Source organism: Pseudomonas sp. R25(2017), from assembly GCF_002112565.1.
GTDB classification, from domain to species: domain Bacteria; phylum Pseudomonadota; class Gammaproteobacteria; order Pseudomonadales; family Pseudomonadaceae; genus Aquipseudomonas; species Aquipseudomonas ekonensis.
Genome location: NZ_NEHZ01000012.1, coordinates 1 through 57,671 on the forward strand (window position 1 = coordinate 1; position 57,671 = coordinate 57,671).

The 57,671-nt window shown below is 62.7% G+C and carries 50 protein-coding genes; 42 read left to right on the forward strand and 8 right to left on the reverse strand.

Annotation, left to right across the window (positions count from 1 at the left end):
* Positions 1-309: 309 nt before the first annotated feature.
* On the reverse strand, positions 310-1,263 hold the full coding sequence (locus CAG31_RS16475; RefSeq protein WP_085582975.1) for a LysR substrate-binding domain-containing protein: 954 nt from the start codon (positions 1,261-1,263) through the stop codon (positions 310-312).
* A gap of 130 nt (positions 1,264-1,393) precedes the next feature.
* Here CAG31_RS16475 and CAG31_RS16480 point away from each other — a divergent pair, with 130 nt between their 5' ends.
* The 10 genes from CAG31_RS16480 (at position 1,394) to CAG31_RS28215 (ending at position 12,660) form a co-directional block, all read left to right on the forward strand.
* Positions 1,394-2,563, forward strand: coding sequence for a M20 aminoacylase family protein (locus CAG31_RS16480; RefSeq protein WP_085582977.1), 1,170 nt, complete (start codon positions 1,394-1,396; stop codon positions 2,561-2,563).
* 45 nt (positions 2,564-2,608) lie between these two features.
* Positions 2,609-3,397: an ABC transporter substrate-binding protein gene (locus CAG31_RS16485; protein ID WP_085582979.1), complete on the forward strand. Its 789-nt coding sequence runs from the start codon at positions 2,609-2,611 to the stop codon at positions 3,395-3,397.
* Positions 3,398-3,693: 296 nt separating this feature from the next.
* Positions 3,694-5,751, forward strand: coding sequence for a PQQ-binding-like beta-propeller repeat protein (locus CAG31_RS16490; protein WP_085582981.1), 2,058 nt, complete (start codon positions 3,694-3,696; stop codon positions 5,749-5,751).
* Between the two features lie 76 nt (positions 5,752-5,827).
* Entirely contained in the window at positions 5,828-5,899 is a 72-nt protein-coding gene (pqqA, locus tag CAG31_RS16495) for a pyrroloquinoline quinone precursor peptide PqqA (protein ID WP_063607997.1), read from the forward strand.
* Positions 5,900-6,363: 464 nt separating this feature from the next.
* Positions 6,364-7,554: a hypothetical protein gene (locus CAG31_RS16500; RefSeq protein WP_085582983.1), complete on the forward strand. Its 1,191-nt coding sequence runs from the start codon at positions 6,364-6,366 to the stop codon at positions 7,552-7,554.
* Positions 7,555-7,619: 65 nt separating this feature from the next.
* Positions 7,620-7,961: a hypothetical protein gene (locus CAG31_RS16505; protein ID WP_085582985.1), complete on the forward strand. Its 342-nt coding sequence runs from the start codon at positions 7,620-7,622 to the stop codon at positions 7,959-7,961.
* A gap of 93 nt (positions 7,962-8,054) precedes the next feature.
* Positions 8,055-8,318 carry a PAAR domain-containing protein gene (locus tag CAG31_RS16510; RefSeq protein ID WP_085582987.1) on the forward strand — a complete coding sequence of 88 codons (264 nt, stop codon included), beginning with the start codon at positions 8,055-8,057 and terminating at the stop codon, positions 8,316-8,318.
* A gap of 126 nt (positions 8,319-8,444) precedes the next feature.
* Positions 8,445-9,152: a hypothetical protein gene (locus CAG31_RS29030; RefSeq protein WP_371856113.1), complete on the forward strand. Its 708-nt coding sequence runs from the start codon at positions 8,445-8,447 to the stop codon at positions 9,150-9,152.
* Entirely contained in the window at positions 9,103-12,042 is a 2,940-nt protein-coding gene (locus CAG31_RS16515) for a DUF6531 domain-containing protein (protein ID WP_371856114.1), read from the forward strand. The genes CAG31_RS29030 and CAG31_RS16515 overlap by 50 nt, the downstream gene beginning before the upstream one ends.
* A 12-nt stretch (positions 12,043-12,054) precedes the next feature.
* On the forward strand, positions 12,055-12,660 hold the full coding sequence (locus CAG31_RS28215; protein ID WP_139831419.1) for a hypothetical protein: 606 nt from the start codon (positions 12,055-12,057) through the stop codon (positions 12,658-12,660).
* A 413-nt stretch (positions 12,661-13,073) separates the two neighbouring features.
* Here CAG31_RS28215 and CAG31_RS16520 read toward each other — a convergent pair whose 3' ends face one another.
* Positions 13,074-13,388 carry a transposase gene (locus tag CAG31_RS16520; protein WP_368665198.1) on the reverse strand — a complete coding sequence of 105 codons (315 nt, stop codon included), beginning with the start codon at positions 13,386-13,388 and terminating at the stop codon, positions 13,074-13,076.
* 877 nt (positions 13,389-14,265) lie between these two features.
* On the opposite strand from CAG31_RS16520, the gene CAG31_RS16525 reads away from it, so the two are divergent.
* On the forward strand, positions 14,266-14,535 hold the full coding sequence (locus CAG31_RS16525; protein ID WP_085582989.1) for a hypothetical protein: 270 nt from the start codon (positions 14,266-14,268) through the stop codon (positions 14,533-14,535).
* 73 nt (positions 14,536-14,608) lie between these two features.
* On the opposite strand, the gene CAG31_RS16530 is transcribed toward CAG31_RS16525, so the two are convergent.
* Positions 14,609-15,109, reverse strand: a complete 501-nt coding sequence (locus CAG31_RS16530) for a cupin domain-containing protein (protein WP_085582991.1) — start codon at positions 15,107-15,109, stop codon at positions 14,609-14,611.
* Positions 15,110-15,176: 67 nt separating this feature from the next.
* Positions 15,177-16,163, reverse strand: a complete 987-nt coding sequence (locus CAG31_RS16535; protein ID WP_085582993.1) for an AraC family transcriptional regulator ligand-binding domain-containing protein — start codon at positions 16,161-16,163, stop codon at positions 15,177-15,179.
* Between the two features lie 68 nt (positions 16,164-16,231).
* Between CAG31_RS16535 and CAG31_RS16540 the strand changes: the two genes are divergently transcribed.
* Positions 16,232-17,086: a sterol desaturase family protein gene (locus CAG31_RS16540; protein WP_085582995.1), complete on the forward strand. Its 855-nt coding sequence runs from the start codon at positions 16,232-16,234 to the stop codon at positions 17,084-17,086.
* Positions 17,083-17,679 carry an NADPH-dependent FMN reductase gene (locus CAG31_RS16545; RefSeq protein WP_085582997.1) on the forward strand — a complete coding sequence of 199 codons (597 nt, stop codon included), beginning with the start codon at positions 17,083-17,085 and terminating at the stop codon, positions 17,677-17,679. Before CAG31_RS16540 ends, CAG31_RS16545 begins: the two co-directional genes overlap by 4 nt.
* A gap of 55 nt (positions 17,680-17,734) precedes the next feature.
* Here the strand turns inward: CAG31_RS16545 and CAG31_RS16550 are convergent, their stop codons facing one another.
* A complete protein-coding gene (locus CAG31_RS16550; RefSeq protein WP_085582999.1) occupies positions 17,735-18,637 on the reverse strand; it encodes a helix-turn-helix domain-containing protein in 903 nt (300 codons plus the stop codon).
* A gap of 162 nt (positions 18,638-18,799) precedes the next feature.
* On the opposite strand from CAG31_RS16550, the gene CAG31_RS16555 reads away from it, so the two are divergent.
* The 5 genes from CAG31_RS16555 to CAG31_RS16575 all read left to right on the forward strand — a co-directional run bounded on the left by CAG31_RS16555 (position 18,800) and on the right by CAG31_RS16575 (position 25,248).
* Positions 18,800-20,158, forward strand: coding sequence for a glutamine synthetase family protein (locus CAG31_RS16555; protein ID WP_085583001.1), 1,359 nt, complete (start codon positions 18,800-18,802; stop codon positions 20,156-20,158).
* A gap of 377 nt (positions 20,159-20,535) precedes the next feature.
* Positions 20,536-21,624 (forward strand): polyamine ABC transporter substrate-binding protein, encoded by a 1,089-nt coding sequence (locus CAG31_RS16560; RefSeq protein WP_085583003.1) that lies wholly within the window; start codon positions 20,536-20,538, stop codon positions 21,622-21,624.
* A complete protein-coding gene (locus CAG31_RS16565; protein ID WP_085583005.1) occupies positions 21,621-22,922 on the forward strand; it encodes an FAD-binding oxidoreductase in 1,302 nt (433 codons plus the stop codon). The genes CAG31_RS16560 and CAG31_RS16565 overlap by 4 nt, the downstream gene beginning before the upstream one ends.
* Before the next feature lie 105 nt (positions 22,923-23,027).
* Positions 23,028-24,683, forward strand: a complete 1,656-nt coding sequence (locus CAG31_RS16570; protein WP_085583007.1) for an intermembrane transport protein PqiB — start codon at positions 23,028-23,030, stop codon at positions 24,681-24,683.
* A 16-nt stretch (positions 24,684-24,699) separates the two neighbouring features.
* Entirely contained in the window at positions 24,700-25,248 is a 549-nt protein-coding gene (locus tag CAG31_RS16575; protein WP_085583009.1) for a membrane integrity-associated transporter subunit PqiC, read from the forward strand.
* On the opposite strand, the gene CAG31_RS16580 is transcribed toward CAG31_RS16575, so the two are convergent.
* Complete coding sequence (locus tag CAG31_RS16580) at positions 25,206-26,519, reverse strand: HAMP domain-containing sensor histidine kinase (RefSeq protein WP_085583011.1); 1,314 nt, start codon at positions 26,517-26,519, stop codon at positions 25,206-25,208. The genes CAG31_RS16575 and CAG31_RS16580 overlap by 43 nt on opposite strands.
* Positions 26,520-26,916: 397 nt before the next feature.
* On the opposite strand from CAG31_RS16580, the gene CAG31_RS16585 reads away from it, so the two are divergent.
* From CAG31_RS16585 to CAG31_RS16610, 6 genes are all read left to right on the forward strand, one after another.
* Positions 26,917-27,528: a histidine phosphatase family protein gene (locus CAG31_RS16585; RefSeq protein WP_085583013.1), complete on the forward strand. Its 612-nt coding sequence runs from the start codon at positions 26,917-26,919 to the stop codon at positions 27,526-27,528.
* A gap of 281 nt (positions 27,529-27,809) precedes the next feature.
* Complete coding sequence (gene arnT / locus CAG31_RS16590) at positions 27,810-29,531, forward strand: lipid IV(A) 4-amino-4-deoxy-L-arabinosyltransferase (protein ID WP_085583015.1); 1,722 nt, start codon at positions 27,810-27,812, stop codon at positions 29,529-29,531.
* Positions 29,528-31,063, forward strand: coding sequence for a glycosyltransferase family 39 protein (locus CAG31_RS16595; RefSeq protein WP_085583017.1), 1,536 nt, complete (start codon positions 29,528-29,530; stop codon positions 31,061-31,063). The genes arnT (CAG31_RS16590) and CAG31_RS16595 overlap by 4 nt, the downstream gene beginning before the upstream one ends.
* A 209-nt stretch (positions 31,064-31,272) precedes the next feature.
* Complete coding sequence (locus tag CAG31_RS16600) at positions 31,273-32,286, forward strand: iron ABC transporter substrate-binding protein (RefSeq protein WP_085583019.1); 1,014 nt, start codon at positions 31,273-31,275, stop codon at positions 32,284-32,286.
* A gap of 3 nt (positions 32,287-32,289) precedes the next feature.
* The gene (locus CAG31_RS16605; protein ID WP_085583287.1) at positions 32,290-33,885 is read left to right on the forward strand and encodes an iron ABC transporter permease; all 1,596 of its coding nucleotides are present in this window, start codon (positions 32,290-32,292) and stop codon (positions 33,883-33,885) included.
* The gene (locus CAG31_RS16610) at positions 33,882-34,937 is read left to right on the forward strand and encodes an ABC transporter ATP-binding protein (protein WP_085583021.1); all 1,056 of its coding nucleotides are present in this window, start codon (positions 33,882-33,884) and stop codon (positions 34,935-34,937) included. The genes CAG31_RS16605 and CAG31_RS16610 overlap by 4 nt, the downstream gene beginning before the upstream one ends.
* A gap of 17 nt (positions 34,938-34,954) precedes the next feature.
* On the opposite strand, the gene xerC is transcribed toward CAG31_RS16610, so the two are convergent.
* Positions 34,955-35,845: a tyrosine recombinase XerC gene (gene xerC / locus CAG31_RS16615; RefSeq protein ID WP_085583023.1), complete on the reverse strand. Its 891-nt coding sequence runs from the start codon at positions 35,843-35,845 to the stop codon at positions 34,955-34,957.
* Positions 35,846-36,274: 429 nt separating this feature from the next.
* Between xerC and arnB the strand changes: the two genes are divergently transcribed.
* From arnB to CAG31_RS16665, 10 genes are read left to right on the forward strand one after another with little or no spacing between them, the layout of a single operon-like run.
* Positions 36,275-37,423: a UDP-4-amino-4-deoxy-L-arabinose aminotransferase gene (gene arnB / locus CAG31_RS16620; protein WP_085583025.1), complete on the forward strand. Its 1,149-nt coding sequence runs from the start codon at positions 36,275-36,277 to the stop codon at positions 37,421-37,423.
* Positions 37,420-38,454, forward strand: a complete 1,035-nt coding sequence (gene arnC, locus CAG31_RS16625; RefSeq protein WP_085583027.1) for an undecaprenyl-phosphate 4-deoxy-4-formamido-L-arabinose transferase — start codon at positions 37,420-37,422, stop codon at positions 38,452-38,454. The genes arnB and arnC overlap by 4 nt, the downstream gene beginning before the upstream one ends.
* Positions 38,451-40,457, forward strand: coding sequence for a bifunctional UDP-4-amino-4-deoxy-L-arabinose formyltransferase/UDP-glucuronic acid oxidase ArnA (gene arnA, locus CAG31_RS16630; protein WP_085583029.1), 2,007 nt, complete (start codon positions 38,451-38,453; stop codon positions 40,455-40,457). The genes arnC and arnA overlap by 4 nt, the downstream gene beginning before the upstream one ends.
* Positions 40,457-41,341, forward strand: coding sequence for a 4-deoxy-4-formamido-L-arabinose-phosphoundecaprenol deformylase (arnD, locus tag CAG31_RS16635; protein ID WP_085583031.1), 885 nt, complete (start codon positions 40,457-40,459; stop codon positions 41,339-41,341). Before arnA ends, arnD begins: the two co-directional genes overlap by 1 nt.
* The gene (arnT, locus tag CAG31_RS16640; protein WP_085583033.1) at positions 41,338-42,987 is read left to right on the forward strand and encodes a lipid IV(A) 4-amino-4-deoxy-L-arabinosyltransferase; all 1,650 of its coding nucleotides are present in this window, start codon (positions 41,338-41,340) and stop codon (positions 42,985-42,987) included. The genes arnD and arnT (CAG31_RS16640) overlap by 4 nt, the downstream gene beginning before the upstream one ends.
* Positions 42,984-43,328, forward strand: a complete 345-nt coding sequence (arnE, locus tag CAG31_RS16645) for a 4-amino-4-deoxy-L-arabinose-phosphoundecaprenol flippase subunit ArnE (RefSeq protein ID WP_085583035.1) — start codon at positions 42,984-42,986, stop codon at positions 43,326-43,328. Before arnT (CAG31_RS16640) ends, arnE begins: the two co-directional genes overlap by 4 nt.
* On the forward strand, positions 43,325-43,738 hold the full coding sequence (arnF, locus tag CAG31_RS16650; RefSeq protein WP_085583037.1) for a 4-amino-4-deoxy-L-arabinose-phosphoundecaprenol flippase subunit ArnF: 414 nt from the start codon (positions 43,325-43,327) through the stop codon (positions 43,736-43,738). The genes arnE and arnF overlap by 4 nt, the downstream gene beginning before the upstream one ends.
* The gene (locus CAG31_RS16655; protein WP_085583039.1) at positions 43,735-45,114 is read left to right on the forward strand and encodes a UDP-glucose/GDP-mannose dehydrogenase family protein; all 1,380 of its coding nucleotides are present in this window, start codon (positions 43,735-43,737) and stop codon (positions 45,112-45,114) included. The genes arnF and CAG31_RS16655 overlap by 4 nt, the downstream gene beginning before the upstream one ends.
* Entirely contained in the window at positions 45,111-46,706 is a 1,596-nt protein-coding gene (locus CAG31_RS16660) for a glycosyltransferase family 39 protein (RefSeq protein ID WP_139831370.1), read from the forward strand. Before CAG31_RS16655 ends, CAG31_RS16660 begins: the two co-directional genes overlap by 4 nt.
* 37 nt (positions 46,707-46,743) lie before the next feature.
* A complete protein-coding gene (locus CAG31_RS16665) occupies positions 46,744-47,262 on the forward strand; it encodes a GNAT family N-acetyltransferase (protein ID WP_085583043.1) in 519 nt (172 codons plus the stop codon).
* 2 nt (positions 47,263-47,264) lie between these two features.
* Here the strand turns inward: CAG31_RS16665 and CAG31_RS16670 are convergent, their stop codons facing one another.
* The gene (locus tag CAG31_RS16670) at positions 47,265-48,230 is read right to left on the reverse strand and encodes a LysR family transcriptional regulator (protein WP_085583045.1); all 966 of its coding nucleotides are present in this window, start codon (positions 48,228-48,230) and stop codon (positions 47,265-47,267) included.
* 297 nt (positions 48,231-48,527) lie between these two features.
* On the opposite strand from CAG31_RS16670, the gene argH reads away from it, so the two are divergent.
* From argH to CAG31_RS16710, 8 genes are all read left to right on the forward strand, one after another.
* A complete protein-coding gene (gene argH, locus CAG31_RS16675; RefSeq protein ID WP_085583047.1) occupies positions 48,528-49,955 on the forward strand; it encodes an argininosuccinate lyase in 1,428 nt (475 codons plus the stop codon).
* A gap of 149 nt (positions 49,956-50,104) precedes the next feature.
* Positions 50,105-50,983 (forward strand): amino acid ABC transporter permease, encoded by an 879-nt coding sequence (locus CAG31_RS16680; RefSeq protein ID WP_085583049.1) that lies wholly within the window; start codon positions 50,105-50,107, stop codon positions 50,981-50,983.
* A gap of 20 nt (positions 50,984-51,003) precedes the next feature.
* A complete protein-coding gene (locus CAG31_RS16685; RefSeq protein ID WP_085583052.1) occupies positions 51,004-51,768 on the forward strand; it encodes an amino acid ABC transporter ATP-binding protein in 765 nt (254 codons plus the stop codon).
* 39 nt (positions 51,769-51,807) lie between these two features.
* Positions 51,808-52,632 (forward strand): ABC transporter substrate-binding protein, encoded by an 825-nt coding sequence (locus CAG31_RS16690; RefSeq protein WP_085583054.1) that lies wholly within the window; start codon positions 51,808-51,810, stop codon positions 52,630-52,632.
* A 467-nt stretch (positions 52,633-53,099) separates the two neighbouring features.
* Complete coding sequence (locus tag CAG31_RS16695; protein WP_085583056.1) at positions 53,100-53,948, forward strand: polysaccharide deacetylase; 849 nt, start codon at positions 53,100-53,102, stop codon at positions 53,946-53,948.
* Complete coding sequence (locus CAG31_RS16700) at positions 53,941-54,828, forward strand: polysaccharide deacetylase (RefSeq protein ID WP_085583058.1); 888 nt, start codon at positions 53,941-53,943, stop codon at positions 54,826-54,828. The genes CAG31_RS16695 and CAG31_RS16700 overlap by 8 nt, the downstream gene beginning before the upstream one ends.
* Positions 54,825-56,174, forward strand: a complete 1,350-nt coding sequence (locus tag CAG31_RS16705) for an MmgE/PrpD family protein (protein ID WP_085583060.1) — start codon at positions 54,825-54,827, stop codon at positions 56,172-56,174. Before CAG31_RS16700 ends, CAG31_RS16705 begins: the two co-directional genes overlap by 4 nt.
* Before the next feature lie 310 nt (positions 56,175-56,484).
* Positions 56,485-57,663 (forward strand): MFS transporter, encoded by a 1,179-nt coding sequence (locus tag CAG31_RS16710; protein ID WP_085583062.1) that lies wholly within the window; start codon positions 56,485-56,487, stop codon positions 57,661-57,663.
* Positions 57,664-57,671: the final 8 nt, after the last annotated feature.

A 57,671-nucleotide genomic window follows, 5' to 3' on the forward strand; every position in this document is an offset into this window, starting at 1 on the left:
GGAGGTGCTCCTTGCGGATTGAGTTAGGGTGCCCGGGAGGCGGAATCGCCCGGTGGGTGCCTGACTGTTATCAAGGAGCGTGCCAGAAATGAAAAACCCCTATAAATCCGTGATTTATAGGGTTCTGTTTTGATGGAGGCCGATCATGTCGGTGGAAACCCATGAAAAGTGCGCAAGAAGTTGCGCAGTACTGCGCAACTTCTTGCGCACTTGGCTGGAAGCCACGTCGTTCAAGGCCTCCAGCGTGCTGTGTCAGGCATTTCACGGAATAAGTGCGCAACTTCTTGCGCAACACCGTTTGGGCTGACCTCAAAGCCGCAGCCGCAAAGTTTCAAACAGCGCACGATCTTCCTTTTTGGCCGAACGGGCATGGCTTCGTATGACGAGCAACAGACACTCGATGAAACACGTGGCCGGGTTGCTTAGCGCGCTGTCGCGCCGCGTCACGACACTCAGTTGCCGGGTGTCGAACTGTTCCTCCAGCCTCAAGGACACCAAGCGCCCCAGAAATGGCGGTGCTGTGCTGACGATGGACGGTCCCCAGGCGCACATGTCGGCCCGTTCGACCAGCACCTGCAAAAGCGCGAGCGAGTGAGCACGCACGATACGGCTTTCTTCGATCTGTGCGCCGTGATTCCAGAACAGCTCCTGCATTAGCCCATCGTGCCCGTCCGGTGCGTAGTTCAGAACCCAGGGTTCACCCAACAGCTCGTGTATGGATCGCGCGTGCCGCAGGGGATGCCCCTCGCGAACCATCACGGAGGTCTCGTAGTCGAGCAACGTTTCGCTGGCGAACTCCTGGCTCGACAGAGCAGGGTGGAGCTGGCCAACCGCGAAATCCATGCTGCCATCGCGCAACAACGGTTGCGCGACAGCCATCAGGCCTTCAAACAGCTCCAGTCTGATATGCGGCATGCGAGTGCGGAAAGCCACCACCACCTCGGGCAGGAATGTCAGGGCCACCCAGGGCGTGATCCCCACGCAAAGCCGGCCTTGGGCATTGCCACGCATATGATCGAGCTCGGCCTGTGCGAGCTCCAGTTGCTTGAGCACCAGCCTGGCGTGAGTCAGCAGCACTTTGCCGTATTCCGTGAAGCTCAGGCCGCTGACGGTTCGATTGAAGAGCGGAAGCTGCTGGTGGGTTTCCAGCTCGCGCAGCGCTTTGGTGACGGCTGCTTGGGAAACGTTCAAGGCGCGCGCGGCCGCACGGATACTGCCGGTCTCGGCGCTGGCAATCAGCGCCTGCAATTGATGTAGTTTCATCCGCCCACCCCAATGACAACTGATGGTTGTCATCATAACCAAATTGCGCCTCCCCAGCCCTGCAGCCGTTCCCTAAGATCGGGCCCAGCAGCGTTTGCTGCTGCACAGCTTCCGTCCAAGGAGAACAGCGATGAATGCCAGCCCGGTCATACCTGGTATTGCCGAGATGCAAGATAAAATGGTCGCAATACGTCACCGCATTCATGCGCACCCTGAACTGGGGTTTGAAGAGTTCGCCACTGGCGAGTTGGTGGCAGCGTATTTGACTCAGTGGGGTTACGAGGTCACGCCTGGGGTGGGCAGGACGGGGTTGGTCGGCACCCTGAAGAACGGCGAGGGCCGATCCATCGGTTTGCGCGCCGATATGGATGCGTTGCCGATACAGGAAAACTCGGGCGTGCCCTATACCAGCCAAATCAGCGGTGTGATGCACGCCTGCGGCCATGATGGCCATACAGCCGTCTTGTTGGCGGCTGCGCACTACTTGGCCCGGACTCGGCCGTTCAAAGGCACCGTGCACCTGATTTTCCAACCGGCGGAAGAAGGGCTGGGCGGCGCCAGAGAAATGCTGGAGGACGGCCTGCTGGAGCGGTTTCCGTGTGACGCGATTTTCGCCATGCATAACGTGCCAGGCTACCCCGTCGGCCATTTGGGCTTTTACAGCGGCCCCTTCATGGCGTCCGCCGACACGGTGAACATCAGAATCATCGGCAACGGTGGCCATGGTGCGGCGCCGCACAAGGCCATCGACCCCGTGGTGGTCGGTGCCTCAATCGTCATGGCGCTGCAAAGCATTGTTTCGCGCAACGTGAATCCGCAGGAAACGGCCGTCATCACGGTAGGTTCGTTGCTCGCCGGGAGCGCCTCGAATGTCATCCCGCCCCATGCGGACTTGAGCTTGAGCGTACGTGCGCTGACTCCAGAGGTGCGCGACTTGCTGGAGTCCCGAATCACTGAGTTGGTCAAGGGGCAAGCCATGAGTTACGGCGCCCAGGCCCGCATCGATTACCAGCGCTGCCACCCAGTGCTGATCAACGATCCTCAGCAGACGGCATTTGCCCGCGAGGTCGCCCGCGACTGGCTTGGAGCGCAATGCCTGATCAATGGTTTGCGGCCTTTCACGGCCAGCGAGGACTTTGCTTTTGTCCTGGAAAAGTGCCCCGGCAGCTATCTGGTGATCGGTAACGGTGAAGGAGAGGGGGAGTGCCCGCTGCACAACCCTGGCTATGACTTCAATGATGAATGTCTGCCGATCGGTGCGAGCTACTGGGTCAAGTTGGTCGAACGTTTCCTGAGTTGATCTCCAGTTGTGCCTATAAAAACTGCGACCTGAAGAGAACTAAAAATGAAAAAAGTGATTGCGGCCGTTTCCCTGGTGATCTTGAGTGCCTCTGGCTTGGCGAGTGCGGCGGATTGGTCCGGTAAAGTCTTGAGGCTGGGGGTGGATCCAACGTATCCGCCGCTGGAGTACAAGAACCAGGACGGCACTCTGACTGGCTTCGGCGTCGACATCGCCGAGGCGCTGTGCGCCGAACTGAAGGCCCGATGTGTCTGGGTGGAAAGCAGCTGGGACGGAATGATACCGGGGCTTCTGGCGCGCAAGTTTGATGCTGTTGCGTCCTCGATGACCATCACCCCCAAACGCCTTGAGCAGATCGCCTTCACCGACAAAGTGTCCAACGCGCCATCGCGACTGGTGGCCAAGCGTGGCTCAGGACTTGAGCCCACGGTCGACTCGCTCAAGGGCAAGCGGATCGGTGTGGAGCAGGGATCGACCCAGGAAAGCTATGCCAAAGCGGTTTGGGGGCGGAACGGGGTAGAGGTTCTTTCCTATCAAAATCAGGATCAGGTCTACGCCGATCTTGTGGTGGGGCGCCTGGATGCTTCGTTGCAAGGCGCCATTCAAGCCAGTTATGGCTTCCTGAAAACAACGCTGGGTCAGGACTTTGAGCTTACGGGTGCCACGCTGGATGATCCGACTTACTTTGGCGTGGGCGATGGCCTTGGACTGCGCAAGGCTGATGTCGCGTTGCGTGAGGACTTGAACAAGGCTTTGGCCGCCATACTCGCCAACGGCACTTATGCGCGGATCAACAACAAGTACTTTGATTTTGACGTCTACGGTGCCAAGTAGCATCGAGCTGACCAATGCCGGCAACCTCGACCTGCCATTGTCAGAGCTGCGACGGCGCCAGCGGCCCCAACGGCTACCGCCTAGCGCAATCCTCCGAGTCCGTCATATCCAATTGATTCATAAGCCATAAAAAATTCTTGTAGCGTGCTCGCGGCATTGCTGGTCAAATGCGCTGCCAGGAGTTGGTCAATTGATCAGGTCGAATGATCATAATACTGATGGCTACCAGACCGATGGGATAGTTGATGACCAAACCATCTCCTTGGCCTGGGTGCCTATATGGTTAGAGGGTTGGTATGAGAACAATAATCGTCGCATCACTGGTGGTATCGCTTGCGGGATGCGGGCTGAACGAACAGCCGGCTGAGAAACCCAATACAGACTGGGAGTTTCTTGGAAACTCCAGCGAGATGCAGCATTCCTCGTCGCTGAAGGCCATCAACAAGGAAACCGTTGGTTCACTGGGCTTGGCCTGGTGGGTGGATCTCCCAGTCAGTGACGGTCTGGTAGGCAACCCCCTGGTCAAGGACGGCATTGTTTTTCAAGGAGCGCCCAACGGCCAGGTCATTGCCAACGATGTAAAGACCGGCCGGCTGATCTGGAATTTCAAAGATGAGAATGCGCAGCAGGGCTCATCGTTTGCAGGCTATTGGGGGCGTCGATTCAATCGCGGTGTAGCACTGAGTGGCAGCAATGTCGTCATCGCCTCGGGTGACTGCCGCCTGATCGCGGTCGACCAGCGCACGGGCAAGAAGGTGTGGGAAGCGACATCGTGCGACTCTGCCGACATGTACGCGATTACCGCGGCGCCACGGGTGGGCAATGGCTTGGTGTTCACCGGCAATGCCTGCCTCGACACCGGAACGACCCGCGGCTATGTCGATGCCTTCGACGCCAAGAGCGGTGCTCATCGTTGGCGTTTCTACACGGTGCCTGACGATCCCTCGAAGCCGCAATCGGCGCTGTATGAGAATGCGGCCAAGACCTGGGGCAAAGACTGGTACTCGAAGACCCACGGGTGTGGCAGTGCCTGGGATGCGATGACCTATGACCCGAAGTTGAACCTGCTCTACATAGGGGTAGGGGGGCCGGCACCGTTCGATCCGTCCAAGCGTGGCGAGCAGGCGGGCGATGAGCTGTTCACCAACTCCATCGTGGCCCTGGACGCCAGCACGGGCGAGTACAAATGGCATTTCAAGCAAACGCCCCAGGATGCTTGGAACTATGACTCCAGCGTCGGCATCATGATTGCCGACATCACCGTGAACGGGCAGTCGAAACGGGCGGTGCTGAGCGTGCCGAAGAGTGGCTTCGCCTACGCCCTGGATGCTCAGACCGGCAAGTTCATTTCCGGCGGTGCCTACATGCCGATGGAATGGGCTTCAGGATTGGACGCCAATGGTCGTCCGATCATGAAGCGGGAAGGGCAGTATTGGCTCAATGACGCCAAGCAGTACATGCAGTTGCCCAATGGCCTGGGTGCCCATGGTTGGGAAGCGCTGGCCTTCAATCCGGACGACGAGACGGTGTTCATTCCTGCCATGTCTCAGCCGACGATGGTCAAGGATGATCCCGACTCCGCGCTCGGCGGCCAGTCGTTCGAGCCCATTCAGCGCTCTGCCGATGGCCAGTACGAAACCTACGGCGAAACCGTTGCCTGGGATGTACGCCACAACAGCGTGAAGTGGCGGTCGCGCTTGCCGATGCCTACCAACGGCGGCCTGCTGCATACGGCCGGTGGCCTGGTGTTCCAAGGCACCGGTGACGGGCGCATGCAGGTGCTGGACGCAGCGACGGGCAAGACACTGTGGAGCCACGAGATCGGTGGCGCGGTAAGGGCCGCACCGTCGACCGTCATGGTTGACGGCGAGCAATACGTTCTGCTGGCGACCGGTACCGGCACTGCGGCAGCAACCGGGTCGCTGAACGCAGACGCGGCTTCCGCGCCGAAGGCCAGGACCACGCCACGGTTACTGGCGTTCAAGTTGGGCGGCGTCAAGGAATACCCACCGTTCGCACAAGTGCAAAAGGTGCCGGCGCCGCTCACGCCCCGGCAGCCAGAAGCACTGACAGCCCTTGGCCGCAAGCTGTTCGAGGGCAGCGGCTGCATCGAGTGCCATGGTTTTCGCGGCAACGCTGCCGGCGGCCGTGTGCCCAATCTCATCTACGCGCCACCACCGAGCTACGACTTCTTCGAAGCCGTCGTGCGCCAAGGCGTACTGTCCAAGGCTGGCGGCGGCATGCCGGCGTTTGCGGATTTTACCGATGATCAGCTCAAGGCCGTTTTTGCCTACCTGATCAACCAGGCTTGGGACGCTCATGAGGGTAAGGCGCCGGTGGCCGGCAATCCCTGAACGAACACAAGGTTTACGCGGCGGACAAGGACGGACGCTGCCTTTTATCAATTCACCAACCGAGAGAGCACGCACTATGTGGACCAAACCCAGCTATACCGACTTGCGCATTGGCTTTGAAGTGACGATGTACTTTGCCAATCGTTGAGTGCTGAGGCATTCGAAGGAGGCGTCAGCCTAGGCTTGACGCCTTCTTAACTGCCCTGCCTGGCATCAGAGACAGGAACAGGTTCGATCCTACGAACAACGCAGGAACAGCCGGAATCGTCGATCGGGATTTTTTTGCCCAGGCTTAATCCGAGGCCAAACCGATTTCAGCCCGGGTGGAGGCCCAGCGGGGATGCCTTGGAAGCATTGCGCCACCTGACTGTATGGGCAAACTCACTTACGCCTGACTCAACGGTAGACCTTGATGTCTGTTCATTGTCGAAGCCAACGTTAGGCTAAGTGCTCTCCGCCTCGCTGAGTGGGGGCGGCAGTTGGCTATTCGAGTAGTTGGTGCTTCGAATATGTCTATCTGGGTCTTGCCCCGCCAATACCTGAATCTTGCGCAGACCCTTTGCTGCCGATCTATAACCTAACTGTGCAATGGCAAAGTAGGCGTGGATCGACATGTACATCACAAAAAGCTTCACCCCCCAAGAGCTGTTCGAGAAGGTGTGGACTACTCCTGTACTGAGGCTTGCTCGGGAAATTGGGGTATCTGATGTTGGTCTGTCAAAGGCCTGCAGGAAGGCCGGCATTATCCTGCCGGCGCGAGGGCACTGGGCAAAGCCTGAGGCAAAAAGGCCACAGCGCCCTAAGCCGCCAGCGCAAACCGACCTGATTGAGTTCTCTGTCTTGGACATCCAGAAGGCCCAATTGGGCGTCGAGATGAGGGTAAAACCTGAGCCGTTGCTGGTTGCGGTACCCACAGAGTTGGTTGAGCCTCATCCCCATGTGAAGAAATGGCTCTCTGCAGCTCGCAAGGCCAAAATGGTGGAGGGAGCGCTGGATCTCTCAGGTTCATGCGTTCTGTCAGCCCGAGTCTCCAGTGATTCGATAGCCCGCTGTGCGCTGATTTTCGACACGCTGATCAAAGAGAGCGAAAAGCGTGGTTATCTTTTCTCCATCACTGCGAGTGCGACCCACGTAATAGTGGATCATGAGCAGCTAAAAATCTCGATCAGTGAAAAGCTGAAACGGTTCGAAATACCACGGCCTCCACCCAAACCGTTAAGGCCAGGCCAAGCCTGGAGACCAGATTTTGCCGGTTTGTCCAGATCCAGATTTGGATGGGAATCGACAGGTATTCTCACCTTGTCAGTAGATGTCAGGACACTGACTCAGGAGAGAAAAAACTGGACAGACAGAGACAAAGAGCAGATCGAAAAAAGACTCGGGCAGGTGCTTATTGCTCTCCCAAGGTTGGCCCAATCAGTAAAAGTAAAGCGGGCGGCTGATGAAGATTGGCAACGCAGATGGGATCGTGATCAGCAACTCAAGCGAGAGGCTCACGACGCAGAGGAGCACCGCGTGAGGCTGCAGACTTCTCTGGTGTGCAATACCGAGTCGTGGGAGCGGGCCATGCGCATTGAAGCGTTCATCCAAGCCACCATCGACGCGACGCCACAGGATGAGCAATCCCAACAACAACTTGCACTCTGGGTTTGTTGGGCCCGCCATGAAGTGCAAAGGCTCAATCCGTTGGTCAACGGCGCCTCGGCGGTAACCCGCATGAGCACATCCGCCACTGTTGTTTACGGGGAGCAACGTTCCTTCTATGGCTTCAGATCGGTGAAGCTCCATGATTGGTGGGCCTAACTCAGTAAAGCCCAGGTTCAATTCGTAGGTCAAAATGTATGAAAACGAAGTTGAGGATCTGATTAATGCAAAAGGCTGAAGCTGTTTATCCTGACGAGTCGCAAAAGGAAATTTGTGACAAGTATGGAATGCCTGTGCAAGTGCCTGAAGAAATGGTCGCCGTTGCCATTGACTCGCTTGGCCAGTCACCGATTTACGGTACGAGAGTTCAATTGCCGGAAGGCGGAAATATCAGCTGGTTCATTCATTGTGGTGAGTACTCGGCAGCAGATGACTTCTACAAGCCGGTTCATGTTCACCACCTCAGTGAGATGCTGCCAGAGGTTGTGAATTATCTCTGCCTGCCCACTGGAGCAAAATTCATTATCGACACAGCCGGTTATGAAGATGTCTGGATGGAGACGTAGGAAAGGGTGAGATCGGATCACCTCCGGTTTCATACCTGATGTATCCAGTAGACCAATTTGGACAGCCAGAAGTCTGGTCAAAGGAATGACAACATGAAAGACGCAATCCGCTTGGGTGACTCCACCACACACGGTGGCAAGGTGCTCGAAGCGTTCTCCCAGACCGACCTCAACGGCAAGCCGATTGCCGGGGTCGGTCACAAAGTCAGTTGCCCATTGTGCAAAGGAGTTTTCCCGATCGCAGAGGGCAGCAGCACCTACACCGTCGACGGCACGCCCATCGCACTGGACGGCATGAAAACCGCCTGCGGGGCTGCACTGATTGCCAGTGGCCCGAAAGGCGCCGTGATCAGCTAAATAAAAATTTGAATTTCGTCTGAGCCCATGTTCCCGGGCGCGGCTTGTTGTCGCGCTTACTGGGGGCAATGCGCCTGATACACCATTTCCGCTCCCCCCAGGCCTGCTGGCTGGTAAGACACTTCCATGACTGACACCGCTGCTGTTGTAAAACGTGAACCCCAGGTTGCCATCGTTCCGTTGAATGCCATCGACATCCAGGACGTTGCCAGTAGCGCCGCGACTTTCGACGCCTGGCTGCAATCGGCCAGTGGCGGGGTGGTCACTCTTGACCGGATCAAGAACGTTGCAGGCGCGTTGCCCGTAGTGGGGAACATCATGGCGCTGGTCGATGCGCTGGGTGACATCGTCACGTTATCGAATGCGCAAAAGCGCGACCTGCTGGCGTGGGCCAGTCTCGGTATCAATCTGATCGGTGTTTTGCCATTGCCGCCGGCGATGGCGGCTGCGCGTATGACCCTGCGTCCAACGCTGTTTCTGGTGCGTCAGGAGATGAAGGCCACCAGCAAGGTACTGCTCAGCTCGTCGGTCATTGAAATCCTGATCGGGCACTTGAACGAATCCATCATCGGCACGCTCGACGATTTTGTTGAGCAGGCCAAAGGTAAGCTGCCGGGGATTCTGGCGGACGCGGGCAAGCTGGGTGAGGACGTCATCAACGAGATCGCCAAAGGTCTCGATACGGTGGCCAATGGCAAGCTCGATGCCAAGGGCGATGCGCAGTCGGCCAGTCAGCAGATCAGCGCCGCTGGCGATCAACTGCTCAACGATCCACTGGCGGCGATTGACAATCATTTTCGGTGCCGCATTCAGCGCTTACAAGGCAGCAGGTAAAGGCTTGGCCAACAGCGCGGCGGAAAATCTGCTGCCTGATGAGGTGAAGAAAAAGGTTGCCAACGAGACTGCGAAGCTACGGGCGATGGGCCCGGAGTTACGCACTCAACTGAGCAAGCTGGACGATGAATCCGTTCAGAACTCGATTGGCTGGTTACTGCTGATTCTGTCCAGCGCCGTTACTCTTTGGCGCAAACGTAATGTTCATGGTCAGGGTGCGGGCGTTAAACCAGATCAAACCAGTCAGGCCAAGCGCACCGCTTCTAATGGCGGACTGGGTGCTACAGGGCAGCAGGCTCCGGCGACGCATGCGGCCGATCCACAGAAGAACGGCACCTGTACCAGCACCTGCCACAGCATCAATTTCGCAATGGGTACGGAAAGCCTCAGTCATCGCGATTTCAAAATGCCGGGACCGTTTCCGGTCGAGTGGACACGTACCTACAACTCGAATCTGAGCGCGTATGACAACAGCGAACTTGGCGCCCGCTGGATCACCGAATTCACCACACGTTTTGACTGCGTGGATGATGGCCTGACGTTCTACGGCGCCGATGGTCGCAACCACAGCTATCCACTGCCCAAAGTCGGGCTGTTCCATTACGACGCCATCGAGAACATCACGCTGGTTCGTAGCAGTGAAGATCACTTGATGTTGTGCCGTGGTTTCGAACGCAAGGAAACCTACGTGCGCCGTGGCCAGCGTTTTGTTCTGACCAACATTACGCTGCGCAACGGTGCAGGGGTGATGCTGCATCACGAGCACCATCATGAGTCGTTGCCAGTCCTGTCCGATTTGATCACGTACGTGGAAAATGATGTCACCAAGGTTCGTCGCCATCTAGGAACCATGATTGATGAGCAGGGCCGTTTCACAGGACTCTGGGAAATCCGCGACGGTGAACCACTACGGCAGCTCTGTGCCTATCAGTACGACACCCATGGCGATTTGATCCAGGCACAGGACGAGAACGGTGCAGTCTGGTCGTACCAGTACCAGCATCACTTGATCACCCGTTACACCGACCGCACAGGCCGCGGTATGAACTTGGAGTGGCAGGGCGTTAATGCCGATGCCAAAGCCGTGCGCGAATGGGCCGATGACGGCAGTTTTGACACACGCCTGGAATGGGACGAATACATTCGCCTGACCTACGTGACCGATGCACATGGCAACGAGACTTGGCATTACTACGACATTCTTGGATACACCTATCGGATTCAGCATGCCGATGGGCTTTCAGAATGGTTGTTCCGCGACGAAGCCAAAAACGTTGTGCGCCACGTGCATGCCGACGGCACGACGGATCGTTACAGCTACGATGAGCGCGGCAATCGGCTTGAGCACATTCGGGCGGACAATACCGTCGTGCATTTCGCCTATGACGATCAGGATCAAGTGATCAAAGTCATGGATGCGGAGGGCGGTCTCTGGTTAAGCGCTTATGACGAAGCCGGCAATCTGGTCGAAGCCGTCGATCCGCTAGGCAACAAAACCGAATACGCCTACAACAAGGTGGGTCAACCCACCATGATCAAGGACGCCAACGGCAACGAAAAAGCCCTGGACTACAACGACGCCGGACAACTGGTGGAGTATGTCGATTGCTCAGGCAAGACCAGCGCCTGGGAGTACGACGAACTCGGACAGATGACCTGTTTCACCGATGCCGCCGGCAACGCCACCGCATACGAATACAAGGCCGGGCAGTTGGTGCTGACCAGGCACCCGGACAAGACCGAAGAACGTTTCGAGCGCGATGCCGAAGGCCGGTTGCTGGCTTATGTAGATGGTATGGATCGCTGCACCACCTGGACCTATTCTGCTGCTGGCTTTATCGCTGAACGGGTGGATGCCGCCGAGCAGACACTACGTTATCGCTGGGATCGTCTGGGGCGGTTGCAGGCATTGGAAAACGAGAACGAGCGTTCGGCGCAGTTCCAGTACGACTCCATGGGGCGCTTGTTAGCCGAAATCGGCTTTGATGCTCGCGTCACCCGCTATCAGTACGAACCTGAAACCGGGCGCCTGGCTTCGATCATTAATGGTAAGCGGGTTGTCAGCATCAGACTCGACGAAATGGGGCGTGTCACCGAGCGTCGTGCGAGTCTGGGTGACGCATCTCAGAGCGAGTCGTTTGCCTACGATGCCAACGGAAATCTGATCCTCGCCAGTAATGCCGACAGCCGCGTGCAATGGTTCCACGACCCGGCAGGCAATCTGGTGCGTGAACATCAGCATTACCTAGGATTGGAAAAACCGTTGGTGGCGGTCTGGCAGCACGAGTACGACGTACTCAACCAGCGTATCGCAACGAAGCGCCCAGATGGTCATAGGATCAGTTGGTTGACCTATGGTAGCGGCCATCTGTTGGCATTGCGCTTGAACGAGCATGAACTGCTGGGCTACGAGCGTGACGACATGCATCGTGAAGTTGCGCGTCATCAAGGCAACCGGTTGATGCAGACTCAGAAGTGGGACCCAGCGGGAAGATTGCAGGAGCAATTGCTCGGCAGAAGTGATGACAAATCCGTCCTGCTTAAGCGTGAGTACACCTACGATACCGCAGGCCAACTGACTGACATCAATGACAGCCGACGTGGTCAGTCCTCTTATCGTTATGACCCGGTCGGTAGAAGCGAGGGAACTCATGTCGTGCTCGAACCTGCTGACAAGGCCACGCGTGATATGAGCAAGTCTCAGTGGGGAAAAGCTTGCGAATGCGTAATAAAGTACCTTGATAAACAAAGTAACGTAGACCGATTGGCTAAAGCCGCTCAGGCGGGGGTTGATGCAAATCCTAACTCCGGTCGAGTACCGGAGTTAAAACAGGTAGGTTCTATTCTAGGTAGGCATCATGCCGCTGGAACAAATCCCATAGCGCGCTAACGTAGGGTGGTTATGCTTTCAACGAATTTTTACGGATTTATTGATTTTTTCATGGGCGGAGAAATTGAGCTTCAACCAAAAGATGTTGGATTGAATAGCTTCTCCGAATCAGAGTTTTTTGAGAATAATTATGAGCTAATAGGGGAGTCGTCGGATTTTCACTTTTTTGAAAAAGCCCACGACGTACCGTATTTCAATCGAAAGGCAATAATACTTTTAAAGTATTATTTTAACGGTGATGAACGCTTGGGGGTGGGACTATCCGTGACAGGAGGGGTGCGGTTAACTTCATTTCTGAAGAGATTGATAACTTCCTCGGATAAGAAACTCGAGATTACTCCTCAAATGGACTTTTATTTTTCTGATGACTTCCACGCCGGCGCTGTGATTATCAACAAACGAATGGTTGTACGCTTCGAACAATGGGGGAAGCGTAATGCATATGTAATTTCGACGCTAGAATGTGATTTTGGCAAGGAAGAATTTGGTTCAATGGCAACGCAGGCAGTGATGAGTATGTTCGATCACATTAGTCAACAGTCGATACTTGATAATCCTGAAAAAAAGACGAGCGCATACGGTCGTCTAGTCAATAAGCTGAAAATACTCTCAATATGAGTTTTCGTAGTGGGATGGACTGGTAGAAGTCATATGGGTGCCTAGCGCGGCTAGGTATCCACCGTTTTCACTCGTCGCCCTTACGGCTCTCTGCTGATGTCTAATCTAGCGTCAGCAGTGTGTCTGGGCTCATGCCACGGGTTTAATCAGCGCGAAGGGTCGAGTTTTAAATTGGATTTTTCGGCTTCTCGTCTGGTTGATTCTCTGGGTGTAAAGCCTTGGCATCGGAGTCGCACGTGCCACACGGTCATACTTGCCGGGACGAAAGCTAGACGGTAACGGAGGAGGGTGCCGGTGTCTGTCCGGCTACGGACGCTACAAGTCCGATGCACAGTTCATCCCTCAGGGAAGGGAGCAACACTATGGCAGCAAGCTTTAAATACGATTCAAAACCCTCCTCACCTCAAAGGTCACTAGGCTCTGTACGAAAAGAGATGTCGCAAACACCGCATAGAACAAGCCAGTGAGACCATGGCGGCGTAGCTTTTCGCGAGTTTGTCGAAGCGCGTTACGATCCGGCGGTTCTCTTTCAGCCAGCCAAACATCCGTTCGATGATGTTGCGCTGCCGGTACTTGGGTCGATCAAACAGTCTGGCTAGGCCAGGCTTGGGTTTGCGCTTCATCGAACGCAGCGGGATGACGGGTTGCATTCGATATTGGTCGCAGTAGCGGCGTAGCGCTGTCCACTGGTGATATCTCACGATTTCGTGCCGGGAAGCCAAAACCATAGCTCTAGGATGGGTCTAGTGCAGAGCAGTTCTCAGCCCAGTTATTCCAACAAATATTTTAGGAAAACTCGCGTCAGGCTTGATCTTCAGCAATCCGAGCGGTGGATTGGCGCGGAATTCTGCCTATGCCGCCAGAGCGTTCGGGCCCAGAAGTGTCTCGTCAAATCTTCACCAAAAGCGCTGCGGGTTATGTCTCGCGACTTCTTCGAAATATAGATAACTTATTGTTTTTATTGGAATTTATCTTAATTTCGCAAACGTGGATACGCGACGTTGTCTCACGATTGATTGATAGACTCTGAGCTAGTAACAAAATGAAGGAATAGGCTGAAACCCTCGCAAATAAAGGCTTACAGGCCAACTGCCGGCTACACGGTAGTCTCATAATTACGTTGCAACAGTTGGTGAGGCCTGCACTACATTTTTCGTTATGCCCAGTAAAATCAATCTGTTAAGCGCTTTTCGAAGCAACGTCTATTTATATCGCGATTGCCTCAGATGCCATCGCAAACGACTGATTTTACGTCAAACGGGGTTTCTTGGAATTCCGACCGGGGATTGGTGGAAATGGACAGCTCATGAACACATCTGACATGGCATCTGGTTTAACATAATATACATTATGCGTACTTTTATATGAGGCGTACCGAGCCGTCCTGCCCAGATTGAAAGCCACTACCTGGGCTACTAGAGCCTCTTTCCATTCCCTCAACCACCGGCTTGTCAATAGCACACTTGAGCGACTGTTCCGGATCCAGCCTGGTGTTAGGCTTCAATCGCGTCACCTCACGCGAATGGCCGATCTGTTCAGATTGTTGGTTCATGCAGGTCTGGCCAATGCATACGCTGCATGTCAGATAACTGAAGGGATTCGAACATGAAAAAGTCCATAGCGGCTCTGGCCGTATCCGCGACGCTCGTACTCACCGCAACGGTCGCGAACGCTTCCGTGCATCCGACCGCCATCAAGGCTCCGCAAACCGTCAATCCGGTGACAGCCTCACTGGATACGCCTTTCGGAACGCAGGCAAAAGCCGGCGAGATCAAGTTGGCGAGTCTGGCTAGAAGTTGCTCCGATGAACGCTATTCCTGGTGGGAGTACAGCGGCTGGGAAATCGTTGGCTGTCTCGTTAGCGGCCAGTGGTAACTGTTAAGGCGGCCCTGGTGCGTGAGCGCGCACCGGGCCTGTCAATTGCGCCCTGTCCCGTCCCAACTAGGCATCACAACGCCAGTCTGTCGATCAGATCCCGATGTTGCGGAAACCGCTCACAGAGCTCATCTCGTTCGCCCAGCCTCATGTCCGCATAGTCGAAGCCCGGCGATACAGCCTCGCTGATCAAGCCGAATCCGTTCGCCCCATCCAGTAACCGCGAGGCCTTCCAGACACCGCCAGGCACGTAGAGCTGCAAGTGCTGGCCGGCCAAGACATCGGTGCCCATCACGACGGTTTTCAAGGTGCCGTCAGGCAGGATCAGGCTGTACTCGATCGCGTCGCCCACATGGTAGTAATGAACGATGTCGGATCGGTTCAGATGCAAATGCCCGATGGGCGCATTCTCGGTCAGCAAGTAGTAGATCGACGACATCAGAGGACGCTTGCCACCGGGCGTGTCGATCATGGGTTCGAGATCGTTTTGATACGTGCGCCGGTAGAAACCGCCTTCGGTGTGGGGTTCCAGGTTGAGTGCGACGGCCAGTTCCCGTGCGTCATATCGGTTCAATCGTCCAGTCCTCGCTGCGCTTGGTGTCACGATTAATATAACTACACTAAACAGTCATTTAGCGTAGTTATAATTTATTTGCATATTCGTCATCCCTATCTGCCCGCCACCGCTTGCGCGCATGCACGTAAGCCGCCAGATCGTTGTAGCCCAATTGAGCCGCGATTTCCGCCCGGCTGAGCCCCTGCAACTCCAGATACTGTTCCGTCTCCGCGCGCACCCGGTCAAACAGCTGGCGGAAGGTCAGGCCTTCCTCTTCCAGTCGCCGGCGCAACGTCCGGGCGCTTTGGTGCAACGCTTGCGCCTGGGTTTCCAGGCTGGGCTTCTGGCTCGCGAGCAGGTCCTGGCGGATCCCCTGCGCCACCCTTCCCGCCCAACCGCTCAGTTGATGCTGACGGGCCAGGCGTCGGTCCAGTTCCTGGCACAGCACCTCCATCATCCCGACATGTGCGGTAAGCAGCGGCCGCTGCAGACTGGCGCGATCGTAATACACACGATTGTGGCCGCAGCCGAACCGTACGTCCTCGCCGAACCACTGAGTGTATTCGGCGTGATAGTCAGGCTTCTCATGCGCGAAGCAGGCTCGCTGCGGCAGGATCGCGCTGTCCATTCCGGCCCGCAGCACGCTGACTGACATCACGCAGTAGTGCTCAACCACGTAACGCACCAGGCTCGCCGGCGCATCGATGCGCAGCTCCACGCCGAGCCAATCACCCTCCTCGACCAGTTCCACGTGGTCCATGTCCGACGCCAGCGACGCGTAGCGCGCCCAGAAGCGGATCGCCTCTTCGAGATCGGCGCTGAACAGGCAGGCATGGGCCAGCACGTGCCAGTCCTGGCGGCGGAAATGGGAGAAAAGATGCAGGCCGATGGCCGGATCATGGACGGCGGCCTTGGCCCAAAGCTGTTCCAGGGCGACCATGCTGTAGTGGGTTCGCGGCTGTGAGGAACGGCTGTGGAGATAACGCTCCAGCACCCGCCCCAATGGCCCGCGGTGAAACCGCTCCGGCATCGGGTTGGCCGCTTCTCGGGTGATTCTGTCCGTTTTGCGCATATCGTGCGGCGGGCCCTTGGTTTTTTATTGTCTGGCACCGGCCTTGTCGGCCCCAACCAGAGAGTGCCATGAATACAACAACAATAACCAACAGTCCGATCCCGATCATCAGCGCCATCCTGATCGGCTTCATCGTCCTCGAAATCGCCTGCGCCTGTTTCCGGCAGCCCCGTGCCCAACGCCGTGACGCGGTCATCGAAATCATCGGCTCAGGCCTGCTGATGGGCGTCACGCTGCCGCTGGTGACATTCCTCAGCGCCTGGCTGCTCGACCGTTTCGCGCCGCAGACCAAAGACAGCCTCGCCGGCCTGCATTGGCTGCTCGGGCTGGGCCTGTTCCTGGTGCTGGACGACATGACCCAATACTGGTGGCACCGCCTCAGCCACAAGGTGCCGTTCCTGTACTCGCTGCACCGCGCCCATCATTCGGCGCCGTACATGAGCATCCGCATCGTCTACCGCAACAACAGCTTCTATTACTTGCTGATGCCTGGGCTGTGGTTCTCCGGCGCCTTGCTCTACATGGGCCTGGCCCCGGTGTATTTCGGCTACCTGATCGTCAAGATGCTGGTGATTTTCGGGGCCCACAGCAGCGTGCCGTGGGATGACCGGCTGTACCGCATTGCGGCGCTGCGCCCGTTGATGTGGTTGCTGGAACGCACCATCTCGACCCCCGCCACCCACTCGGCGCACCACGGGCTGAATGCCGACGACGGCGTGACCCACTACAAGGGCAACTTCGGCAACCTGCTGTTCTTCTGGGACGTGCTGTTCGGTTCGGCCAGGATCACCCGGCGCCGGCCTGAGCATTACGGCATCGAGGACATGCGCCCGGTCAGTTGGCAGCACGAACTGTTCTGGCCGCTGGTGCGCGACAAACGCCCGCAACCCCGGAAAACCGCCAACCAGGAGCTGGCCCAATGAGCCTGAACATCGTCCTCGTCGCCGGCTCCAGCCAGCCCGACAGCCAATCGGCGAAAGTCGCCAGGTACCTCGCGGGGCGCTTGCAAGACTTGCAACTTTGCAGCCGCCCCAGCGTCATCGACCTGGGCCGCACGCCGCTGCCCTTATGGCCCGCCGAAGACACCCAAGGGATCTGGGCAGATCACGCCGCGTTGCTGCGCGAGGCAGACGCATTGGTTGTCCTCACCCCGGAATGGCACGGCATGGCCTGCCCGGCGCTGAAGAACCTGTTCGTCCACGCCGGCTACCGCGAACTGGGCCACAAGCCTGCGCTGCTGGTGGGCGTCTCGTCCGGCCAGGGCGGTGCCTACCCGCTCTGCGAACTGCGTGCCTCAAGCTACAAGAACTGTCGCATCTGCTACCTGCCCGAACAGTTGATCGTGCGTCAGGTGGAAACCGTGATGAACGGCCCGGAGAGCGCCGGCCCAGACGACCAGCGTATCCGCCGCCGCGCCGACTGGGCACTTCACGTGCTCGGCGCATACGCCAAGGCGCTGGCCGGCCTCGGCGCCCGCCTGCACCCGGACGATCCGGAATTCGCCAACGGCATGTGAGGCCTTGCGCGTAACGGTCGGCCGCCGGGCTGGCCGTTGCGCGCCGTTGCGTCGCTCAGTTCCGCCGCTTCAGCGTCTCGCTGGGCAACTCCTTGAACAGGGCCCGGTAACTGCTGGAGAACCGCCCCAAATGCCAGAACGACCAATTCATCGCCACTTCGGCCACCGTGTTGGCCCCGCCGCTGCGGCCAAGCAGTTCGCGCCGGGCGCTGTTGAGCCGGCGCAGGCGCAGCCAGTGGGTCGGGGACATGCCGGTGTAGGCCTTGAACGCCTGCTGCAACTGACGCAGCGACACCCCGGCAACCTGTGAAAGCTCCAGCAGGTTGACGGTCTCTTCCGGCGAGTCCGCCGCCCATTCGCCCACGCGCTTCATGATCCTCCGCTCATCGGCCCTGCGCTGCTGGGCGCCGCGATCCAGGCACAGCCGGGCGTTGTCGAGGATGAACAGGCAGTCCTCCAGCAACTGGCGGGTCAGTGCGTCTTTAGTCGTCGGGTCGAAGGTCTGCGCGAGCCGGGTCAGGGTCGCGCTGAGCCAGCGGCTGAACAGCGCGTTCTGCCCGCCGTTGAGCGGCGCCATGAACAGCCCCTCCAGCCGGGCCACGTCCAGGCCGTGCTGGCGGACGAAGTCCGGGCCGAACACCACGGCGATTTCCTGGTAGTTCTCCGGAGTGATCCAGATGTTGCGGCTCTCTTCGTTGAGCAGGTACAGCGCGTTGTCGCTGCGGTCGAAACAGAACGCCAGCGCCCCTGGCGGCGCACTGAAGTTCTGCTCGACGCGGGTGTTCATCTGCTCTTCGTAGACCTCCACACCCTGAAGGTCCAGGTAGCGGATCCGCCCGGCGAAATGCCCTGGCGACATCTGTTGGTAATGCTGCACCCAACCCGGCGTGGCGCGGATCTGTTCGGTGACGTCGGCGGTGTCGAAGGCTTGGACCTGTATCGGGTTACACGTTGTCATGGGAGACCTTGCGCACTCTTTTGGTGCGCTTTGGTGCTGCTGAAAGTGGATAGATGGAACCGCAAGGCCCGCCCAAGATAGACGTCAACGCGCCACAGGGGAAGCCTGCGGCAGATGAAACCGTATTCCCGGCGCGTCAATAAAACCAACGACGAGGTCTTTATGAACGCCCCTTTCGATCAGCTGTTCACATGGCTGAAAGATCACAAGATTACCGAAGTGGAATGCGTGGTCAGCGACCTGACCGGCATCGCCCGCGGCAAGATCGCACCGACCAACAAGTTCCTGCATGAGCGAGGCATGCGCCTGCCGGAAAGTGTGCTGCTGCAAACGGTAACCGGGGATTTCGTCGACGACGACATCTACTACGACCTGCTCGACCCGGCCGACATCGACATGGTCTGCAAACCGGTGAGCGACGCGGTGTACGTGGTGCCTTGGGCCGTCGAGCCCACCGCCATCGTGATCCACGACACCTTCGACAAGTTCGGCAACCCGATCGAACTGTCGCCGCGCAACGTGCTCAAGAAGGTCCTGCAGCTGTACACCGACAAGGGCTGGAAGCCGATCGTGGCGCCGGAAATGGAGTTCTATCTGACCCAGCGCTGCGAAGACCCGGATCTGCCGCTCAAGGCGCCGCTGGGTCGCTCGGGCCGGGCCGAAAGCGGCCGCCAGTCGTTCTCCATCGACGCGGCCAACGAATTCGACCCGCTGTTCGAAGACGTCTACGACTGGTGCGAGCTGCAAGGCCTGGACCTGGACACGCTGATCCACGAAGACGGCCCGGCGCAGATGGAAATCAACTTCCGCCATGGCGACGCGCTGGACCTGGCCGACCAGATCACCGTCTTCAAGCGCACCCTGCGCGAGGCGGCGCTCAAGCACAACGTCACCGCCACCTTCATGGCCAAGCCGATCGGCGACGAACCCGGCAGCGCCATGCACCTGCACCAGAGCGTGGTGGACATCGCCACCGGCCAGCCGATCTTTGCCGATGCCGACGGCTCCATGAGCACGCTGTTCCGCCACCACATCGGCGGCCTGCAGAAGTACATCCCCAAGGTGCTGCCGATGTTCGCGCCGAACGTGAACTCGTTCCGCCGCTTCCTGCCGGACACCTCGGCGCCGGTCAACGTCGAATGGGGCGAAGAGAACCGCACCGTCGGGCTGCGGGTGCCGACCTCGGGGCCGGAATCGATGCGCGTGGAAAACCGCCTGCCGGGCGCAGACGCCAACCCGTACCTGGCCATCGCCGCCAGCCTGCTGTGCGGCTACATCGGCATGGTCGAAGGCGTCGAGCCGAGTGCTGCCGTGGAAGGCCGGGCCTATGAGCGGCGCAACCTGCGCCTGCCGATCACCATCGAAGAGGCCCTGACCCAGATGGAAGAGTGCGAGACCGTCGCTGGCTACCTGGGCGACAAGTTCGTACGCGGCTATGTGGCGGTCAAACGGGCCGAGCACGAGAACTTCAAACGGGTGATCAGCTCCTGGGAGCGGGAATTCCTGCTGCTGAGCGTCTGAATCCCTGTAGGAGCGAGCCTGCTCGCGAGAGGCCGGCACAGCCAACATCTTCGCCGGCTGACAGACCGCTATCGCTAGCAAGCTAGCTCCCACAGGAAACACAGCAACCCGAAACACCGCATTCCCCTGTGGGAGCGGGATAGGGCCGACACAGCCAACATCGTCGTCGGCTGACAGACCGCCATCGCCAGCAAGCTAGCCCCCACAGAAAACGCAGCAACCCGAAACACCGCATTCCCCTGTGGGAGCGGGCTTGCCCGCGATAGGGCCGGCACAGCCAACATCGTCGTCGGCTGACAGACCGCCATCGCCAGCAAGCTAGCTCCCACAGGAAACGCAGCAACCCAAAAATTCCAACAATGCCAAGAGGTGTCGCCATGCGTCCGTTGAAATCCATGATCCCCGCCGCCCTCGCGCTGCTGTGCAGCGCCGGGGCCCAGGCTCAACCCCAGGTCAGCGTCTACAACTGGACCGACTACATCGGCGAGACCACCCTCGCCGACTTCCAGGCCGGCAGCGGGATCAAGGTCATCTACGACGTCTTCGACTCCAACGAAACCCTGGAAGGCAAACTGCTCGCCGGCCGCACCGGCTATGACGTGGTGGTGCCCTCCAACCACTTCCTGGCCCGCCAGGTGAAGGCCGGCGCGTTCCTCAAGCTCGACCGCTCGCAATTGCCGAACTGGAAGAACCTCGACCCCAAACTGCTCGCCCTGCTGGAGAAGAACGACGCCGGCAACGAACACTCCGTGCCTTACCTGTGGGGCACCAACGGCATCGGCTACAACGTCGACAAGGTCAAGCAGGTGCTGGGCGTCGACCACATCGATTCCTGGGCCGTGCTGTTCGAACCGGAGAACCTGAAGAAACTCACCCAGTGCGGCGTGTCGATGATGGACTCGGCCGACGAAGTCTTTCCGGCCGTCCTCAACTACATGGGCCTGGATCCGCGCAGCGAAAGCCCGGACGACTACAAGAAGGCCGAAGAGAAGCTGCTGAGCATCCGCCCCTACATCACCTACTTCCACTCCTCCAAGTATGTGTCGGACCTGGCCAACGGCGACATCTGCGTGGCCTTCGGCTATTCCGGCGACGTGTTCCAGGCCGCCAACCGCGCCAAGGAAGCCAAGAACGGCGTGAACATCGCTTACGCGATCCCCAAGGAAGGCGCCAACCTGTGGTTCGACCTGCTGGCGATCCCCGCCGACGCCAGCAATCCGAAGGAAGCCCACGCCTTCATCAACTACCTGCTCGACCCGCAGGTGATCGCCAAGGTCAGCGCCTCGGTCGGCTACGCCAACCCCAACCCTGCGGCCAAGCCGTACATGGACGCCGAGCTGGTCAACAACCCCGAGGTCTACCCGCCCCAGGCGGTGCTCGACAAGCTCTACATCTCCTCTACCCCGCCCCAGTCGATCATGCGTCTGATGACCCGGTCCTGGAGCAAAGTGAAGTCGAACAAATGAATCAGTCCACCCAGGAACACACCCGCTCCTACTACGCCGCTTCCGCCCGCGCGGCCACGCCCTACCCGGTGCTGGACAGCGACCTGAGCGCCGACGTCTGCGTGATCGGCGGCGGCTTCACCGGCGTCAACACCGCCATCGAACTGGCGCAGCGCGGCCTCTCGGTGGTGCTGCTGGAGGGCCGGCGGATCGGCTGGGGCGCCAGCGGGCGCAACGGCGGGCAATTGATCCGCGGCATCGGCCATGACGTCGAAAGCTTCGCCCGCCATGTCGGCAGCGACGGCGTGCGCTACCTGCAACAGGCCGGGATCGACTCGGTGGAGCTGGTGCGCCGGCGCATCGCCGAGCACGGCATCGACTGCGACCTGCGCTGGGGCTTCTGCGAGCTGGCCAACACCGCCGCGCAGTTCGAGGCGTTCAAGGCCGAACAGGACAGCCTGGCGAAGTCCGGCTATGCCCATGAGACGCGGTTGGTGGCGCCGGAACAGATCCGCCGGCAGGTGGTGAACGCCGGCGTCTACCAGGGCGGCCTGATCGACATGGGCTCGGGTCACCTGCACCCGCTGGATCTGGTGCAGGGCGAAGCCCGGGTGGCCGCTGCGCTGGGGGTGCGGATCTTCGAGCAGAGCCAGGTGCAGGAGATCACCCACGGCGACACCGTACAGGTGCGCTGCACCCACGGCACCGTGCGTGCCGGCAGCCTGGTGCTGGGCTGCAACGCGCACCTGGACGAACTCGAACAGAAACTCAGCGGCAAGGTGCTGCCCGCCGGCAGCTACATCATCGCCACCGAGCCCCTGTCGCCGGCGCGCGCCGCCGAACTGATCCCGCAGAACCTGGCGCTGTGCGACCAGAAAGTCGGCCTCGACTACTACCGGCTCTCGGCGGACCGCCGCCTGCTGTTCGGTGGTGCCTGCCACTATTCCGGGCGGGATCCGGCGGACATTGCCGCGTACATGCGGCCGAAGATGCTCAAAGTGTTCCCGCAACTGGCGGACGTGCGCATCGATTACCAGTGGGGCGGCAAGATCGGCATCACCGCCAACCGCTTCCCGCAGGTGGGCCGTCTCCGGCAGCACCCGAACGTGTTCTACGCCCAGGGCTATTCCGGCCACGGCCTGAACGTCACCCACTGGTGCGCCAAACTGCTCGGCGAGGCGATCCACGCCGGCCACAGCCAAGGCATGGACGTGTTCAGCGGCGTGCCGCACATGACCTTCCCCGGCGGCCCGGCCCTGCGCTCGCCGCTGCTGGCGTTGGGCATGTTCTGGTACCGCCTGCGGGAAATCCTCGGCTGACGGCGGCGCCGGCCCGCATTTGCTCTCTCGCAAAGCACTTCTATATTGAGGAAGTGCTTTTGCGTTCCTGACGCTCATTGCCGAACACACCCCCGGAGGTCATGGATGGAGACGTCAGCCGCGAGCCCGCCGCCCGCACCCGGTCCCGCCCCGGTCAAGACCCGGCGCTTCAACGTGTCGCTGGTGTGGATCGTGCCGATCGTCGCGGTGCTGGTGGGCATTTCGCTGGTGGTGCACAACCTGATGCAGGAAGGCCCGACCATCACCGTCTCGTTCAAGACCGGCAGCGGCCTGACCGCCAACAAGACCGAAGTCAAATACCGCAACGTGGTGATCGGCCACGTGACCGACGTCGAGCTGAGCAACGACCAGAAAAGCGTCAACGCCACCCTCAAGCTGTCCAAGCAGGCCGAGACCTTCACCCGCAAGGACTCGCAGTTCTGGGTGGTGCGCCCGCGCATCGGCGCCGGCGGCGTGTCGGGCATCGACACGTTGCTCTCCGGCGACTACATCGGCGCCGACATCGGTCAGTCCGCCAGCCGCGCCAAGCGCTTCACCGGGCTTGAGAACCCGCCGCCGATCACCTACGGCGAACCGGGCAAGCGCTTCAACCTGCACACCCAGGACCTGGGCTCCCTGGATATCGGCTCGCCGGTCTACTACCGCAAGATCCCGGTGGGCCAGGTCGTCGCCTACGCGCTGGACGCCGACGGCAAAGGCGTGACCGTCGAAGTGTTCATCCATGCGCCCAACGATGCCTACGTCACCGAGAACACCCGTTTCTGGAACGCCAGCGGCCTGGACGTGAACGTCGGCGCCAACGGTTTCGCGGTCAAGACCGAATCGCTGTCCACCCTGCTGGTCGGCGGCGTCGCTTTCCGCGCACCGGAGTACAGCCCCAACGACGTGGCGGCCGAAGAACTCAAGACCTTCGACCTGTTCGACGACCAGCAGACCGCCCTCGCCCCGCCCAACGGCAAGCCGCAGTACCTGAGCCTGCGGTTCGACCAGGCGCTGCGCGGGCTCAAGGTCGATGCACCGGTGGAATTCCTCGGCATGGAAGTGGGCCGGGTGGTGAGCGTGAACCTGGATTTCGACGAGAAGAAACGCAGCTTCCCGGTCAACGTCGGCATCGTGATCTACCCGCAGCGCCTGGGCCAGGCCCACATCAAGATGCTCAAGGTGCTCAAGCACAATCCCGAAGACGAAGCCGCCGCCGTGCGGCTGATCGGCACCTTCGTCGAGAACGGCCTGCGTGCCCAGGCCCGCAGCGGCAACCTGCTCACCGGCCAGTTGTACATCGCCCTGGACTTCTATCCGAAGGCCGAAAAGGTTGCGTTCGACCCAACCCTGCGCCCCGTCATGATCCCGACCCTCCCCGGCAGCCTCGAACAGCTGCAGGAAAAGCTTGAAGCCGTGATCGACAAGCTCAACAAGCTGCCGGTGGAACGGATCGCCGGCAACCTGGACAGCAACCTGGTGGAACTGCGCAAAGGCCTGACCCAGTTCAACGCCAAGACCTTGCCAGGCGTGCAGAACACCCTGTCCGACGTGAGCAAGACCTTGCAGTCGGCCAACTCGACCCTGGCCGAAGACTCGCCGCAGCGCGAACAGCTGACCCGCACGCTGGATGAACTCGGCCGCATGTCGCGTTCGCTGCGCGAACTCTCGGATTACCTGGGCCGGCACCCGGAATCCTTGATCCGCGGACGTCCCGACAACGCCGCGCCGCTGGACCTGAAAGGCCCGCCGCGCAACTGAGCACAGGAGCTGTCCCATGGCCTCACCGCTGAAAACCGCCGTGCTCGCCGCATGCCTGCTGCTCGGCGCCTGCCGCAGCGACCCGATCAGCTTCCATACCCTGACCCCGGCGCAACCGGCCGCCGGCCGCGCCGGCCCGGACATCGCCCTGGAAGGCATCAGCGTGCCGCCGCAGGTGGATCGGCCGCAGATCGTCATCCGCCAGGGCAACAGCGGCCTGGCGATCCTGGAGACCGAATGGTGGGCGGCGAGCCTGGCCGATGAATTGCGTAGCACCCTGACGGATCAGTTGGGCAATGCCGGCAGCCCGCGCAAGGCGTCGGTGCTGATCGAGGTGCAGCGCTTCGATTCGGTGCCCGGCCAGTACGGGCTTATCGACGTCAAATGGCAGCTGCGGGCAGCGGGCGGCGACGGTGCGCGGCTGGCCTGCCGTTCGACCTTGCGCACGCCGTCCGGGCCTTCGATCGACGAGTTGGTGAGCGCCCAGCAAAACAACGTCAAACGCCTGGCCGCGCTGATCATTCAGGCCGCGGGCGGCAATCGCGGTTGCCCGACGGCCTCCTGAGCCGGCGGGGTCAGTTCCACCGCGAAACGGCAACCGTTGGGCTCACGGGTGGTGAGTTCCACCGTCCAGCGCTGCCGGGTGCAGATCCGCTGCACCAGCGACAGCCCCAGACCGAGCCCTTCGCCGCGACGCTCGTCGCCGCGCACGAACGGCTGGAACATCGCCGGGCGCTGCTCCTCGGGGATGCCGATGCCGCTGTCCTCCACCACAAAACCGCTTTGCGTCAGCGTGAGGCGCACGTAGCCCTTATCCGTGTAGTGCCAGGCATTGCGCAGCAGGTTGCCCATCACCGATTGCAGAAACGTCAGGTTGTAGCTCTGCGAATGGGTCGGGTTCGTGTCGTAGAAGAACTCGAGGCCCTTTTCCCGGATCAACCGGCCCCAGATTTCCGCCTGGGCGTCCGCCACCTGCCTGAGCGTGGCGCAGATGTCGTTGCCGGTGTCGTCCTGGGCACGGGCCAGCATCAGGAAAGTATCCACCAGTTGGCGCATCTCATGGCTGGCCCTGGCGATGCGGTTCACTTGCGCCGAGGAGCGCGGGTCAAGCGACGGGTTGGCGAGCAGCAGTTCGCAGGAGCCGGACAGCACCATCAGCGGCGTGCGCAGTTCGTGGCTGACGTCGGCGGTGAACAGCTTTTCCCGGCTCAGGGTCTCGCGCAGGCGCCCCAGCGTCTGGTCGAACGACAGCGCCAGCTCGCCCACTTCATCGGCCGCGTAGTCCGGGTGCAGCGGCGGCGCCAGCTCCAGCAACTGATCGCGGTGCCGCACCTGCCGCGCCAGGCGGATCACCGGCGCCATCACCCTGCGCGCCAGCAGACGCCCCAGCACCAACGCCAGCAGTACGCTGAGCAGAAACCCGACGGTCACCACGACGAACAGCAAGTGCTCGCGCTTCTCCAGGCTTTCCTGGTCGCGCAGCAGCACGTACTTGCGCCCGCCGACCAGCTCCACCATGGCAAAGAACGCATCGTCGCCGAACGTCACCTCCTGAAAGCCCGGCGGCAATGCCGCCAGCGTCGGGGTGAGCGCCAACGGCCCTGGTCCCCCCTCGAAGTAAAACAGTTCATCTTTTTCCGGGCGATGGTTCCACCGGCTGATGTCATCCATCGACAACAACCGGCGTAATCCGCCGCTCAGGGCAGTGCTCGTCAGCTTGTGCTCCACCACATGGACGGTGGCCACGATGCCCACGGCAAACACGCCCGCGACGACGGCGCTCATCAGAGCAAACACGATGACGATGCGCTTGCTCAGGCTTTGCTTGAGATCCATTCGGTTCGGTGACTCCAGGGCTTCAGCAGGCGCGTTCCGGGCTGCACGGCATGGGGGAGACAAACCGTCGCCCCTGACGGAGTTGAAAAAATACAACTTCAGCGCAGCCGTCAATATTTGTAAGCCAGAAGCCCAAACAAAATTCGGATTTGAGTTTATTTATCAATTACCGGATTAGTTGCGGATCTACGGCTCTGGCATTTTTTTCACATGTTCTTCACCGCGCCCCAACGAGCAGCTGCGTAGTGTTCAGCTACCGTTCATGTTCCCCGCGATCAAAGTTGATTAAATAGTTGGCACTCCCCGTGCCTGACTTATACAGAAAGTTCTAAGGGGTCGAGCCTTGGGAGAGTCCGTGCAATTCATTTCCGCCAATAAGAAAGGGCGCTTGAAACATATGCGCATACTGGTGCTATTGGCCTGGCTCCTGCCGCTGGCCGCGCTGGTCAGCGGGTTTGTCTGGTGGCCGCGCACGCCGACCTATCTGGGCAACGCGGGGCCTGCCGAAACCAGCCGGTTGGTCATGGCCTGGAAGGCTGGCGAGGTGGTTGCGCTGGTGCGTCATACCGAACGCTGCGACCGCTCCGAGAACCTTTGCCTGGGGCCGGCCGACGGCATCACGCAGGTGGGCAGCGCGGCGGCGACCACCGTCGGGCAAGGCTTCACTCACCTGGGCATGGATCAGGCCCAAGTGCTGAGCAGCCCGATGACACGCACCGCGCAGACCGCGCACTTCATGTTCGGCCACGATGCCGCCACCCAGGAATGGCTGGCCACCTGCGGCCCCACGCTGCGCAATGACGTGGTGGCGCACAAGGTTGCGCAACATAACCTGGTGCTGGTGACCCACAGCGGCTGCATCAGCGATTTCGAGAAGCAGACCGGGTTCCCCCACGCGGCCACCGCAGAATATGGCAGCGCACTGTTCGTACGCATCGGCGGCAAGGGGCAGCTTGAAGTAATGGGCATCGTCAACGCCGACACTTGGTCGCAACTTTCCCTGAAGTAAGGCCACAACGGAAACAGTGACGTTATTTGTCAGCCTAACCACAGCGCTTTCATTGTTTTGTAAAGAAAGATGTATTACGGGCCGCCAAACTGGACATCCGTCCCATTTAGGCTTGTCTTAATCGCGAGCGCGCCTGCCTGGAGGTTGGGACGCACTCTGAATACAGGAAACATCCGTAGCCCGATCACGCGCCTGCATTCATTCAACCCGATGGCCCACCGACGCAGGAACATGTCGGCAGGACCGTTGAACCCTGCACTCCGCCCCACCAAGGCTTTGTCATGACGTCCCAAAACAATCCGCTGCGCCACGCTGCCCGCCCTATCCCCCTGAACCGCCCCGACGCCTCCTTCGAACGCTGGGCCATCCTCGGCCTGGTCCTGGCGTTCGCCGTGTTCTACCTGCTGCCGTTGATGAACCACGGCCTGTGGATCCCGGACGAGACCCGCTACGGCCAGATCAGCCAGGAAATGCTCCAGAGCGGCAACTGGGTCGCTCCGCACTTCATGGGCATCCGCTACTTCGAGAAGCCCGCCGGCGGCTACTGGCTGATCGCGATCGGTCAGGCGATCTTCGGCGAGAACCTGTTCGGCGTGCGCATCGCCTCGGCCCTGAGCACCGGAGTCAGCGTCTGGCTGGCCTACCTGCTGGCCCGCCGCCTGTGGAACTCGCCGCGCATCAGCGCCGCCTGCGCCCTGCTCTACATGAGCTTCGGCCTGATCGCCGGTCAGGCCGGGTACGCCAACCTCGACCCGCAGTTCACCCTGTGGGTCAACCTGAGCCTGGTGGCGGTGTGGTTCGCCCTCGACAGCCAGACGCCAAGGGGCCGATTGGGCGGCTGGGCACTGTTGGGGCTGGCCTGCGGCATGGGCTTCCTGACCAAGGGTTTCCTGGCCCTGATGCTGCCGGTGCTGATCGTGCTGCCTTACATGGTCTGGCAGCGCCGCTTCGGCGAACTGCTGCGCTACGGCCCGTTGGCCGTGCTGGTGGCGGCGCTGGTCAGCCTGCCGTGGGTGATTGCTGTCCATTATCGGGAACCGGACTTCTGGCGTTTCTTCTTCTGGCACGAGCACATCCGCCGTTTCGCCGCCGGCGACGCGGCGCAGCATGCCCGCCCGTGGTGGTTCTACCTGCCGCTGCTGTTCGCCTCCACCCTGCCATGGGCGGTGCTGCTGCCATCGACGCTGATGCGCACGTGGCGGGAACGGCGCGAACCGAAAACCGCGTTCCTTGCCCTGTGGTTCCTCCTGCCGCTGGCCTTCTTCAGCCTCAGCAGCGGCAAGCTGCCGACCTACATCATGCCGTGCCTGCTGCCGCTGGCCCTGCTGATGGGGCACACCGTGGTGACCTGGCTGGACAACCGCAGCAGCCGCGTACTGCGCCTGAACGGCATCATCAACACCGTGCTGGCCAGCGTGGCGCTGGTGGCCCTGCTCTACCTGCAGAGCAAGCGCGAACTCTACGAAAACACCGAGATGTTCAGCCTGTCGCTGGCCTACATCGTGCTGATCGGCTGGATCATCGCCAATGCCCTGCAAACCCTGCGGCCGTTGACGCTGTGGGTGATGCCGGCGCTGGGCATCGGCCTGCTGGTGGCGCTGCTGCCGGCGGCGATGCCGGCGCGGATCGTCGACAGCAAGATGCCCGACCAATTCATCGCCGAGCACCAGCAGGCGCTGGGCGAAACCGCTTCGCTGTTGAGCAACGACCTGGGCGCGGCCTCGGCCCTGTCATGGCGGCTGAACCGCCCGCAGGTGGATCTGTTCAACACCGTGGGCGAACTGAAGTACGGTCTCGATGACCCGGCGATGGCCAACCGCAAGGTCAGCCTCGACAGCGTCGGCCAGTGGATGACCGATGCACGCAAGAAAGGCTCGGTGGGTGTGGTGATGCGCGTCAACAGCACCCAGGAAGAGGAAGAAGTCGAACTGCTGCCGGTGGACGGCCAGCACTTCCGGCGCGGCAACCTGCACATCTTCATCTTTCCCCAGAGCCAGCCATGACCGTAAGCAATGATCGGCGCGACGACCGTCGCGCCCTGTGGCTGCTGCTGGGCGCCACCGCCCTGATGCTGATGCTGGGCCTGGGCGGCCGCGAACTCTGGGGCGCCGAAACCCGCTGGGCCAACATCGCATTGCAGATGCTGCAGAGCGGCGACTACTTCGACCCGTACCTCAAGGGCGGCGCCTATTACGACAAGCCGCTGCTCTCCTACTGGCTGATCACCGCCAGCAGCTGGCTGACCGGCGGCCTGGGCCACTGGTCGCTGCGCCTGTCGTCGGTGGTGGCGGCGTGGCTCAGCGTGTGGCTGGTCTACCTGCTGGGCGAACGCCTGTTCCGTAAGGGCACCGGGTTGATCGCCGGGTGGATGCTGGCGACCACGTTCTACTTCGTGTTCTGGGCCCGGGTCGCCACCGCCGACATCCTCACCGTGTGCGGTGTGCTGGCGGCGGTCTGGTGGTACTGGCGCGGGCCGGACGACACCCGTTTCTCGCGCTACGTGGTGTTTTGCCTGCTGCTGGCCCTGACCTCACTGTTCAAGGGGCTGATCGGCTTCATCCTGCCGGGGCTGGTGCTGCTGCCGCACCTGCTGGAGGACGGCCGCTGGAAACGTCACCTCAACCTGCGCCTGGGCGCGGCGCTGCTGGTGGCCGGGGCGTTCTACATGACGCCGTTTCTGCTCTCGCACCTGTACGGCGCGCCGAACTACGGCGAAAGCGGCCTGGGCCTGGTGCTGCGGGAAAACGTGGTGCGCTTCTTCCAGCCGTTCGACAACATCGGGCCGATCTGGACCTATCTGGTCTACCTGCCGGTCTACACCCTGCCGTGGGCGCCGTGCTGGATCATTGCGCTGTGGGTGGCGATGCGTCATTGGCGGCACATCGAGCCGGACACCCGCCGGCTGATCCAGGGCCTGGGCCTGTTGCTGCTGTTCTTCACCGCCAGCGGCAGCCGGCGCAGCTACTACGTGCTGCCACTGGTGCCGTTCGCGCAGTTGCTCGGCGCCTGGTGGATCACCCGGCGCATGGCGGCGCGTGAAGCCCAAGGGCGGTTCGGCGGCAATCGCCTCAAGGCAGGGTTCGCCGCCGCCACGGTGCTGACGCTCGGCGTGCTGGGCGTCCTCTACCCGTGGACCAACAGTGGCGGCGGCGTGATCCGCTTCGGCGAAACCGTACGCCAGCAAGCCAGCCTGCAAGCACCGCTCAAACAGTGGGAAATGGTGATGGTCGAGGTGGACAACAAAGTGCCGATGTACCTGCAGACCGGCGGCGCCCCCTTCTACTACGTGCAGGAAACCCAGGACTTCCCTCGCGCCGGCGACACCGCCGCGTTGATGGCCTGGCTTGAACGCACCAGCGGCCGCCACTGGGATCCGCAGCGCACGATCATCGTCGCGCAGTACCGCCCCGGCGACCCGGTGCCCCTGGATTACCTGGGCGCGGACCACCAGGTCGTCACCACCACCCCCACCCGCGGCGAACAGGTGTTCCATGTCCGCCAGGACCAGAGCGTGGCCTACATCCCCCGCAACTGACCGACAGCGCTTCTGTGTGACGCACGGCAACCCTGCAAAGGCCGAGTGACTGCTAACCTGAATGGCAATGACATGTATTAACGGTTTGTTTGACGTTTTTTTCTCATTTGCCTCTCTACATTGCCAGCCATCCGACATTTGCAACTCATTCGCATTGCTAGGCACGCGACGGGTTGCCGATCACGTCTCACCACAGGAGCTGTCCCGTCATGCGTCCACGCGTCCCGTCCTTCCTGAAACTCGCTGCGCTCACTGCCGCACTGTTGGGTGCCGGCCATGCCGTTGCCGCTGACTCGGTCGGCATCGTGGTGTACAACGCCCAGCACGAAACCCTGACCAAGGCCTGGGTCGCGGGCTTCACCGAAGAGACCGGCATCCCGGTGACCCTACGCAACGGCGACGACACCGAGATGGGCAACCAACTGGTGCAGGAAGGCAAGGCCTCTCCGGCGGACGTGTTCCTCACCGAGAACTCCCCGGCCATGGTGCTGGTGGACAACGCCAAGCTGTTCGCGCCTGTGGCCCCGGCCACGCTGGAGCAAGTGGACGCCGCCTACCGCCCGGCCCATGGTCAGTGGGTCGGCATCGCGGCCCGCTCCACCGTGTTCGTCTACAACCCGGCCAAACTGGCGGAAAAGGACTTGCCCAAATCCCTGATGGACCTGGCGGATCCGGCCTGGAAAGGCCGCTGGGCCGCCTCACCGGCCGGCGCGGACTTTCAGGCCATCGTCGCCGCCGTCCTGCAGCAGAAAGGCGAAGCCGCCACGCTGGATTGGCTCAAGGCCATGAAAACCAACGCCACCGCCTACCGCGGCAACAGCGCGGTGCTCAAGGCCGTGAACGCCGGTCAGATCGACAGCGGCGTCATCTACCACTATTACAGCTTCGTCGATCAGTCCAAGACCGGCGAGAACAGCAAGAACACCGCCCTGCACTACTTCCGGCATCAGGATCCGGGCGCCTTCGTGAGCATTTCCGGCGGCGGCGTGTTGGCGTCCAGCAAACACCAGGAGGAAGCCCAGAAGTTCCTCGAGTACATCACCGGCAAACAGGGCCAGGAGGTGCTGCGCACCGGCAAGTCGTATGAGTACGCCGTGGGCAAGGACGCCGGTTCCAACCCCAAACTGGTGCCGTTGAAGGATCTGGGCGCGCCGAAAGTCGATGCGTCGAAGCTCGACAGCAAGAAAGCCGTCGAACTGATGACCCAGGCCGGACTGTTGTAATTGATGCATGAATCTCTGCCGGCGGGAGTCGCTGCGGCGCCTTCCGTCAACCTGTCGCGTCAGTCCCGGGCCTTCAATGGGCGCGGGAGCTCGTGGGTGGTCGTGCTGGCCGTGGCGGTGTCGCTGTTGTCGCTGCTGCCGATCGGGTTTGTGATCGGCGTGTCGTGGTACACCGGCTGGGCGACCATCGAAGCGCTGGTGTTCCGCCCGCGCGTGGCCGAGCTTCTGGTCAACACCGTGCTGCTGGTGCTGATCACCTTGCCCGTGTGCATCGTGCTCGGTACGGCGCTGGCCTGGCTCACCGAGCGCACGGACCTGCCGGGCCGGCGGATCTGGTCGCTGCTGGCGGTCGCGCCGCTGGCGGTGCCGGCCTTCGTGCACAGTTACGCCTGGGTCAGCCTGGTGCCGTCGATCCACGGGTTGCCGGCCGGTGTGCTGGTGTCCGTGATCGCCTATTTCCCGTTCCTCTATTTGCCGATCGCCGCGACGCTGCGGCGCCTGGATCCGGCCATCGAAGACGTGGCCGAGTCCCTGGGCCTGAAGCCCCGGGCGGTGTTCTTCCGGGTGGTGCTGCCGCAACTGCGCCTGGCCATCTGCGGCGGCGCGCTACTGGTGGGCCTGCATCTGCTGGCCGAATACGGCCTGTACGCGATGATCCGCTTCGACACGTTCACCACGGCGATCTTCGACCAGTTCAAGTCCACCTTCAACGGCCCGGCCGCCAACATGCTGGCCGGGGTGTTGGCGCTGTGCTGCCTGGCGATGCTCACCGCCGAGTCCGCCGCCCGGGGCCAGGCTCGCTATGCGCGGGTCGGCTCCGGCAGCGCCCGCGAGCAGCGCACCGTGCGCCTGCGCCCGGCCACGGCCGCCTTGGGCCTGATCCTGCAAACGGTGACGTGCCTGCTGGCCCTGGGCGTGCCGCTGCTCACGCTCGGCCGCTGGCTGATCGCCGGCGGCGCCGAGGTCTGGCAAGGCGACGAGCTGCTGCCGGCCCTGCTCCAGACCCTGTCGTTCGGCGTCACCGGCGCGCTGCTGACCAGCCTCGCGGCGATCCCCATCGCCTGGCTGTCGATCCGTGCCCCCGGCAAGCTGCAGCGCCTGCTCGAAGGCTGCAACTACATCACCAGCGCATTGCCGGGGATCGTCGTGGCCCTGGCCCTGGTCACCGTGACGATCCATTTCGCCCGGCCGATCTACCAGACCACCCTCACCGTGCTGCTGGCGTACCTGCTGATGTTCCTGCCCCGGGCGCTGGTCAGCCTGCGCGCCGGTTTCGCCCAAGCGCCGGTGGAGCTGGAGAACATCGCCCAGAGCCTGGGGCGTTCGCCGCTGCGGGCCTTGTGGCTGATCACCCTGCGCCTGGCGGCGCCCGGTGCGGCGGCGGGCGCGGCGCTGGTGTTCCTGGCGATCACCAACGAACTCACCGCCACCTTGCTGCTCGCGCCCAACGGCACGCGCACCCTGGCCACCGGTTTCTGGGCCATGACCAGCGAAATCGACTACGCCGCCGCTGCGCCCTACGCGCTGCTGATGGTGATCCTGTCGCTGCCGCTGACGGCCATCCTCTACCACCAATCCAGGCGCAGTGCCGGTCGATGAACGCTCTCGAACTCAAATCCCTTTGCAAGACCTTCGGCGCACAGACGGCGCTGGACGACGTCAGCCTGTCGGTGCCCGCCGGCAGCCGCACGGTGATCGTCGGCCCGTCCGGCTCGGGCAAGACCACGTTGCTGCGCATGATCGCCGGCTTCGAATTCCCCGACGCCGGCAGCCTCACGCTCAACGGCCAGACGCTGGCGGACAGCACCCATGCCGTGCCCGCCTACCAGCGCCAGATCGGCTATGTGCCGCAGGACGGCGCGCTGTTCCCGCACATGACAGTGGCCGCCAACATCGGCTTCGGCCTGGCGGAGACCGGCACCGCCCGTTCCGAACGGATCGCCGAACTGATGGACAGCGTCGCGCTCGACGCGGGCATGGCCACGCGCTGGCCCCATGAGCTGTCCGGCGGCCAGCAGCAGCGGGTGTCGCTGGCCCGGGCGCTGGCCCAGCAACCGCGGCTGATGCTACTGGACGAACCGTTTTCCGCCCTCGACACCGGCCTGCGCGGCGCCATGCGCAAGATGGTCGCGCGCCTGTTGGAAGCGACCGGCGTGACCACCATCCTGGTCACCCACGATCAGAGCGAGGCGCTGTCGTTCGCCGATCAGTTGGCGGTCATGCGCGGCGGACGTCTGGTGCAGTCCGGTCACCCGATGGATCTTTACCGCTACCCGGACGACGAGCAGACCGCCCGTTTTCTCGGCGAGGCGGTGGTGATGCCCGCGCGGATCGAGGCCGGTTGGGCCGATTGCGACCTGGGCCGGGTGCCGGTCAACAGCAACGGCTTCTGCGGCGATGCGCAGATCATGCTGCGCCCCGAACAGCTGCTGCTGTCTGACACGGTCGATGCGCAGGGCTGCAACGCCGTGGTCACCGAGCGGGACTTCGGCGGCAACACCTGCACCCTGACCGTGGAGCTGCGCCCGCCGGCGGCCATGGACAGCGGGCGCTCATTGCTGGTGCGCAGCACGGGCATGCACGCGCCGTCAGCCGGCAGCGCCGTGCAACTGTCGGTGCTGGGGGCGGCCCACGTCTTCGACGCGCAGTGACCGGAGGTCGAGCGTGATCAGAGATCGAAGCGGTCCACGGCCCGCCGTCGCTCGTTGTCGTCGCGCACGTCGTAGTTGGCGGTGGTCTGGATGTTGCTGTGGTGGGCCAGCTTCTGCGCGATCGACAGGTCGTGCTCCTCGATCACCCGGGTGATGAACGAGCGGCGGAAATCGTGGGGCATGATCTTCACCCCGACCTGGGTGCCGCGCTGGCGGGCGATGTAGTAGATCGCGTGCTTGGTGATGCGCTCGCGGGTGATGTGGCTGCCGCGTCGGATGCGGTTGAACAGGAACGCATCGTCGCGCTCGCCTTCCTTGAGCTGAGAACGGCGCAGTTCGAGCCAGGCGTCGAGCTTGGCGAATGCCCAGGCCGGCGCGTACTTGATCAGTTGCTTGTTGCCCTTGCCGGTGACGCACAGGCTGCGCTCGCCGAAGTCCACCTGGTGCAGATCCAGGTCCACCGACTCCGACTTGCGCATGCCGGTGCCGTACAGCAAGGCGATGATCGCCGCGTCGCGCAGCCCCTGCGGACGCGGGTCGGCGGCGCAGACTTCCATCAGTTCGTGGATCAGGGTGCGTTTCAGATTGCGCCCCTGGGACAGCCGTGTGCCGGCGATGCCTTTGACCGAACGCATCTTCAACAGATGTTCATGACTGATCAGGCTCATGCGCCAGGCTTCGTTCATGACGCCGCGAACGGCATTCACATACAGCGAAGAAGTGTTCGGCGCGTAGTTGTCGGCGCGCAATGCGGCGACCAGCGCAACAACATCTTCCGGTTGCAGCGCGTGCCAGGGAATGTCTTCGACGTTGACGTCTTCAAACCCCAGACGGTCGGCGGCGTCTTGCAGCACATAACGCATGGTGAGTTGGCTGGAGGGCGCCAGACGCGCCAGATACAGGGACATCGGGCTGGTTGCGGAATCTTTCGAAGGTGCAGCGGGTAAGTCGATCAAACGATAGGCCTTGAATAAAAACGGTTCAGTACTGCAACTAACAACTGTAATGAGACTGATCTAAATAGCGTTTTTCCGTAGGACTTTTCGACAAAAAAACGCGATAAACGGTAGAAGTCTGAACACTGGCTGTATGACTTTGAGATAAACGATTCGCCGACCGGTTTTTCATATTCCTTTCACAAAATCGAGCATAACCTTAAGTTCGATTGATCCTCAGCCGGCACCGACCAACCTGCCGGGCAACGCCTGAAAAGTCAACCAAACCCCGACGTCATGTTGTTTTGGCAACTCCTTGATGCGAAGAGTTTTTTTGCGTCTACGCTGGGATTGGATCCAATAGGAAACAGATCAGTCATTTTTATTCGCAGCGAGGTGCTCATGAGTCAGGCGTTTCTCCCCTTCTCCCGCCCGAGTATCGGCGAGGAGGAAATAGCAGCCGTGGAACAGGTCCTGCGTTCAGGCTGGATCACCACCGGCCCGAAGAACCAGGCACTCGAAGAGCAATTCGCGCAATACGTCGGCTGCCGCCACGCGGTGGCGCTGTCGTCGGCCACCGGCGGCATGCACATCACCCTGCTGGCCCTGGGCATCGGCCCCGGCGATGAAGTGATCACTCCGTCGCAGACCTGGGTCTCCACCGCCAACATGATCTCGCTGCTCGGCGCCACGCCGGTGTTCGTCGATGTCGACCGCGACACCCTGATGACCGACGCCGCCCGCATCGAAGCCGCCATCACCCCGCGCACCAAAGCCATCATTCCGGTGCACTACGCCGGCGCCGCGTTCGACCTGGATCCGCTCTACGCCCTGGCCGACAAGCACGGCATCGCGGTGATCGAAGACGCCGCCCACGCCGCCGGCACCCGCTACAAGGGCCGCCACGTCGGTTCCACCGGCACCGCGATCTTCTCGTTCCATGCGATCAAGAACATGACCTGCGCCGAAGGCGCGATGTTCGTCACCGACGACGAAGCCCTGGCCAACCGCGTGCGCATGCTCAAGTTCCACGGCCTGGGCGTGGATGCCTACGACCGCCTCACCCACGGCCGCAAGCCTCAGGCCCAGGTGATGGAACCGGGCTTCAAGTACAACCTGGCCGACATCAACGCCGCCATCGCCCTGGTGCAGCTGGAGCGCCTGGACGCGATCAACGCCCGCCGCACCGAACTCGCCACCCAGTACCTGCAGCGCCTCGAAGGCCTGCCGGTGCAGCCGCTGTCGCTGCCGACCTACGCGCAGCAGCACGCCTGGCACCTGTTCATCCTGCGCATCGACAGCGAACGCTGCGGCCTGGACCGCGAGGCCTTCATGAAAGGCCTGCAGGACCTTGGCATCGGCACCGGCATCCATTTCATCGCCACCCACCTGCACACCTGGTACCGCCAGCGTGACCCCGATCTGTACCTGCCCCACACCGAATGGAACTCGGCGCGGCTGTGCTCGATTCCGTTGTTCCCCGACATGACCGGCCAGGATCTTGACCGCGTCGTCGGGGCCATTGAACACGTACTGGAAAAACGCCCGTGAGACCTTACCCAATCCATTGTGTGTCGATCGTCATCCCGGTCTACAACGAAGAGGAAAGCCTGCCGGAGCTGCTGCGCCGCACCGCCGCCGCTTGCGCCCAGCTCAAGCACGAATACGAAATCGTGCTGGTGGACGACGGCAGCCGCGACCGCTCCGCGCAATTGCTCGAAGACGCGGCCCAGGCCCCGGACAGCCCGTTCGTGGCGGTGATCCTCAACCGCAACTACGGCCAGCACGCGGCGATCATGGCCGGTTTCGAGCAGTGCAAGGGCGACGTGGTCATCACCCTCGACGCCGACCTGCAGAACCCACCGGAAGAGATCCCGCGGCTGGTGGCCGAAGCCGAGCGCGGCTACGACGTGGTCGGCACCGTGCGCAACAACCGCCAGGACTCGGCCCTGCGCCGCTGGCCGTCGAAGCTGATCAACCTCGCCGTGCAACGCTCCACCGGCGTGGCCATGAGCGACTACGGCTGCATGCTGCGCGCCTACCGCCGCACGATCATCGACGCGATGCTGGCCTGCCGCGAGCGCAGCACGTTCATTCCGATCCTGGCCAACAGCTTCGCCCGCCACACCACTGAGATCGTCGTGGCCCACGCCGAGCGTGAGCACGGCGACTCGAAGTACAGCCCGATGCGCCTGATCAACCTGATGTTCGACTTGATCACCTGCATGACCACCACACCGCTGCGCCTGCTGAGCATCGTCGGCTTCACGATGGCGGGCCTGGGCCTGCTGTTCGCCTTCGCGCTGATCGTGCTGCGCCTGGCGCTCGGCGCCGGCTGGGGTGGCGACGGCCTGTTCGTGCTGTTCGCGGTCTTGTTCGTGTTCACCGGCGGCCAGTTCATCGGCATGGGGCTTCTGGGTGAATACCTGGGCCGCATGTACAGCGACGTGCGCGCCCGCCCGCGTTTCTTCATCGAGAAGGTGCTGCGCAGCCACCCGGCCGCGCCGGCGCCTGCCGTCACCGTCGACGGTCTCTCCACTGCCCAACATCAAAACTCCACTTCTGATCAGGTTTTCCAATGAGCGCAAAAACTGTTGTCTTCGCCTATCACGATATCGGCTGCGCCGGCATTCAAGCCCTGCTCGACAGTGGTTTCGACATCGCGGCGGTGTTCACCCACGCCGACGATCCGAAGGAAAACGCCTTCTACGCGTCGGTCGCGCAGCTGTGCGCCGACAAAGGCATCCCGGTGCACGCGCCGGAAGACGCCAACCACCCGCTGTGGGTCGAGCGCATCGCCAAGCTCAACCCCGAGTACATCTTCTCGTTCTACTACCGCAACCTGCTGAGCGAGGCCTTGCTGGCCACCGCTTCCAAGGGCGCCTACAACCTGCACGGCTCGCTGCTGCCGCGCTACCGCGGCCGGGCACCGGCCAACTGGGTGCTGGTCAACGGCGAGACCGAGACCGGCGTCACCCTTCACCGCATGGTCAAGCGCGCCGATGCCGGTGCCATCGTCGCCCAGCAACGGGTGGCCATCGAGCGCAGCGACACCGGCCTGAGCCTGCACGCCAAGCTGCGCACCGCCGCCGGCGACCTGCTGCGCGACACCTTGCCGGCGCTGCTGCAAGGCAAAGTCACCGAAACCCCGCAGGACGAGTCCAAGGCCACCGTGTTCGGCCGTCGCACCCCGGCGGACGGCAAGCTGCTGTGGAACAAGCCGGCCGAAGAACTGTTCAACCTCGTGCGCGCCGTCACCCGGCCGTATCCGGGCGCGTTCTGCGCCGTGGGCGAGCACAAGCTGATCGTGTGGAGCGCCGACGTCGTCCAGGGCAACGAAGGCCAGGCCCCGGGCCGGGTGATCAGCACCGATCCGCTGCGCATCGCCTGCGGCCAGGACTCGCTGGTGATCAACGCCGGCCAGCGCAACGACAACGGCCTGTACCTGCGCGGCCCGCAACTGGCCGACGAACTGGGCCTGGTGGACGGCTCGCTGCTGCGCGGCGCCGAGTCCGGCCGCGGCCCGCGCCGCACCCGTGTGCTGATCCTCGGCGTCAACGGCTTCATCGGCAACCACTTGTCCGAGCGCCTGCTGCGTGACGACCGCTACGAAGTCTATGGCCTGGACATCGGTTCCGACGCCATCGAACGCCTGCGCAGCCATCCGCACTTCCACTTCGTCGAAGGCGACATCAGCATTCACTCAGAGTGGATCGAGTACCACATCAAGAAGTGCGACGTGGTGCTGCCGCTGGTGGCCATCGCCACGCCGATCGAATACACCCGCAACCCGCTGCGCGTGTTCGAGCTCGACTTCGAGGAAAACCTGCGGCTGGTGCGCTTCTGCGTCAAGTACAACAAGCGCGTGATCTTCCCGTCGACCTCGGAGGTCTACGGCATGTGCCAGGACCCGAACTTCGACGAAGACAGCTCCAACCTGGTGGTCGGACCGATCAACAAGCAGCGCTGGATCTACTCGGTGTCCAAGCAGCTGCTGGATCGTGTGATCTGGGCCTACGGCCAGAAAGGCCTGAACTTCACCCTGTTCCGTCCGTTCAACTGGATGGGCCCGCGCCTGGACCGCCTGGACTCGGCCCGCATCGGCAGTTCCCGCGCCATCACCCAGCTGATCCTCAACCTGGTGGAAGGCACGCCGATCCGCCTGTTCGACGGCGGCGAGCAGAAACGCTGCTTCACCGACATCGCCGACGGCGTCGAGGCCCTGGCGCGGATCATCGACAACGACAACGACGTCTGCAACGGCCAGATCATCAACATCGGCAACCCGGACAACGAAGCCAGCATCCGTCAGTTGGGCGAAGAGTTGCTGCGCCAGTTCGAAGCCCACCCGCTGCGCCACAACTTCCCGCCGTTCGCCGGTTTCCGCGACGTGGAAAGCAAGGCGTTCTACGGCGGCGGCTACCAGGACGTGTCGCACCGCAAGCCGAGCATCGCCAACGCCAAGCGCCTGCTGGACTGGGCGCCGACCGTGGAGATGCGCGAGACCATCGGCAACACCCTGGACTTCTTCCTGCGCGAGGCGATGCTCGAAATCGCCCAGCGCCCTAAAGAAGAAGCGCGCTGATGCAGGCAGGCTTGCGTATTGATGTCGATACCTTCCGCGGCACCCGTGAAGGCGTGCCGCGCCTGCTGGACATCCTCGACGAGGCGCAGGTCAAGGCGACGTTCTTCTTCAGTGTCGGCCCGGACAACATGGGCCGGCACCTGTGGCGCCTGATCCGCCCGCAGTTCCTGTGGAAGATGCTGCGCTCCAACGCCGCCGGCCTGTACGGCTGGGACATCCTGCTGGCCGGCACCGCCTGGCCGGGCAAGCCGATCGGCCGCGAGCTCGGGCACCTGATGCGCCAGGCCCGGGACGCCGGCCACGAAATCGGCCTGCACGCCTGGGATCACCACGGCTGGCAGGCCAATGCCGGACGCTGGAGCGACGCGCAGCTGATCGAACAGATCCGCCGCGGCGTGGATACCCTCGGCGACATCGTCGGCGAAAAGATCCAGTGCTCCGCCGCTGCGGGTTGGCGGGCGGATGAGCGGGTGATCGAAGCCAAGCAGGCCTTCGGCTTTCGCTACAACAGCGATTGCCGCGGGCAGCAGGTGTTCCGGCCACTGCTCGCCGACGGCTCGGCAGGCACCCCGCAGATTCCGGTGGATCTGCCGACCTTCGACGAAGTGGTGGGCCCTACGGTGGCGGCCAAGGACTTCAACGCTTTCATCCTCGACCGGTTCCGCGACCGGCAACTCAACGTCTACACCATTCATGCCGAGGTGGAAGGGATTCTGATGGCACCTGATTTTCGACAATTGCTGGCCGATGCGCGCCGGCGCGACATCGCGTTCCGACCGCTGGGCGACCTGTTGCCCGAGTTCTTGAACACACTGCCCCTGGGCCGTGTGCAACGGGGTGCCCTGGAAGGCCGCGAAGGCTGGCTGGGAGTGCAAGGGGCATGAGCAAGCGCTGGGCGTTGCCGCTGCTGCTGTTGCTCTTTCTGCTGGCCTACCTGCTGCCGCTGGGCAGCCATGGCTTGTGGATCCCCGACGAGACCCGTTACGCGCAGATCAGCCAGGACATGCTGCTGAGCGGCAACTGGGTGTCGCCGCACTTCATGGGGCTGCGCTATTTCGAGAAGCCGATCGCCGGCTACTGGATGATCGCCCTGGGGCAGGAGCTGTTCGGGCAGAACCTGTTCGGCGTGCGTTTCGCCTCGGCCCTGAGCACGGGCCTGAGCGTGTTGCTGTGCTTTTTGGTGGCCCGGCGGCTGTGGAACGATCCGCGCAAGAGTTTCGCCTGCGCCCTGCTCTACATGAGCTTCACCGTCGTGGCCGGCCAGGCCGGGTACGCCAACCTCGATCCGCAATTCACATTCTGGGTCAACCTGAGCCTGGTGGCCTTGTGGTTCGCCCTCGACAGCCGCACCACCGGCCAACGCCTGGCGGGCTGGTCGGTGCTGGGCCTGGCCTGCGGCATGGGGTTCATGACCAAGGGCTTTCTGGCCTGGGCGCTGCCGGTGCTGATCGCCTTGCCGTGGATGCTCTGGCAGAAACGCTGGCGCGAGCTGCTGGTCTTCGGGCCGGTGGCCGTCGTCGTGGCGATCGCTGTGAGCCTGCCGTGGGTGCTGACCGTACACGCCCAGGAGCCGGACTACTGGCGGTTCTTCTTCTGGCACGAGCACATCCGCCGTTTCGCCGGCGATGACGCCCAGCACGACGCGCCTTGGTGGTTCTACATTCCGTTGCTGCTGGCGTTCAGCCTGCCGTGGGCCGGGCTGTGGCCGACGGCGGTGCGTCAGGCCTGGCAGACCCGTCGCGAGCCGGCCATGGCGTTCCTCGGCCTGTGGCTGGTGATGCCGCTGCTGTTCTTCAGCCTGAGCAACGGCAAGCTGCCGACCTACATCCTGCCGTGCCTGCTGCCGCTGGCCCTGTTGCTGGGCCATGTGCTGGCCGAGCGGCTGCGCCTGGAGCAAGGCCGGGCCCTGGGGTTCAACGGGCTGCTGAACATGGCGCTGGGGATCGTCACCCTCATCGCCCTGGTGTACGTGCAGCTGAAAAAGCCGCTGTACGACCACGAGCTGCACAGCCTGGTGCTGGTGTTCATCGGCCTGACCGGCTGGATCATCAGCAACCTGCTGCAGGCGTTCCGCCCGTTGCAGTGCTGGGCGGCCCCGGCGTTCGGCAGCCTGCTGTTCATTGCGCTGCTGCCGGCGGCGCTGCCCAAGTCGGTGGTGGCCAACAAGACTCCGGACCAGTTCATCCTGCATCACCAGGACGAACTGGCCGGCACCACCCACCTGCTGAGCAACGACCTCGGTGCGGCCTCGGCGCTGGCCTGGCGCCTGCAGCGCCCGAACGTGGCGTTGTACAACACCGTAGGCGAACTGAAATATGGCTTGGCCTATCCTGAGGGCATCGAGCGGCGGATCGACTCTTTCCGGGTCGAACAGTGGATGCGCGAAGCCCGCCGAACCGGTTCGGTCGGCGTGGTGATGCGCGTCAAGGGGCAGGACGAACTGGACGAAATCGATCGTTTGCCCAAGGACGGCGTCCGCTACGAACAGGGCAACCTGGTGATCATGATCCTGCCGAAGGTGGCGTCATGAGCCTGTTGCTGCTGTTGACCGCTTGCCTGCTGACGTGCCTGGGCCAGGTGGCGCAGAAATACGCCGTGGAGAGCTGGCGCGGCGTCGACTCGTCCTGGGTCGACAAGCTGCGCTCGCCCTGGCTGTGGCTGGCGCTGTTCGCCCTGGGTTCCGGCCTACTGGTGTGGCTGCTGGTGTTGCAGCGCATGGATGTGGGCATCGCCTACCCGATGCTCAGCCTCAACTTCGTCTTCATCACTCTGATCGCCCGCTTCGTGTTCCGTGAGCCCATCGACCGCCGCCACTGGTTCGGCGTGTTGCTGGTGATCGGCGGCGTGGCGCTGCTGGGGCAACAGTCATGAGCCAGAAACGCGGAATCGCCTTCGCCCTGGGCAGTGTGGCGCTGGCCAGCGGCGCGCAACTGGGCATGCGCTGGAGCATGGTGCGCCTGCCGCAGCCCCAGCAATGGCTGGAGGCGCTTGGCGCCGGCGGCATCGACCTGACCGCGCTGGCGTTGGTGGCCGCCGCGATCCTGGCCTACGCCCTGTCGATGCTCTGCTGGCTCGCCGCTCTGCGCGACGTGCCGCTGGGGCGGGCGTACTCGCTGCTCAGCGTCAGCTACGCATTGGTTTACCTGCTGGCGGCCAGCCTGCCGCTGTTCAACGAATCCTTCAGCGTTACCAAATCCCTGGGCGTGGCCTTGGTCATGCTCGGCGTCATCACCATCAACACTCGTCCGGCATGTGCGCCTGAATTGAGGAGTACCCCATGAAAATCACAGTATTCGGTAGCGGTTACGTCGGTCTGGTGCAGGCGGCCGTGCTGGCCGAGGTCGGCCACGACGTGGTGTGCATGGACATCGACGAGAAGAAAGTCGAACTGTTGCGCCAAGGCCACGTGAGCATCTTCGAACCGGGGCTGGCCAGCCTGGTGCGCGAGGGCCTGGACGGTCAGCGGCTGCAATTCACCAGCGACGAAAAACTCGCGGTGCAGCACGGCCAGGTGGCGTTCATCGCCGTCGGCACGCCATCCCAGGAGGACGGCTCGGCCGACCTGCGCTACGTGCTGTCGGTGGGCGACGCGGTGGCCCGCCACCGTGAGAAGCCGCTGATCCTGGTGGAGAAATCCACCGTGCCGGTGGGCACCGGCGACACCCTGCGCACGCACATCGAAAAAGCCTTGGTCAAGGCCGGCAAGCTGCTGCAGTTCGATATCGTGTCCAACCCCGAATTCCTCAAGGAAGGCTCGGCGGTCAGCGATTGCCGCCGCCCGGACCGGATCGTCATCGGCTGCGAACGCGAAGAGGTGCGCGATGTGATGCGCGACCTGTACTCGCCGTTCAACCGCAACCACGATCGCATCATGTTCATGGACCTGCGCAGCGCCGAACTGACCAAGTACGCCGCCAACTGCATGCTGGCGACCAAGATCAGCTTCATCAACCAGATCGCCGAACTGGCCGAACACCTGGGGGCCGACATCGAGTCGGTGCGTCAGGGCATCGGCGCCGACACCCGCATCGGCTACCACTTCATCTACCCCGGCTGCGGCTACGGCGGCTCGTGCTTCCCCAAAGACATGCGCGCCCTGATCCACAGCGCCGAGGAAGCCCACTGCTCCAGCGACCTGCTGCAAGCGGTGGAAGCCATTAACCAGCGGCAGAAGCACAAGCTGTTCGAACGCATCAACGCGTTCTACAAGGGTGAACTGCGCGGCAAGACCTTCGCCCTCTGGGGCCTGGCGTTCAAGCCCAACACCGACGACATGCGCGACGCGCCGAGCCGCGTGCTGCTCGAATCGCTGTGGGCCGCCGGCGCCAACGTGCGGGCGTTCGACCCCGAAGCGATGCAGGAAACCCAGCACCTGTACCCGGACGAGTCGAAGCTGATGCTGATGGGCACCCCCGAATCGGTGCTGGCCGGTTCCGACGCGCTGATCATCTGCACCGAATGGCAGCAGTTCAAGGCGCCGGACTTCGACCTGATCAAGCAGCGCCTCAAGGATCCGGTGATCTTCGACGGCCGCAACCTGTACGACGCCGAACGCCTGGCCCGCAACGGCTTCCATTACTTCCCGATGGGCCGGGGGGAATCGCGCACGCTGCCGATTCCGCTGCAGCAGTGGCCTCACACCTCGGACGTCGCTTGACCGCGCTGTCGCCTGCCGTCCGCCGGCAGTCCCTGGTTGCGGGGCTGCTGGCGTTGCTGCTGTTCATCGCCGGGGTGTACGGGCAGGCCCCCATCGGTTTCGATTCGCGGTTCGTGCTGTTCGCCCAGGAGATGCTGCGCCACGGGCCGACGGTGTTCCCCACCACTTACGGCGAGCCGTATGCCGACTACTCGGCGCTGTCGACGCTGTTCGTCTGGCTGCTGTCCCTGCCCTTCGGCGCGGTCAACAGCCTGACGGCGTGGTTGCCCAGCGCCGTGGCGGGCGCGGTGACCGTGACCTTGATGTACCGGCTGCTGGCGGTGCATTCGGTTCGCTGGGCGCTGACCGCCGTCGCCCTGCTGATGCTGACCGTCACCTTCGTCACCGAAGTGCGGGCGGTGTCCCAGGACCTGATGCTTGCGGCGGTGGCGCTGGCGGTGTTTTACCTCGGCTACGCCCATGACCATTTCGGCGCCGGCCGGCGCTGGCCGCTGGTCTTTGCGTTGCTGCTGCTCGGTTTCGGCATCCGCGGGCCCATCGGCCTGGTGGTGCCGACCGGCATGCTGTGCAGCTATTACTTGCTCGAACGCCAATGGGTGCGGTTGCTGCTGTTCGGCGTGCTGGCCTCGGTGCTGCTGGCGGCGTGCGTCGGCCTGCTGTTGTGGCTGGCCAAGGTCAGCGGCGGCCCGGCGTTCGTCCAGGACGTGATCCGCATGCAGTTCATGGGGCGCATGGACGGCAGCGAAGGCGTCAGCGGCTCGCTCTACTACTTCACCAGTTCGCTGGGCAACTACGCGCTGGCCTATCCGCTGGCATTGCTGGCCCTGGCGGCAGCGTGGCTGAGCAAGCCCCGCCAACGCGGGCCGGCCCTGCGTTTGGTGCAGTACTGCGCGGCGGCGGGTTTGATCGTGATGGTCGGCCTGTCGATCCCGCAGGCGAAGAAGGCCCGTTACCTGCTGCCGATGCTGCCGATGGCGGCGATCATTGCGGCGTATCCGTTCCAGGTCGCCCATGGCCGGGTGTTCGCCTGGCTGCGCGGGGTGATTCAAGGCTTGTGGCTGGTGACGCCGGGGTTGCTGATGGTGGCTTTGCTGGTTGCCCGGAAGAGATTTCCGGAGCATCTGACGGGGTTGCTTCCGGTGCTGATCGTGTTGGGCGTCCTGCAACTGGCGGCGTTGTCGCGGCTGTGGCGGCCGCGCTGGCGGGCCGAGACGCTGGCCTTCAGCGCGGTGCTGGCGTTGTGGGCGGTGTATGCGCTGGTGTTCGAACCGGTGGAGCGTCAGCTCTACGACACCCGCACCTTCAGCCGGGCCGTGCTCGCTCAGGTGGAGCAGAACCCTGCGCCGCTGGTGCTGCAAGGCATGGGCAAGGACGCCAAGGCGATCAAGTTCATGGTCAACGTCGAGAAGGACCTGCAGCCGCAGTTCAGCGATTCCCTCCAGGCGCTGGAAACCCTCAAGGGACCGGCCTGGCTGATGATGGACCGCAGCGACTACCAGACCTTGAAAGGCACGCCGTTGGGTGACGCGCCGCCGGTGCTGAGCGGCCGTTTCGACAAAAACGACTATGTGCTGCTGTGGCTGAAGCCGTAACCTGCGGGTTTTCCCTGCGACTGGAGCGGCTTCTCCCATGACATTCAGCGTGCGCCCGGCCCGTGAATCGGACGCCAGCGCCCTGCCCGCCCTGGAGCGGTCGGCGGCGCGGCTGTTCCGCCTCGACCCTTCCCTTGCCTGGCTGGCCGACGCCCCGGTGCCCGACGCCGAACAGCATCGGCAGGCCATTCGAACGGCACGGGTGTGGGTGGCGCAAGGCATTGACGGACAACTTTCAGGCTTCTTGCGGGCGGTGCAAACCGATCGTCAACTGCATATCGAAGAATTGTCCGTTGGGCAGGACTTCCAGGGTCTGGGCATCGGCCGCAAGTTATTGTCGGCGGCCATTGAACAGGCACGCCACGAGCAACTTGCCGCGGTGACGCTGACCACCTTTCGCGATGTGCCGTGGAATGCGCCGTTCTATCAACGAATGGGATTCGAATTGTTGAGCCCGGAACAAACCGGCCCGCGTCTGAGCGAAGTTCTGAACAACGAAATCGCCCACGGTTTGCCCGGTGAGCGCCGTTGCGCAATGGCACTGACGCTGGGCTGAGATCAGGCCGACGCCTTCAGATCGACGCCCAAGGCGTGGGCGAATGCCTTCACCAACGGGCTGCGCACGGTGTTGTGGCGCAGGATCAGGCTGAACGGCGTGACGATGTTGATCACCTGCGGGCGCACCGCTCGGAACTGCCCGGCCGCCACCCATGAGGCGGCGTAGTGCTGGGGCAGGAAACCCACGAAACGCCCGGTCTTGATCAGCAGCGCCACGGCTTCGACCTGGGTCGCCGACGCGGAAAAACTGTCGTAGCGCGCATGGTTGAGCTTGTCCCGGTGGATCGCGTAGCGGTGGTTGATGCAGGCATGGTCCAGCAGCACGTCACTGCCCATCTGCGCCTCCGGCATGTCGAACAGCGGGTGGCCGACTGCGCAGTAGACTTCCGAGCGTTCTTCGTACAACGGGTAATAATCAAACTCTTCCCGCCGTTGATAGACCGGCACGATTCCGGCAACTAAGCGACCTTCCACCACCCCTCTTTCGACTTCATCTAGCTGGGTCGCCTGAAGTTGAAACCTTACTTTCGGCGATTCTTCATTCATGCGTTTAAGCGCTGCAACTAACGGCGAATTAACGTCGCTGATCGTATTGTCGATAACGCCAATACCAAGGTCGCCGATCAGTTCATTCTGCGCAGAACTAAGCCGATCCCGAAAGTTGTCGACCGAGGCAAACAGGTCAATCGACGCCTGATACACCAGACGCCCTTCCTCGGTCAGATGGAACCCCTCGCGCCCGCGGGTGCACAGGCGCATGCCGATGCGGATCTCAAGGTCGGAGATCTGCTTGCTGATGGCCGCAAGGCCCACGTTCAGCTCATTCTGGGCGGCACTGAAGCCGCCGGCCTCGACCACGGCCTTGAACACCTTTAGCAGTTTGAAGTCCAGTCCGCTGAGGGCCAGCGGCGCCCGGTGGGCAGTCTTCACCGGCGGGTTTCCGGAATTGGAAAGTGGGGTTTCCATAATGCTGATTTACCTCTGGCGCAATGTTCAACAATCTGTGTCCAACAACAAAAACATCGCCGACCAATAATAATGAACACAGAAAACAAGGCTTGGCAACCGCCAAAAAATCCCGCACATCAGTGCCAACTCACTGATCGCAAAACATTAAAAGCTGACACTTCGATCAGCTCTCGCGACATTGCAACTGCCCTCTTGAAGACTGCTTCGGCCTGATTCCGTCCGCTGTTTTTTCAGCGTGAACGGCAGGCCGTGCACACCGATTTCAGTTCGCGTTACCGACGAGGAAAACAACACATGTCACAAGCCACCGACCGTCTCTGGGGCGCCCGTTTCAAAAGCGGTCCGTCCGCTGCCCTGGCGGCCCTGTCCCGTTGCCCCGAGCGCTATTTCCGCCTCACCCCGTACGACCTGGCGGGCTCCAAGGCCCACGCCGGCGAACTGCAGCGGGCCGGCCTGCTCGACGGGCAGGAAACCCGCACGATGATCGAGGCCCTGGACGCCATCGGCGCCGACTTCGCCGCCGGGCGCATCGCCCCGACCCTGGACGACGAAGACGTCCACACCTTCATCGAACGCCTGCTGACCGAACGCCTCGGCGCCTTGGGCGGCAAGCTGCGCGCCGGCCGTTCGCGCAACGACCAGACCGCCAACGACCTGCGTCTGTTCCTGCGTGACCACGTGCGCACCCTGGCCGTGGAAGTCCTGGCCCTGCAACAGGCCCTGGTGGACCAGGCCGAGCAACATGTGGAGAGCATCTGCCCCGGCTTCACCCACCTGCAGCAGGCCCAACCGATCGTGTTCGCCCATCACCTGCTGGCCCACGCCCAAGCGATGCTGCGTGACGTGCAGCGGCTGGCGGACTGGGATGCGCGCACGTCGCTGTCGCCTTTGGGCGCCGCGGCCATGGCCGGCTCCGCCATCGCCCGCCAGCCACAGCAGTCGGCCAAGGAAATGGGCTACGCCGGCGTCTGCGAGAACTCCATCGACGCCGTCGCCAGCCGCGACCACGTCGCCGAATTCCTGTTCATCGCCAGCATGCTGGGGATCAACATCTCGCGCCTGGCCGAAGAGTTCTGCCTGTGGTCGTCGCGCCAGTTCCGCTGGGTCGACCTGGACGACGCCTATGCCACCGGCAGCTCGATCATGCCGCAAAAGAAAAACCCGGACATCGCCGAACTGGCGCGGGGCAAGGCCGGGCGCCTGATCGGCAACCTGACCGGCCTGCTGTCCACCCTCAAGTCCCTGCCGCTGTCGTACAACCGCGACCTGAGCGAGGACAAGAACGGCGTGCTCGACAGCGTCGACACCCTGCTGCTGGTGCTGCCGGCCATGGCCGGGATGGTCGCGACCATGACCGTCAACGTCGAGGAACTGCGGCGCCAGGCACCGTTGGGCTTCACCCTCGCCACTGAAGTCGCCGATTGGCTGGCGGTGCGCGGCGTGCCGTTCAAGGAAGCCCACGAGATCACCGGTGCCCTGGTGCAGGCCTGCGAGAAGCACGGCATCGAGCTGTGGGAAGCCTCGCCGGCCCTGCTGGCGGAAATCGACCCGCGCCTGACCGCCGACGTGCGCGACAGCCTGACCCTGGAAGCCGCCATCGCCGCCCGCAGCGGCTGGGGCGGCACCGCGCCGCAGCAGGTGCGCGAGCAGATCGGCCGACTGAAGACCGCCCTCGCTGCGCAGCAGGCGTGGACAGAAGACTACCGGGGCTTGCGCCTCTAAGACACGACCGCGGCCCCTGTGGGAGCTGGCTTGCCAGCGATAGCGTCCAGACCGTCGACATCGATGCCGGATGACCCACCGCAATCGCTGGCAAGCCAGCTCCCACAAGGACCGGTGTCGGATTTGAAAGTACAGTTCGGAGAAACACCATGAGCCAGACTCAGGCAGAACGACTCCAGGCGGAGCGCAAACTGGCGGAGAACCAGTTCGACATCACCCAGTACCAACATGTGCCGCGGCGCTACTACGGGCGGATCTTCTTCGCCACCGTGATCGTCATCGCACTCATCGGCCTGGTGCGGGCCTTCGCCGAAGGCAAGATCGAATGGTCGTACATCGGCCAGTTCCTCACCTCCGAAGCGATCATGTGGGGCCTGTTCAACACCATCGTCATGGCCGTGTTGGCCATGGCCCTGGGCATCGTGTTCGGGGTGATCACGGCGATCATGCGCATGTCGGCCAACCCGATCCTGCGCTACGTGGCGCTGACCTACACCTGGCTGTTCCGGGGCACGCCGCTGATCCTGCAGCTGCTGCTGTGGTTCAACCTGGCGCTGATCTTCCCCACGGTCGGCATTCCCGGCCTGTTCGAGCTCGACACCGTGAGCCTGATGACGCCGTTCGTGGCCGCCCTGCTCGGCCTGAGCATCAACCAGGGCGCCTACACCGCCGAAGTGGTGCGCGCCGGCCTGCTGTCGGTGGACACCGGGCAATACGAGGCGGCCAAGTCGATCGGCATGCCGCGCCTGCAGGCGCTGCGCCGGATCATCCTGCCCCAGGCCATGCGCATCATCATTCCGCCGGTGGGCAACGAATTCATCGGCATGGTCAAGATGACCTCGCTGGCCAGCGTCATCCAGTACTCGGAACTGCTCTACAACGCCCAGAACATCTACTACGCCAACGCCCGGGTGATGGAGCTGCTGATCGTCGCCGGCATCTGGTACCTGGCCACCGTCACGGTGCTGTCCTTTGGTCAAAGCCGCCTGGAGCGCCGTTTCGCTCGCGGCGCCGGCAAGCGCTCGTAAGCCGCGCAGGAGAATCGAACATGAGAAGCATCGTCAAGGCCGTGGCCCTGAACAAGTATTACGACCAGTACCACGCCCTCAAGGACATCAACATCGAGGTCGAGCAAGGCGAAGTGCTGTGCATCATCGGCCCGTCGGGCTCGGGCAAGAGCACCCTGCTGCGCTGCGTCAACCAGCTGGAGAAGATCGACAAGGGCGGCCTGTGGGTCGACGGCGAACTGGTGGGCTACCGCGTCGTCGGGCACAAGCTGCACGAGCTGACTGAGACCCAGATCGCCCGCCAGCGCCTGGCCACCGGCATGGTGTTCCAGCGCTTCAACCTGTTTCCGCACATGACCGTGCTGCAGAACATCATCGAAGGCCCGTGCCAGGTGCTCAAGCGTTCGCCCAAGGAGGCCCACGAAGAGGCCCTGGAACTGCTGGCCCGGGTCGGCCTGGCCGACAAGCGCAACAGCTACCCGATCGAACTGTCGGGCGGCCAGCAGCAACGGGTGGCGATCGCCCGCGCCCTGGCCATGCGGCCCAAGCTGATGCTGTTCGATGAACCCACTTCGGCACTCGACCCGGAACTGGTCGGTGAGGTGCTGTCGGTGATGCGCGACCTGGCGCAGACCGGCATGACCATGATCGTCGTCACCCATGAACTGGGCTTCGCCCGGGAGGTTTCCAACCGCATGGTGTTCATGGACGGCGGCCAGATCGTGGAGGCTGGAAGCCCCGAAGAAATACTAATAAGCCCGCAAAACCCGCGCACCCAAAGCTTCATTTCTGCCGTTCGAACCTAAGGCCCCCTTGGCCTTCACAACACTCATAAGAGAACGTCCATGAAGAACTTCGTCATTCCAGCAGTACTCGCTTCGTTCATGTCTTGCGGTTTCGCCACCGCCGCCGACTTGCCGGCCAGCATCAAGGCCAAGGGCGAGATCGTCGTGGCGATCATGCCCAACTACCCGCCGATGGATTTCAAGGATCCGGCCACCAACCAGCTCACCGGCCTGGACTACGACCTGGGCAACGCCCTGGCCGAGCGCCTGGGGGTCAAGATCAAATGGCAGGAGACCGGCTTCGAGCAGATGATCAACGCCCTGACCACCGACCGCGTGGACATGGTGCTGTCGGGCATGACCGACACCGCCGAGCGCCAGGCCAGCGTGACCTTCGTCGACTACTTCACCAGCGGGCCGCAGTTCTACACCTTGCAGAAGAACGCCGCGACCAACGAGATCATCGACCTGTGCGGCAAGAAAGTCGGCACCAGCCGCCGCACCACCTTCCCGTCGGAGATCGCCGAATGGAGCAAGGCCAACTGCGAGGCGGCGGGCAAGCCTGCGATCACGGTGATCGGCACCGAAGGCTCGGCCGACGCCCGCGCCCAGCTGCGCCAGAGCCGGATCGACGCGGCGATGCAGGGCAGCGAAACCCTGTCGTACCTCAAGACCCAGGAAAAGGACATGTACAAGACCGTCGGCCAGCCGATCTCCGTTCAGTTCACCGGCCTTGGCGTGAGCAAGAAGAAGCCTGAGCTGAGCGAGGCGGTGAAAGTCGCGTTGCAGAGCATGGTGGATGACGGCAGCTACGGCGCGATCCTGAAGAAATGGGACCTGGAGCTGGGCGCGATCAAGAACGTGACCGTCAACGCCGGCAAGTGAGCCTGCGGGAGCGGGCCTGATCGCGATGGCGGTGTCGGCTGTACCGGCCTCATCGCGGGCAAGCCCGCTCCCACAGGAATCCCGGTCGTACACAGAACCCGGGCCCGACATTTAACCCTGTGGGAGCGGGTTTGATCGCGGCGGCGGTGTCGGCTGTACCGGCCTCATCGCGGGCAAGCCCGCTCCCACAGGAATCCCGGTCGTACACGGAACCCGGGCCCGACATTTAACCCTGTGGGAGCGGTTTTGATCGCGGCGGCGGTGTCGGCTGTACCGGCCTCATCGCGGGCAAGCCCGCTCCCACAGGAATCCCGGTTGTACACGGAACCCGGGCCCGACATTTAACCCTGTGGGAGCGGGCTTGCCCGCGATAGGGCCGGATCAGGCGAAATCTCCGGCCAATGACACACCGCAAGGCCGCCCCCGCAAGGTCTTGTGTTTATCCATTGATGGTTGGAGTGCCTGTGATGTCCTCCCCGCTTCCCCCCACCTGGCCCGACGGGCACAAAGCCTGTCTGGCCCTGGCCTTCGACCTCGACGGCCCCACCGGCGACGCCATGCTCAACGGCTCGATCTGGCGCAAGCCCGAGTATTTCGGCTTCGGCGGCTACGGCCCTTACCGTGCCTTGCCGCGCCTGTTGGACCTGCTCGACGCGTTCAGGCTGCCGACCACGTTCTTCGTCCCGGCCTGGGTCGTGGAGAACTGGCCAAGGCAATGCCAGGCCATCGTCGAGCGCGGCCATGAGGTGGCCTACCACGGCTACAAGCACGAATCCTTCTACGCCCTGACGCTCGACGAGCAGCAGGCCGTCATGCAGAAATCCCGCGAGGTGTTCTGGCAGCACCTGCACATCCGCGCCGAGGGTTTCCGCACCCCGTCCGGCGACTGGCGCGCCGAGACCCCGAAGATGCTCGCCGACAACGGCGTCATCTATTCCAGCAGCATGCGCGGCGACGACCGCCCGTACCTGGTCGACGTGCCGGGCCACGCCACGCCGCTGGTGGAGATCCCCGGCCGCTGGGAAATGGACGACTACGCCTCCCTCGCCTACACCCGCGCGCCGAACTTCCCGTCCGGCCTGGACCGCACCGCCAGCTACGCCCTGACCCTGGACAACTGGCGGCGCGAGTACGACGGCGCGATGGACGAAGGGCTGTGCCTGACCACCCTGTTCCACCCGAAAATCACCGGCAAGCCTGGGCGCATCCTGCTGCTGGAACAACTCTTCGAACACATGCGCGAGCGTGACGACGTGTGGTTCGCCACCTGCCGCGACGTCGCCCGCTGGTGGCTCAAGGAGCATCACCATGACTGACGCCACCGTCTGGCCCGCCGGCCGCCGCTGCGCCGTGGCGCTGACCGTCGACTACAACGACATCCACGGCATTCTCACCCAGGCCCCCGAAGTGGCCGGGCGCGACAAGACCCTGTCGGTGTGGCGCTACGGCACCCAACGGGGCGTCGAACGGCTGTTGCGGCTGTTCAAGGAACTGGAAGTGACCGCCACCTGGTTCGTCCCCGGCATCGTCGCCGAAGAGAACCCGCAGCACATCGCCGCGATCCTGGCCGGCGGGCACGAAATCGCCTGTGCCGGCTACCGCCACCAGGACTACGACACCCTGGACCTGGCGGCGCAACGCGCCGAGGTGGCCAAGGGCTGCGCGGCGCTGCAAACGCTGACCGGGCAACGCCCGACCGGTTTCCGCATTCCGGCCGGCAACGGCGCGCCGGGGTTCATCGAAGCGCTGCGCGACGAAGGCATTCGCTGGTCGTCCTCATGGCGCGGCGATGACCTGCCGTTCGCCCACCCGACGGCGCCGGACGTAATCGAGCTGCCGCTGCACTACGAACTGGAAGACGAACCCTACTTCGCCTTCAACCTGAGCCCCGCCGTACCGCCGGCCCAGTCGCGGATCGCCTCCTACAGCCACACGCTGGGCAACCTGCTGCTGGACTTCGCCGGCTTCCACCGGTTCGGCCTGTGCTACGTGCTGCGCCTGCACCCGGAAATCATCGCCACGCCGGGCCGGATCGGCGTGCTGCGCGAGCTGCTGGAGAGCATCCGCCAGCACGGCGACGTGTGGATCGCCAGCGGCGCCGACATCGCCCGATGGTGGGCACAGAAGGCTGAAGCGGTGGGCGCGGATCATCCCGCCTCGGTGTATGAGCGGCATTATCGGGATTACCTCACATGACCGAATCGATGCAGCGGTTGGCGCAGTTCTGCGTCGAAACCCGGTTCGAAGCACTGCCCGAGGCGCTGGTGGCCCAGGCCAAGCGGCACATCCTCGACACTTTCGGCGCAGCGCTCGCCGGGGCGGACAGCCGCGTGGCGCTTCAGGCGCAACGGCTGTTCGCCAGCGACCCCGGAACCGTGCCGGTCTGGGGCACTTCACAGCGGGTCGGCGCCGGCGATGCCGCATTGCTCAACGGCATCGCCGCCCACGCGCTGGAGCTGGACGACACCGGCGGCTGCGACCACTCCGGCGCCGTGGTGCTGCCGGCGGCGATGGCCGCACTGTCGCTGGCGGAGCGCCCGGTGAGCGGTCGCGAGTTCATCACCGCCGTGGTGATCGGCTACGAGATCGGCCGACGGGTGCTGGAAGCCTGCGGCAGCTATTCGGCCCACAACGGCGCCGGCTGGCACTCGACCGCCACCTGCGGGGTGTTCGGCGCGGCGGCGGCCAGCGCGCGGATCCTCGGCCTGGACGCGGCGCAGACCGTGTCGGCACTGGGCATCGCCGGCAGTTTCAGCGGCGGTCTGTGGGCGTTCATCCACGACGGCTCGCAGAGCAAGAAACTGCACAGCGGCCGCGCCGCCGAGGGCGGGTTGCTCGCCGCCCGCTTCGCCCGCGAAGGGATCAGCGGACCGTCGCAACTGTTCGATGACGTGTGGGGCGGCTTTCTCAAGACTCTCGCGCCAGGCACCGCGCAACCGGCGGCGCTGGTGGCGGACCTGGGCCAGGTGTGGAAACTCGCCCGCTGTTCGATCAAGCCTTATGCGGCGTGCCGAGGGACGCATTCGGCGATCGATGCGTTGGGGCTGCTGATGGCGCAGCTCAAGGTCGAGGCGCCTCAGGTGGAAGACGTCCATGTGCGCCTGTGCGGCTTTTTGCAGGCCATGTGCGGCGGGCGCGACACCGCTTCGCTGGCGGCGGCGCAGATGAGCCTGCCCTACGCCCTCGCGGCGCGGCTGGCGCATGGGCATTGCCGGCTCTCGGCCTACGACGACGCCCGGCGCGACGATCCGGACATTGCCCGGTGGATGACGCGGATTCGCCTTGAAGTGGACGGGCAACTGTCCGAGGATGGCGAGCCGGTCGTCAGCGTCCGCACCGTGGACGGGCGTGAGGCCAGCCTGTGCGTCGAGGTGCCGTTGGGGGCGCCGGGCAATCCGCTGAGCGATGCGGCGCTGGAGGAGAAGTTCTTCAGCCTGGCGCTGCGGGCGTTGCCTCAGGAGCGGGCCGAAGGGTTGCTGGAACGATTGCGGCATCTGGAGTCGCTGGAATCGGTATCGGGGCTTGAGCGGTGGCTGACGTGATTGTTGGGGGGCCGCATTTGGCCTCATCGCTGGCAAGCCAGCTCCCACAGGGTTTTGCGGCGGGCTCAGGTCCTGCATCCAGCCGAAATTCCTGTGGGAGCCAGCCTGCTGGCGATGGCGATCCGGCAGGCGACATCGAGGCTAGAAGTGCCGGCCTCATCGCCAGCAGGCTGGCTCCCATAAGGGTTGTGTGCCGGGCTCAGGTTCTGCGTCCGGCCCGGATTCCTGTGGGAGCTGGCTTGCCAGCGATGAAGGCCACGCGGTTTCCAGTTGAGCAAAACACTAAATGAATAAGGACATTTGATTTTCCGTGGCCAAGTATTCGCTCGTTATCCGCCGTCTGATGATCGTCTCGCTGACCATCGTCGTCAGCCGCGCCATCACCAGCCCGCTGCTCACCCTGTTCCTGAGCCAGAAGCTGGGCCTCAACCAGCAGGATGTCGGTCTGCTGCTGGGCATCGCGGTGTTCATCGCCACCCTGCTCGCGCTGTACGGCGGCTACATCATCGACCGCCTGGAAAAGCGCCGGTTGCTGATCCTGGCGATGCTCTCCAGCGCCATCGGCTTCGTGCTGCTGACGTTCGCCCACAATCTGTACCTGACCACCGCCACCCTGGTGATCACCGAAACCGCCTCGGCCCTGTTCCTGATCGGCTCCAAGGCGATCCTCAGTGAACACCTGCCGATCAACCAGCGGGCCAAGACATTCTCCCTGCGCTACACCCTGACCAACATCGGCTACGCCACCGGGCCGATGCTCGGGGTGGTGATCGCCGGGGTCTATCCGATCGCGCCGTTCCTGATCGCCGCCGCCATCGCTTTCGCCAGCATCTTCCTGATGGTCGGCATCCCCAAGGACGCCAACCCCGTGGCCGTGATCGGCCAGCCCCAGAGCTTTCTCAAGACCCTGGTGACCCTGAAGAACGACCGCACCCTGATCATGTTCACCTGCGGCTGCCTGCTCAGCACCGTGGTGCACGGGCGCTTCACCCTGTACCTGTCGCAGTACCTGCTGGTGGTCGAGGATTCGCAGCAGGCCCTCAAGACCATGGCCGCCCTGCTCGCCTGCAACGCCATCGCGGTGATCCTGCTGCAATACCAGATCGGCCGGTTCCTGAGCCGGGAAAAGCTGCGCTACTGGATCGTCGCCGGCACGGGCCTGTTCATCGCCGGACTGATCGGCTTCAGCCTGGCCGACAGCCTGGTGAGCTGGTGCGTCGCCATGTTCATCTTCACCCTCGGCGAGATGATCATTTACCCGTCCGAGTTCCTGTTCGTCGACACCCTGGCCCCGGAAGAACTGCGCGGCAGCTACTACGGCGCGCAGAACCTGGCGGCCCTGGGCGGCGCCCTGAGCCCGGTGATCTGCGGCTTCCTGCTGATGCACACCCCGGCGCCGACCATGTTCTACGCCTTGAGCGCGTTGACCGCGATGGGCGGCTTCCTGTGCTTCATGAGCGGACGGCGGGTGGCCTTACTGCAAAAATAGTGCACTGA

Bases quoted from the DNA above. Each gene is read 5' to 3' on its own strand.
- CAG31_RS16665 (WP_085583043.1), top strand. From the start codon at position 46,744: ATGACATTCAGCGTGCGCCCGGCCCGTGAATCGGACGCCAGCGCCCTG.
- arnB (WP_085583025.1), top strand. From the start codon at position 36,275: ATGAGTCAGGCGTTTCTCCCCTTCTCCCGCCCGAGTATCGGCGAGGAG.
- CAG31_RS16670 (WP_085583045.1), bottom strand. From the start codon at position 48,230: ATGGAAACCCCACTTTCCAATTCCGGAAACCCGCCGGTGAAGACTGCC.
- CAG31_RS16540 (WP_085582995.1), top strand. From the start codon at position 16,232: ATGAATACAACAACAATAACCAACAGTCCGATCCCGATCATCAGCGCC.
- CAG31_RS16520 (WP_368665198.1), bottom strand. From the start codon at position 13,388: ATGGTTTTGGCTTCCCGGCACGAAATCGTGAGATATCACCAGTGGACA.
- CAG31_RS16480 (WP_085582977.1), top strand. From the start codon at position 1,394: ATGAATGCCAGCCCGGTCATACCTGGTATTGCCGAGATGCAAGATAAA.
- CAG31_RS16525 (WP_085582989.1), top strand. From the start codon at position 14,266: ATGAAAAAGTCCATAGCGGCTCTGGCCGTATCCGCGACGCTCGTACTC.
- xerC (WP_085583023.1), bottom strand. From the start codon at position 35,845: ATGTCCCTGTATCTGGCGCGTCTGGCGCCCTCCAGCCAACTCACCATG.
- CAG31_RS16705 (WP_085583060.1), top strand. From the start codon at position 54,825: ATGACCGAATCGATGCAGCGGTTGGCGCAGTTCTGCGTCGAAACCCGG.
- CAG31_RS16600 (WP_085583019.1), top strand. From the start codon at position 31,273: ATGCGTCCACGCGTCCCGTCCTTCCTGAAACTCGCTGCGCTCACTGCC.
- CAG31_RS16580 (WP_085583011.1), bottom strand. From the start codon at position 26,519: ATGGATCTCAAGCAAAGCCTGAGCAAGCGCATCGTCATCGTGTTTGCT.
- CAG31_RS16570 (WP_085583007.1), top strand. From the start codon at position 23,028: ATGGAGACGTCAGCCGCGAGCCCGCCGCCCGCACCCGGTCCCGCCCCG.
- CAG31_RS16690 (WP_085583054.1), top strand. From the start codon at position 51,808: ATGAAGAACTTCGTCATTCCAGCAGTACTCGCTTCGTTCATGTCTTGC.
- CAG31_RS16510 (WP_085582987.1), top strand. From the start codon at position 8,055: ATGAAAGACGCAATCCGCTTGGGTGACTCCACCACACACGGTGGCAAG.
- CAG31_RS16475 (WP_085582975.1), bottom strand. From the start codon at position 1,263: ATGAAACTACATCAATTGCAGGCGCTGATTGCCAGCGCCGAGACCGGC.
- CAG31_RS16655 (WP_085583039.1), top strand. From the start codon at position 43,735: ATGAAAATCACAGTATTCGGTAGCGGTTACGTCGGTCTGGTGCAGGCG.
- CAG31_RS16490 (WP_085582981.1), top strand. From the start codon at position 3,694: ATGAGAACAATAATCGTCGCATCACTGGTGGTATCGCTTGCGGGATGC.
- CAG31_RS16565 (WP_085583005.1), top strand. From the start codon at position 21,621: ATGAATCAGTCCACCCAGGAACACACCCGCTCCTACTACGCCGCTTCC.
- CAG31_RS16535 (WP_085582993.1), bottom strand. From the start codon at position 16,163: ATGCGCAAAACGGACAGAATCACCCGAGAAGCGGCCAACCCGATGCCG.
- CAG31_RS16545 (WP_085582997.1), top strand. From the start codon at position 17,083: ATGAGCCTGAACATCGTCCTCGTCGCCGGCTCCAGCCAGCCCGACAGC.
- arnD (WP_085583031.1), top strand. From the start codon at position 40,457: ATGCAGGCAGGCTTGCGTATTGATGTCGATACCTTCCGCGGCACCCGT.
- CAG31_RS16595 (WP_085583017.1), top strand. From the start codon at position 29,528: ATGACCGTAAGCAATGATCGGCGCGACGACCGTCGCGCCCTGTGGCTG.
- CAG31_RS16700 (WP_085583058.1), top strand. From the start codon at position 53,941: ATGACTGACGCCACCGTCTGGCCCGCCGGCCGCCGCTGCGCCGTGGCG.
- argH (WP_085583047.1), top strand. From the start codon at position 48,528: ATGTCACAAGCCACCGACCGTCTCTGGGGCGCCCGTTTCAAAAGCGGT.
- CAG31_RS28215 (WP_139831419.1), top strand. From the start codon at position 12,055: ATGCTTTCAACGAATTTTTACGGATTTATTGATTTTTTCATGGGCGGA.
- CAG31_RS16610 (WP_085583021.1), top strand. From the start codon at position 33,882: ATGAACGCTCTCGAACTCAAATCCCTTTGCAAGACCTTCGGCGCACAG.
- CAG31_RS29030 (WP_371856113.1), top strand. From the start codon at position 8,445: ATGACTGACACCGCTGCTGTTGTAAAACGTGAACCCCAGGTTGCCATC.
- arnT (WP_085583015.1), top strand. From the start codon at position 27,810: ATGACGTCCCAAAACAATCCGCTGCGCCACGCTGCCCGCCCTATCCCC.
- arnF (WP_085583037.1), top strand. From the start codon at position 43,325: ATGAGCCAGAAACGCGGAATCGCCTTCGCCCTGGGCAGTGTGGCGCTG.
- CAG31_RS16505 (WP_085582985.1), top strand. From the start codon at position 7,620: ATGCAAAAGGCTGAAGCTGTTTATCCTGACGAGTCGCAAAAGGAAATT.
- CAG31_RS16575 (WP_085583009.1), top strand. From the start codon at position 24,700: ATGGCCTCACCGCTGAAAACCGCCGTGCTCGCCGCATGCCTGCTGCTC.
- arnA (WP_085583029.1), top strand. From the start codon at position 38,451: ATGAGCGCAAAAACTGTTGTCTTCGCCTATCACGATATCGGCTGCGCC.
- arnE (WP_085583035.1), top strand. From the start codon at position 42,984: ATGAGCCTGTTGCTGCTGTTGACCGCTTGCCTGCTGACGTGCCTGGGC.
- CAG31_RS16485 (WP_085582979.1), top strand. From the start codon at position 2,609: ATGAAAAAAGTGATTGCGGCCGTTTCCCTGGTGATCTTGAGTGCCTCT.
- CAG31_RS16550 (WP_085582999.1), bottom strand. From the start codon at position 18,637: ATGACAACGTGTAACCCGATACAGGTCCAAGCCTTCGACACCGCCGAC.
- arnT (WP_085583033.1), top strand. From the start codon at position 41,338: ATGAGCAAGCGCTGGGCGTTGCCGCTGCTGCTGTTGCTCTTTCTGCTG.
- CAG31_RS16695 (WP_085583056.1), top strand. From the start codon at position 53,100: ATGTCCTCCCCGCTTCCCCCCACCTGGCCCGACGGGCACAAAGCCTGT.
- CAG31_RS16605 (WP_085583287.1), top strand. From the start codon at position 32,290: ATGCATGAATCTCTGCCGGCGGGAGTCGCTGCGGCGCCTTCCGTCAAC.
- CAG31_RS16680 (WP_085583049.1), top strand. From the start codon at position 50,105: ATGAGCCAGACTCAGGCAGAACGACTCCAGGCGGAGCGCAAACTGGCG.
- CAG31_RS16585 (WP_085583013.1), top strand. From the start codon at position 26,917: ATGCGCATACTGGTGCTATTGGCCTGGCTCCTGCCGCTGGCCGCGCTG.
- CAG31_RS16555 (WP_085583001.1), top strand. From the start codon at position 18,800: ATGAACGCCCCTTTCGATCAGCTGTTCACATGGCTGAAAGATCACAAG.
- CAG31_RS16560 (WP_085583003.1), top strand. From the start codon at position 20,536: ATGCGTCCGTTGAAATCCATGATCCCCGCCGCCCTCGCGCTGCTGTGC.
- CAG31_RS16500 (WP_085582983.1), top strand. From the start codon at position 6,364: ATGTACATCACAAAAAGCTTCACCCCCCAAGAGCTGTTCGAGAAGGTG.
- CAG31_RS16685 (WP_085583052.1), top strand. From the start codon at position 51,004: ATGAGAAGCATCGTCAAGGCCGTGGCCCTGAACAAGTATTACGACCAG.